Origin of the sequence: Lentzea nigeriaca (genome assembly GCF_016907955.1) — a bacterium.
In the GTDB taxonomy this organism is placed as follows: domain Bacteria; phylum Actinomycetota; class Actinomycetes; order Mycobacteriales; family Pseudonocardiaceae; genus Lentzea; species Lentzea nigeriaca.
On sequence record NZ_JAFBCX010000010.1, the window covers coordinates 1 to 57671 of the forward strand.

The 57671-nt window shown below is 70.5% G+C and carries 48 protein-coding genes (1 of these 48 running past the window's edge); 24 read left to right on the forward strand and 24 right to left on the reverse strand.

The features are described from left to right. From JOD27_RS29965 to dinB, 3 genes are all read right to left on the reverse strand, one after another. On the reverse strand, positions 1-362 hold a 362-nt coding region (locus JOD27_RS29965), incomplete at its 3' end, for a transposase (RefSeq protein ID WP_307830406.1). 349 nt (positions 363-711) lie between these two features. Beyond that, positions 712-3681 carry a TIM-barrel domain-containing protein gene (locus JOD27_RS29970; protein ID WP_204765659.1) on the reverse strand — a complete coding sequence of 990 codons (2970 nt, stop codon included), beginning with the start codon at positions 3679-3681 and terminating at the stop codon, positions 712-714. 405 nt (positions 3682-4086) lie between these two features. Beyond that, entirely contained in the window at positions 4087-5271 is a 1185-nt protein-coding gene (gene dinB, locus JOD27_RS29975) for a DNA polymerase IV (RefSeq protein WP_204765660.1), read from the reverse strand. 246 nt (positions 5272-5517) lie between these two features. Between dinB and JOD27_RS29980 the strand changes: the two genes are divergently transcribed. After that, positions 5518-7125, forward strand: a complete 1608-nt coding sequence (locus JOD27_RS29980; protein ID WP_504739947.1) for an FAD-dependent oxidoreductase — start codon at positions 5518-5520, stop codon at positions 7123-7125. 16 nt (positions 7126-7141) lie between these two features. On the opposite strand, the gene JOD27_RS29985 is transcribed toward JOD27_RS29980, so the two are convergent. Then, on the reverse strand, positions 7142-7621 hold the full coding sequence (locus JOD27_RS29985; protein WP_204765661.1) for a carboxymuconolactone decarboxylase family protein: 480 nt from the start codon (positions 7619-7621) through the stop codon (positions 7142-7144). Then, on the reverse strand, positions 7618-8697 hold the full coding sequence (locus JOD27_RS29990; protein WP_204765662.1) for an NAD(P)H-dependent amine dehydrogenase family protein: 1080 nt from the start codon (positions 8695-8697) through the stop codon (positions 7618-7620). The genes JOD27_RS29985 and JOD27_RS29990 overlap by 4 nt, the downstream gene beginning before the upstream one ends. A gap of 105 nt (positions 8698-8802) precedes the next feature. Between JOD27_RS29990 and JOD27_RS29995 the strand changes: the two genes are divergently transcribed. Beyond that, on the forward strand, positions 8803-10398 hold the full coding sequence (locus JOD27_RS29995; RefSeq protein ID WP_204765663.1) for an ArnT family glycosyltransferase: 1596 nt from the start codon (positions 8803-8805) through the stop codon (positions 10396-10398). Here the strand turns inward: JOD27_RS29995 and JOD27_RS30000 are convergent. Beyond that, a complete protein-coding gene (locus tag JOD27_RS30000; RefSeq protein WP_204765664.1) occupies positions 10386-11063 on the reverse strand; it encodes a response regulator in 678 nt (225 codons plus the stop codon). The genes JOD27_RS29995 and JOD27_RS30000 overlap by 13 nt on opposite strands. Next, positions 11060-12196, reverse strand: coding sequence for a sensor histidine kinase (locus JOD27_RS30005; protein ID WP_204765919.1), 1137 nt, complete (start codon positions 12194-12196; stop codon positions 11060-11062). Before JOD27_RS30005 ends, JOD27_RS30000 begins: the two co-directional genes overlap by 4 nt. A 135-nt stretch (positions 12197-12331) precedes the next feature. On the opposite strand from JOD27_RS30005, the gene JOD27_RS30010 reads away from it, so the two are divergent. From JOD27_RS30010 to JOD27_RS30025, 4 genes are read left to right on the forward strand one after another with little or no spacing between them, the layout of a single operon-like run. After that, complete coding sequence (locus JOD27_RS30010) at positions 12332-13669, forward strand: DUF8832 domain-containing protein (protein ID WP_204765665.1); 1338 nt, start codon at positions 12332-12334, stop codon at positions 13667-13669. Further along, the gene (locus tag JOD27_RS30015; RefSeq protein ID WP_204765666.1) at positions 13666-14055 is read left to right on the forward strand and encodes a FixH family protein; all 390 of its coding nucleotides are present in this window, start codon (positions 13666-13668) and stop codon (positions 14053-14055) included. The genes JOD27_RS30010 and JOD27_RS30015 overlap by 4 nt, the downstream gene beginning before the upstream one ends. Before the next feature lie 16 nt (positions 14056-14071). Beyond that, positions 14072-15163, forward strand: coding sequence for a hypothetical protein (locus tag JOD27_RS30020; RefSeq protein ID WP_307830407.1), 1092 nt, complete (start codon positions 14072-14074; stop codon positions 15161-15163). After that, entirely contained in the window at positions 15156-15674 is a 519-nt protein-coding gene (locus JOD27_RS30025) for a hypothetical protein (protein ID WP_204765667.1), read from the forward strand. The genes JOD27_RS30020 and JOD27_RS30025 overlap by 8 nt, the downstream gene beginning before the upstream one ends. Here JOD27_RS30025 and JOD27_RS30030 read toward each other — a convergent pair. Further along, complete coding sequence (locus tag JOD27_RS30030) at positions 15637-16293, reverse strand: LuxR C-terminal-related transcriptional regulator (protein ID WP_204765920.1); 657 nt, start codon at positions 16291-16293, stop codon at positions 15637-15639. The two genes, JOD27_RS30025 and JOD27_RS30030, sit on opposite strands and share 38 nt — an antisense overlap. After that, entirely contained in the window at positions 16293-17573 is a 1281-nt protein-coding gene (locus tag JOD27_RS30035; protein ID WP_204765668.1) for a sensor histidine kinase, read from the reverse strand. Before JOD27_RS30035 ends, JOD27_RS30030 begins: the two co-directional genes overlap by 1 nt. Positions 17574-17680: 107 nt before the next feature. Here JOD27_RS30035 and JOD27_RS30040 point away from each other — a divergent pair, with 107 nt between their 5' ends. The 4 genes from JOD27_RS30040 to JOD27_RS30055 all read left to right on the forward strand — a co-directional run bounded on the left by JOD27_RS30040 (position 17681) and on the right by JOD27_RS30055 (position 22631). Continuing rightward, positions 17681-18415 carry an ABC transporter ATP-binding protein gene (locus JOD27_RS30040; RefSeq protein WP_204765669.1) on the forward strand — a complete coding sequence of 245 codons (735 nt, stop codon included), beginning with the start codon at positions 17681-17683 and terminating at the stop codon, positions 18413-18415. Further along, positions 18415-20322, forward strand: a complete 1908-nt coding sequence (locus JOD27_RS30045) for an FtsX-like permease family protein (RefSeq protein WP_204765670.1) — start codon at positions 18415-18417, stop codon at positions 20320-20322. Before JOD27_RS30040 ends, JOD27_RS30045 begins: the two co-directional genes overlap by 1 nt. A gap of 107 nt (positions 20323-20429) precedes the next feature. Continuing rightward, positions 20430-21575 carry a galactokinase gene (galK, locus tag JOD27_RS30050; RefSeq protein WP_204765671.1) on the forward strand — a complete coding sequence of 382 codons (1146 nt, stop codon included), beginning with the start codon at positions 20430-20432 and terminating at the stop codon, positions 21573-21575. Positions 21576-21668: 93 nt separating this feature from the next. After that, on the forward strand, positions 21669-22631 hold the full coding sequence (locus tag JOD27_RS30055; RefSeq protein ID WP_204765672.1) for a hypothetical protein: 963 nt from the start codon (positions 21669-21671) through the stop codon (positions 22629-22631). A gap of 3 nt (positions 22632-22634) precedes the next feature. Here JOD27_RS30055 and JOD27_RS30060 read toward each other — a convergent pair whose 3' ends face one another. The 8 genes from JOD27_RS30060 to JOD27_RS30095 form a co-directional block, all read right to left on the reverse strand. Beyond that, positions 22635-23573 carry a quinone oxidoreductase family protein gene (locus JOD27_RS30060; RefSeq protein ID WP_204765673.1) on the reverse strand — a complete coding sequence of 313 codons (939 nt, stop codon included), beginning with the start codon at positions 23571-23573 and terminating at the stop codon, positions 22635-22637. Next, the gene (locus JOD27_RS30065; RefSeq protein WP_204765674.1) at positions 23558-24424 is read right to left on the reverse strand and encodes a dioxygenase family protein; all 867 of its coding nucleotides are present in this window, start codon (positions 24422-24424) and stop codon (positions 23558-23560) included. The genes JOD27_RS30060 and JOD27_RS30065 overlap by 16 nt, the downstream gene beginning before the upstream one ends. Before the next feature lie 3 nt (positions 24425-24427). After that, a complete protein-coding gene (locus JOD27_RS30070) occupies positions 24428-25207 on the reverse strand; it encodes a citryl-CoA lyase (protein ID WP_204765675.1) in 780 nt (259 codons plus the stop codon). Further along, positions 25200-26441, reverse strand: coding sequence for a CaiB/BaiF CoA transferase family protein (locus JOD27_RS30075; RefSeq protein ID WP_204765676.1), 1242 nt, complete (start codon positions 26439-26441; stop codon positions 25200-25202). Before JOD27_RS30075 ends, JOD27_RS30070 begins: the two co-directional genes overlap by 8 nt. After that, a complete protein-coding gene (locus JOD27_RS30080) occupies positions 26441-27871 on the reverse strand; it encodes an amidohydrolase family protein (protein ID WP_204765677.1) in 1431 nt (476 codons plus the stop codon). The genes JOD27_RS30075 and JOD27_RS30080 overlap by 1 nt, the downstream gene beginning before the upstream one ends. A gap of 75 nt (positions 27872-27946) precedes the next feature. Further along, on the reverse strand, positions 27947-28747 hold the full coding sequence (locus JOD27_RS30085) for an IclR family transcriptional regulator domain-containing protein (RefSeq protein ID WP_204765678.1): 801 nt from the start codon (positions 28745-28747) through the stop codon (positions 27947-27949). A 65-nt stretch (positions 28748-28812) separates the two neighbouring features. Next, a complete protein-coding gene (locus JOD27_RS30090; protein WP_204765679.1) occupies positions 28813-29583 on the reverse strand; it encodes a crotonase/enoyl-CoA hydratase family protein in 771 nt (256 codons plus the stop codon). 17 nt (positions 29584-29600) lie between these two features. Continuing rightward, complete coding sequence (locus JOD27_RS30095) at positions 29601-30710, reverse strand: PucR family transcriptional regulator (protein ID WP_204765680.1); 1110 nt, start codon at positions 30708-30710, stop codon at positions 29601-29603. A 116-nt stretch (positions 30711-30826) separates the two neighbouring features. On the opposite strand from JOD27_RS30095, the gene JOD27_RS30100 reads away from it, so the two are divergent. From JOD27_RS30100 to JOD27_RS30110, 3 genes are read left to right on the forward strand one after another with little or no spacing between them, the layout of a single operon-like run. Continuing rightward, a complete protein-coding gene (locus JOD27_RS30100) occupies positions 30827-31882 on the forward strand; it encodes a ferredoxin reductase (RefSeq protein ID WP_204765681.1) in 1056 nt (351 codons plus the stop codon). 53 nt (positions 31883-31935) lie between these two features. Then, positions 31936-33054, forward strand: a complete 1119-nt coding sequence (locus JOD27_RS30105) for a fatty acid desaturase family protein (RefSeq protein WP_204765682.1) — start codon at positions 31936-31938, stop codon at positions 33052-33054. A 32-nt stretch (positions 33055-33086) separates the two neighbouring features. After that, the gene (locus JOD27_RS30110; RefSeq protein ID WP_204765683.1) at positions 33087-33308 is read left to right on the forward strand and encodes a hypothetical protein; all 222 of its coding nucleotides are present in this window, start codon (positions 33087-33089) and stop codon (positions 33306-33308) included. On the opposite strand, the gene JOD27_RS46870 is transcribed toward JOD27_RS30110, so the two are convergent. Genes JOD27_RS46870 through JOD27_RS30125 form a run of 3 tightly spaced genes read right to left on the reverse strand, consistent with a single transcriptional unit; the run spans position 33292 to position 38881 of the window. After that, entirely contained in the window at positions 33292-36180 is a 2889-nt protein-coding gene (locus tag JOD27_RS46870) for a helix-turn-helix transcriptional regulator (protein WP_307830408.1), read from the reverse strand. The genes JOD27_RS30110 and JOD27_RS46870 overlap by 17 nt on opposite strands. Positions 36181-36233: 53 nt before the next feature. Next, positions 36234-36455 carry a hypothetical protein gene (locus JOD27_RS30120; protein WP_204765685.1) on the reverse strand — a complete coding sequence of 74 codons (222 nt, stop codon included), beginning with the start codon at positions 36453-36455 and terminating at the stop codon, positions 36234-36236. Positions 36456-36511: 56 nt separating this feature from the next. Continuing rightward, the gene (locus tag JOD27_RS30125; RefSeq protein ID WP_204765686.1) at positions 36512-38881 is read right to left on the reverse strand and encodes a type 2 lanthipeptide synthetase LanM family protein; all 2370 of its coding nucleotides are present in this window, start codon (positions 38879-38881) and stop codon (positions 36512-36514) included. A gap of 462 nt (positions 38882-39343) precedes the next feature. Here JOD27_RS30125 and JOD27_RS30130 point away from each other — a divergent pair, with 462 nt between their 5' ends. The 6 genes from JOD27_RS30130 to JOD27_RS30155 are packed head-to-tail and all read left to right on the forward strand — an operon-like array spanning position 39344 to position 49084. Continuing rightward, positions 39344-41842: a class III lanthionine synthetase LanKC N-terminal domain-containing protein gene (locus JOD27_RS30130; RefSeq protein WP_204765687.1), complete on the forward strand. Its 2499-nt coding sequence runs from the start codon at positions 39344-39346 to the stop codon at positions 41840-41842. Beyond that, positions 41839-42570 carry a GNAT family N-acetyltransferase gene (locus tag JOD27_RS30135; protein ID WP_204765688.1) on the forward strand — a complete coding sequence of 244 codons (732 nt, stop codon included), beginning with the start codon at positions 41839-41841 and terminating at the stop codon, positions 42568-42570. The genes JOD27_RS30130 and JOD27_RS30135 overlap by 4 nt, the downstream gene beginning before the upstream one ends. Next, positions 42567-44132 (forward strand): hypothetical protein, encoded by a 1566-nt coding sequence (locus tag JOD27_RS30140; protein ID WP_204765689.1) that lies wholly within the window; start codon positions 42567-42569, stop codon positions 44130-44132. The genes JOD27_RS30135 and JOD27_RS30140 overlap by 4 nt, the downstream gene beginning before the upstream one ends. Continuing rightward, a complete protein-coding gene (locus JOD27_RS30145) occupies positions 44129-45676 on the forward strand; it encodes a S9 family peptidase (protein ID WP_204765690.1) in 1548 nt (515 codons plus the stop codon). Before JOD27_RS30140 ends, JOD27_RS30145 begins: the two co-directional genes overlap by 4 nt. Next, positions 45673-47352, forward strand: a complete 1680-nt coding sequence (locus JOD27_RS30150) for an ABC transporter ATP-binding protein (protein ID WP_204765691.1) — start codon at positions 45673-45675, stop codon at positions 47350-47352. The genes JOD27_RS30145 and JOD27_RS30150 overlap by 4 nt, the downstream gene beginning before the upstream one ends. Further along, positions 47345-49084, forward strand: a complete 1740-nt coding sequence (locus JOD27_RS30155) for an ABC transporter ATP-binding protein (RefSeq protein ID WP_204765692.1) — start codon at positions 47345-47347, stop codon at positions 49082-49084. Before JOD27_RS30150 ends, JOD27_RS30155 begins: the two co-directional genes overlap by 8 nt. Before the next feature lie 13 nt (positions 49085-49097). Here JOD27_RS30155 and JOD27_RS30160 read toward each other — a convergent pair whose 3' ends face one another. After that, the gene (locus JOD27_RS30160; RefSeq protein WP_204765693.1) at positions 49098-49454 is read right to left on the reverse strand and encodes a 5-carboxymethyl-2-hydroxymuconate Delta-isomerase; all 357 of its coding nucleotides are present in this window, start codon (positions 49452-49454) and stop codon (positions 49098-49100) included. Positions 49455-49463: 9 nt separating this feature from the next. Continuing rightward, on the reverse strand, positions 49464-49844 hold the full coding sequence (locus JOD27_RS30165; RefSeq protein ID WP_204765694.1) for a hypothetical protein: 381 nt from the start codon (positions 49842-49844) through the stop codon (positions 49464-49466). Positions 49845-49930: 86 nt separating this feature from the next. Here JOD27_RS30165 and JOD27_RS30170 point away from each other — a divergent pair, with 86 nt between their 5' ends. Next, positions 49931-50722 carry an alpha/beta fold hydrolase gene (locus JOD27_RS30170; protein ID WP_239569614.1) on the forward strand — a complete coding sequence of 264 codons (792 nt, stop codon included), beginning with the start codon at positions 49931-49933 and terminating at the stop codon, positions 50720-50722. Next, positions 50719-51912, forward strand: coding sequence for a PP2C family protein-serine/threonine phosphatase (locus JOD27_RS30175; protein ID WP_204765696.1), 1194 nt, complete (start codon positions 50719-50721; stop codon positions 51910-51912). Before JOD27_RS30170 ends, JOD27_RS30175 begins: the two co-directional genes overlap by 4 nt. Here JOD27_RS30175 and JOD27_RS30180 read toward each other — a convergent pair. Both JOD27_RS30180 and JOD27_RS30185 read right to left on the reverse strand, forming a co-directional pair. Continuing rightward, a complete protein-coding gene (locus JOD27_RS30180) occupies positions 51879-52538 on the reverse strand; it encodes a response regulator (RefSeq protein ID WP_204765697.1) in 660 nt (219 codons plus the stop codon). The genes JOD27_RS30175 and JOD27_RS30180 overlap by 34 nt on opposite strands. Beyond that, on the reverse strand, positions 52535-53347 hold the full coding sequence (locus tag JOD27_RS30185; RefSeq protein ID WP_239569616.1) for a sensor histidine kinase: 813 nt from the start codon (positions 53345-53347) through the stop codon (positions 52535-52537). The genes JOD27_RS30180 and JOD27_RS30185 overlap by 4 nt, the downstream gene beginning before the upstream one ends. Positions 53348-53449: 102 nt before the next feature. Here JOD27_RS30185 and JOD27_RS30190 point away from each other — a divergent pair, with 102 nt between their 5' ends. The 3 genes in view from JOD27_RS30190 to JOD27_RS30200 are tightly spaced (at most 8 nt apart) and all read left to right on the forward strand, a layout consistent with a single transcriptional unit that may run on beyond the window. Beyond that, entirely contained in the window at positions 53450-54142 is a 693-nt protein-coding gene (locus tag JOD27_RS30190) for an ABC transporter ATP-binding protein (RefSeq protein ID WP_239569619.1), read from the forward strand. Beyond that, positions 54139-56463 carry an ABC transporter permease gene (locus tag JOD27_RS30195; RefSeq protein ID WP_307830410.1) on the forward strand — a complete coding sequence of 775 codons (2325 nt, stop codon included), beginning with the start codon at positions 54139-54141 and terminating at the stop codon, positions 56461-56463. Before JOD27_RS30190 ends, JOD27_RS30195 begins: the two co-directional genes overlap by 4 nt. An 8-nt stretch (positions 56464-56471) precedes the next feature. Then, positions 56472-57671: the 5' portion of a penicillin acylase family protein gene (locus tag JOD27_RS30200; protein WP_204765698.1), read on the forward strand. Its footprint extends 1059 nt past the window's final position; only the first 1200 of its 2259 coding nucleotides appear in the window; the start codon lies at positions 56472-56474; its stop codon lies off the right edge, out of view.

The window sequence follows — 57671 nt, forward strand, 5'->3', positions numbered from 1 at the left end:
GCCCGCGCACGGGCCGCACGGATCGCCGGCAGCACCGTCTCGACATCGGCGGCCAGTGCGCTGACCAGCCGCGACACCGTCGGGTCGCTGGCGACCAGGCCGAACAGCTCCGGCTGAGCGCGCACGAGAGCGAGATCGGCCAGGCAGTCTCCGCCGAGCGCGACCGCGATCGCGACATCGCACAGGATCTTGCCCGGATCATGGGTTGCCCGACGGCCCCGCCACGGGGCCAGCGCGGCCGACAACGCCCGCTGCGCCCCGGACAACCGCAAGGTCTGCCGCAGCAACACCCCGCCCGCCGACGACACCAGCGACTCACGAGCCGGATCAAGAACCAGACACGGACCTGCGCTACGCTTCACCTGCGGAGTGCCTTCCTGTTCGGTGTATCTGATGTCTTCGCAAACACCAGTTTCCCTTACAGGACAGGCACTTCCGCGCGTTCAGGGGCGTGTCACCTCAAATCACGCGAAATTCCGAGGCTAGGGCCGTATATCGAGGTCGGCTGACTCTGAAGGCGTCTGCAAGTACCACCAACTCAACATCAACAGGCACTTTCCCACTACCAACAGATCTCGCGGCCTGCTGCGGACGCGAGCGTCGTTCGGCAGGTGGCGAACAGGTTGGGGGTAGGTAGCGGCTGTTCGATCAAGAGTTGGCGGTACTTGCAGACGCCAGCCAGGCCAAGGCGGACCTCGATACAGGCACTGATCAGCGCAGGTTGATCACCACCTGCCGCCCGGCTTGGATCACGCGACTCGACCCGTCGGCGTTGTGCACGACCACGGTCCAGTCCCGCTTCTTCGCGCCCTGATGCACCACCAAGGTGTTGTGGTGTTGGGTGATCCGCGTGCGACCGTTGTCCTCGTACAACGTGAACTCGCCCGTGGCACCGGCGGTCACGTGCACCGTCAGCGCCTCGGCAGGGTTCCGCACGTCGTTGCCGACGTTGTTCGTGCGCTCGACGAGCATCCCGCCCGCGCGCAGGAACACCGGCATCGTGTCCCAGCCCGCGCTGACGGTCGCCCACGCGTTGCCCTGGTAGACGCGGCCGGTGAAGTAGTCCGTCCACTGCCCCGGCGGGAACCACACCCGCGTCTCGCCGGTCTCGCCGGGCGTGGTGATCGGCGCGACCAGCACGTCCGGCCCGAGCAGGAACTGACTGTCCACAGTGGAGTAGGACTCCGGGCTGCCCGGATAGTCGATGTAGGCCGGGCGCACGACGGGGACTCCCGTGCGGTTGGCCTGCTCCGCCAACGTGTAGAGGTACGGCACCAGACGTTCGCGCAGGTTCAGGAACTTCGTCGCCGACGCCTGCGCGGCCGGCCCGTACTGCCAGGGCAACCGGTCGCCGTGGTTGCTGTGCAGCCGCGTGATCGGCTGGAACACGCCGAGCTGCACCCACCGGGCGTACAGGTCGTCCGGCAGCTTGGTGGTGTAGCGCAGCTGGCCGTTGTCGAGGTATGTCTCGGACCCGCGCAGCCCGGTGGTGTCGTTGTGCCCGCCGATGTCGTGGCTGATCGCGGACATCCCGGTCGACACCGCCTCGGCCGAGGTGTAGGCGATGGTCCCCTTCAGCGCGCCCCACGTCGACGAGGTGTCGCCGGTGAAGTGCAGCGTGTGGCGCTTCTCCGCCCACGGGCCCGTCGGCAACGGCCCGGCACCGCTGTACCCGCCCGCCTGCAACGACCCGAACCCGCGCGAGAACGCGAACCCGCCCAGCTTCGCGTACTGCTCGTTGATCCACGAGTCCGGCGTGACGCCCCGCAACGACGATCCCGAGCCGTCGCAACACCAGTCGAGCCACCAGAAGTCCGTCGGCATCGCCCGGTGCAGCTCCACGTACGCCCGCAGCTGGTCGGGGTCGCCCCAGTCGAACACGTAACAGTCGGAGCACTGGCCCTTGGCGAGCTTGCCCTTGGCGATGGCCTGGGCCTTCGGGAAGTCCGGGTCGGTGCCCTGGATGCTCGGGTGGATGTTGAGCGTGCTGTGCAGCCCTTCGCCGTGCACCCAGTCCAGGAACCCTTGCGGCTCGGGGAACTTCGCCGTGTCGAACTGCCAGCCGTTCCACGTGTTGCGGGCCTTGAAGTCGGTGTCGACGACCAGAACGTCCAGCGGCACACCGTGCTGCCGGAACGCGGGCACGATCCGTTCGCGGTAGTCGGCGGCGGTGCGATCGATGTACTCGGAGTACCAGACGCCGTATGCCCAGCGCGGCAACAACTTCGGCCCGCCGGTCAGCCGCGCGAGATCACCCAGCGCGGCGTGGTGGTCCTGTCCGTACCCGAACACGTACCCGTCCTGGTACGGCTGCGCCCCGCGGTCCGGCCGCGGCGTGCCGTCGGCGTAGGCGGAACCCGTGTCGTCCAACAGGTACCAGCCGTCGCGGTACAGCAGACCGGGGTAGAGCCGTGGATCGCCGTTGTCGCCCGTGTAGCCGTCCAGCGAGCGCCGATAACCGCCGAGCGCCAGGTGCTGCTGGGTCGCGTTGATCCCGATGGTGTCGAGGTTGACGTGGCAGCCGGTGTCAGGGCAGGTCACGGTGAGGCCGGAAGTGCCAGCGGGCAACGGGATCCGCGCGGCCGTGGTGGCCCACGTGGTCCAGTTCGCCGTCGTCGGCACGGTGACCGCCTGGCCGTTGATCAGCACGGTGCGCGGCTCGTGCTTGCCGTCCCCGCCGACACCGTTGGCATAGCGCAGGTTGACGGTGTACGTGTCGGCCGCCGGCACGCCGCTCACCCGGTGGCTCAGCTTCGTTCCACCGACGAGCTCGGCGACGAACCCGTTCCCCGCATAGCCGACGTGCTCGTCCGCGATCTTGGCCGCACCGGTCAGCGCACCGTTCTCCGCCTCGCAGGTGGTGCCGAACCGGCAGTCGTCGGCCGCCCGGTCCTGCGTGCCGGGATACGCCTGCCCCGGCGCGAGGATCGCGATGCTGTCAACGTTGACATTGCCCGAGTCGGCGGCGGTCTTGGTCAACGAGACGCGGTGTTCGCCGGCGGACAGGTCGACCTCGGTCTCGGCCAGCCGCCAGTCACGCCAGTCCGCGGTCACGGGCAAGGTGATCTGCCGCTGCCGCCCGTCGACGCCGAGACTGAGCGTGCGGTTCTCGTGCCTGCCGTCGCCGCCCGGCCCGTTCGCGTACCTCACGACGATCCGGTGCTTGCCGACCGCGTTGACCGTCGCGGTGATTCCGTTGTTGGTGTACGAGAACCCGGCCACGAAGCCCGCACCGGTGTGGCCGGGGTGTTCGGCCGCGACGAGCAGCCCTTCCCGGTGCTGGTCCTCGGCCTCGCAGAGCTGACCGGCCGCACAGATCACCCGCCGCCACGGGGACGCGGTCGTGCCGTTGGTCCTCAGTTCGAGGTTGTCCGCGCGGAACGGCCCGGAGCCCACGCGATAGCGCAAGGTCAGCGCCGAGGTGGTGATGATCAGCCAGCCGTCCTCGACCCGCTTGCGGTAGGGCGTGCGGGAGAGGCCCGTGCGATTTACAACGTTGTAAGTGGCGGCGTTCTCAAAGCGTTGGTCACCCGCGTACTCGCTCCGCACGAGGGTGGGGGAGAGGATCTGGAACCTGGCCTGCCCGGACACGACCGTAGTGGTCGGCTGGGCTGTCGCCGGCGCCGGGCAGAGCAGACCCAGCAGGGCCAGCAGGGGGACGACTGTCGCGCGTTTCCGCATCCGTGCTCCTCGTCTGACGTCGTCGGCTTCCGAGGTGCTCAGTTACCTGAACATCCCTCACCTTGGCGTGCCGGGGTGGAGCGATCAAGAGGCCTTCTTCGCGAAATGGGCGGCGATTCGAATTGCGGTCGGCCATTCGGCTGAAGCGGTGCGACTGCCGGCGGAGGAACGCGCCGAATCTGGGTAACGCACGGCAACGTTCCAAGCAAATGGTCGCAGTGCGGGAGATCGTGCACGCGATGACGGCTCCGAAGCTGTGGCCGAGTGAGGAAAGCGTTCGACTTTTCCGGCTCCCCGAAGGTGTCGTGTTGCCGGACATCACCGAGATCTACCACGTCCCGCTGTTCCGCCTCGGCGGTGTGGCCGGGGCCTGGTGCCCGCCCAGTGCAAGTCCACAGTGGACTCCTAGTCCGGCAGCAGCGGCACCGAGATGCCGGGATCGCGGCCGAGCATCGCCGCCCGCGTCACCGACGAGGCGCCGAACCGGTCCTTCAGCCGGTCCAGCGCGGCGTCGAGCGCCCCCGGCTCGTGATCGTCGAACGGCAGCATCAGCTGAATCGAGTCCTCGCTGTGGAGGTTGGCCAGCGATACACCCAGCAGCGTGATGCCGCGGCCGTCGATCTCGGGCATCGCCGCGGCGAGCAGCTGCCGGGCCGCCACGAGCAGGACCTCGGTGTCCGCCGTCGGATGCCTCAGCGTGTGGGACCTGGTCGCCCGCGTGAAGTCCGCGAACCGCAGGCGCAGCACCACCGTACGGCACGCGCGGTGGGCGTTCCGCAGCCGTCGTGAGGTGCCGTCGACGAGCGACGCGAGGATGGCGTCCAGGTCGTGTGCCGACCGTCCCAGCGCGCGCTGCGAGCCGATCGAGCGCCGCCGCCTGCCCACCTGCACCGGGCGCGGGTCGCGGTTGTGCGCCAACGCGTGCAGGTGCCGCCCCGCCGCCTTGCCGAGGATCGACACGAGGTCGGTCTCGTCGAGGCGCGCCACCTCGCCGACCGTGCGGAGGCCCAGGCCGTGCAGCTTGGCCGCGGTCACCTTGCCGACACCCCACAGCCGCTCGACCGGCAGCGGGTGCAGGAACTCGAGTTCCCGGTCGGCCGGCACGACCAGCAGTCCGTCGGGTTTGGCCACCGCGCTCGCCACCTTGGCGAGGAACTTGGTCCTGGCCACGCCGACCGTGATGGGCAGGCCGACCTCCGCGAGCACGCGTGCGCGCAGCCGTCCGGCGATCAGCTCAGGCGGACCGACGATCTTGTGTAACCCGCCCACGTCGAGGAACGCCTCGTCGATCGACAGGCCCTCGACCAGCGGCGTTGTGTCGCGGAAGACCTCGAACACCGCCTTGCTCGCCGCGGAGTAAGCGGACATCCTCGGCGACACGACGATCGCGTGCGGGCAGAGCCGCAATGCCCGTGCGCCACCCATCGCCGTGCGGATGCCGAACGCCTTGGCCTCGTAGCTCGCGGCCAGCACCACACCGCCGCCGACGATCACCGGACGGCCACGCAGGCGCGGGTCGTCGCGTTGCTCGACGGAGGCGTAGAACGCGTCCAGGTCGGCGTGCAGGATGGGCGTGGCACTCACGAACACATGTTCGCATCCATCACTCGTTCAGCACAGTGTTCGATTCGTCGCCACCCGCTGGTCGTCGACCAACTGTTCGTTGATGCTCGCCCGCCCGGCGCGTCGATCGCTGCCTCGGGCAGATAGCTCACCATCTCGCCGTCGCCTCAGCGGTCGGGAGAACCGGTACCGCCGGGTAGTGACTTGCCTGGCACGCCCCGGTATAACTTGTTCTCATACGGCAAGAGTGAGGAAGATCACATGGCTCGCACAATGAGGTGTGACAACGGTTTAAAGGGTCCCTCTCGACGAACGTTCATAACAGGAACCAGTTCTATTCTGGGAGCCGTTGCCCTCGGCGGCCTGAGTCCTGGGGCACGCGCGACCATCGCCGACGCCGCGGTCGTCCCTGCTCTGGTGATCGGTAGCGGTTACGCCGGGTGCGTGACGGCGCTGCGCCTCGCGCAGGCCGGTGTCGACGTCCACATGATCGAGATGGGCATGGCCTGGGACACCCCCGGCGCGGACGGCAAGATATTCGCCAACACCACCACACCGGACCAGCGGTCGTACTGGTTGCGCACCAGGACGAAACAGCCGCTGAGCAACTTCCTGGGCTTCCCGATCGACAAGGACATCCCGCGCTACACCGGGATCCTCGACGCCGAGGAGTTCAGCGGCATCACCGTCTACCAGGGCCGCGGCGTCGGCGGCGGGTCGCTCGTCAACGGCGGCATGGCGGTCACGCCGCGGCGCGAGTTCTTCGGCGAGGTGCTGCCGACGGTCAACCCCGACGAGATGTACGACGTCTACTACCCGCGCGCCAACTCCGAGCTCGGCGTCACGATGATCGACCCGGCCTGGTTCGACACGGCCGAGTGTTACCAGTACGCCAGGGTCGGGCGGAAACACGCGCAGCGGTCCGGGTTCCCGTTCGTCTACGTGCCCAACGTGTACGACTGGGACTACATGAGGCAGGAGGCGGCCGGCTCGGTGCCGAGGTCGGCGCTCGCCGGAGAGATCCTGTACGGCAACAACTACGGCAAGAAATCCCTGCAGAAGACCTACCTGCCGAAGATCAGGGCGACGGGCCGGGTCACGATCTCCCCGCTGCACCGGGTCACCTCGGTCGTCCCGGCGTCCGGCGGTTACACGGTCACCATGGAGCAGCTCGACACCACCGGCACGACGATCGCCACGAAGTCCGTCACCGCGGCCAAGGTGTTCTTCGCGGCGGGCAGCGTCGGGACGAGCAAGCTGCTGGTGAAGCTCAAGTCCACCGGAGCGCTGCCGAACCTCAACGGCGAGGTCGGCAAGGGCTGGGGCGACAACGGCAACGTCATGGTCGGCCGCGCCAACCACATGTGGGACGCGACCGGCTCACTGCAGTCGTCCATCCCGACCGCGGGCATCGACAACTGGGCGGCGGGCGGTGCTTTCGCCGAGGTGGCACCACTTCCGACCGGCATCGAGACCTACGCCTCGTTCTACCTGTCGATCACCAGGACCCCGAGTCGCGCCGAGTTCTCCTGGAACGCCGCCGCGGGCAGGGTCGACCTCAGCTGGCAGACCGCCTGGAAGCAGACGTCCATCACCGCGGCCAAGTCCATCTTCGACAAGATCAACGCGAAGGAGGGGACGATCTACCGGACCGACCTCTTCGGCGTGTACAAGACCTGGGGCGACCACCTCACGTACCACCCGCTCGGCGGCGCCGTGCTGAACAAGGCCACCGACAACTACGGCCGCCTGCACGGCTACACCGGTCTGTACGTGATGGACGGTGCGCTGATTCCCGGCCTCACCACCGTGAACCCGTTCGTCACCATCACCGCGCTGGCCGAGCGGAACATCGAGAAGATCATCGCCACCGATCTGTGAGTCCTGTTGGGACGGCTCAGAACTTCGGCAGCACGCACATCGCGTCAAGGCCTAGCACGTGGTTCAACCTGCCGAACGCGAGCCACGACCCGATGCACATGCTCAGCTCCGCGATCTCCACCTGACTGTAGTGCGCGGTCATGCGGGACCAGAACTCGTCGTCGAGATTGTGGTGATCCAGTGCGTACCGCTCGGCGTACTCGGCGGCCAGCCTCGTGCGGTCGTCGAAGGCGTCGGTGGTGCGCCACTGGGTCACCGCGTCGAGGAACCCCTGCTCGACCTTCTGCCCGTCGCGTTCGGTCCGCCAGTCCATGCAGAACATGCACCCGTTGATCTGCGCGATCCGCAGCCGTGCCGCCTCGAACTCGCGCAGCCCCAGCGTCGTGTGGGAGTAGACCGCGAGCGAGAAGTTCGCGGCCGCGACACCGATGCCGGGCACCATCTCGCCCCACACGTAGGCGATGGGGTCCTTGCCCTCGGGGATGTCGATGTTCATCGGGAGATCCTTCCGAGCTTGCCGGCGGCCGGGCGCAGCGGGACGTCCAAAGCGTCGTAGAGACCGGGGTCTGCCTCGGCGAGCCAGTCGATGGCGTTCACCAACCGGCCGACGGCGGTCGCGTTGCCGCCGGCGGACCGGTTCTCGCCCTCGTCGGTGGCCTCGACCGACACCTCGATGCGCGGGCGTCCCTCGATGATCACCTTGTGCGCGCCGTCACCGGACGGTGGCATCGGCCAGTCCGTCGCGCACGACGCGTGGATGCGCGTGACGTGTTCGATGACGATGAGCGGTTCGCCACCGACGACGCCCTGCACCTCGAACCGGATCGCGCCCTGGGTGCCCGCCTCGAACTCGCCCATCGTCCGCGTCGTCACCGTCGTGTCGAGCGCACGCCGGTCCACGGTCTCGCGGATTTCCTCGACCTCGACGCCCAGCGCCCTCGCCATCAGCCGGATCTGACCGCCCCACACCATCGTCGGCACGCTCGGCATGAGCATCGGCGCCTGGTAGTCGAGCGGCTGGCCCATGCCGATCAGCCACCGCACCGCGTCCGGCTGGTCGTAGGTGGAGTAGTCGAAGATCTCCTGGCAGCGGATCGCGTCGATCTCGCTGCCGAGGCCGCTGATCAGCAACGGCAGCACGTCGTTGCCCCAGCCGGGGTCGACGCCGGAGACGAAGAGCGAGCCGCCGCCCTCCGTGATGGCGGCTAGAACCGGTTCTCGTAGCTCGGGCGGCGCGCTGCGGTGGTCGTAGAGCGCGTACAGCGAGGGAGTGACGACCACGGCACCGGCCCTGATCGCCCTGGTGATGTCGGCGAGGGCGTCGTCGGGCCGGATGTCGCCGGACGCGGCGTACACGACGGCGCGCGGACTGGCGGCCAGGACCGCGTCGACGTCGCTGGTTGCCGCGATGCCGAGCTCGGCGTCCAGTCCGGCCAGGGCGCCCGCGTCGCGCCCGGCCTTGTCCGGGTCGTGGACGATCACGGCCGCCAGCTTCAGCGCCGGGTGGGCCTCGACGGCCCGAATCGCGGCACGGCCGACGTTTCCCGTGCCCCACACCACCGTGGCGATCATGTCAGCAGAATAACTAGAACAAGTTTCAGTTGGATAGGGCCTGGTGTCCCGGTTTTCGGCGCCGGGTGTGACAACCGAACGGTGGGGCATCCCGTTCCAGGAGTGATGGAACTACTGCGTGCAAGGACTCAGGACACCGCCGCCCCGCCCGTGGTGCAGGGGCAGTGGACGGTCGTCGTCGTGCTGCTCGTCCAGATGGCGATCGCGATGATCACCACCGCCGCCGAGCAGGCGCCGACGATCGACGAGCCGGTCTACATCGGAGCGGCGGTGGCCGGCCTGGAGCAGCACAGCCTGCGGTACAACCCAGAGCACCCGCCGCTCGGAAAGCTGGTCATGGCGACCGGCCTGGCCTTCGCGGACGTGCGTTTCGACCAGGCGTTCACCGGCGACCAGACCGAGTTCGGGCGGCACGTGCTCTACGAGTCGGGCAACTCACCCGAGCGGTTGTTGCTGCTGGCCCGGCTGCCGATGATCGTGCTCACCCTGCTGTTCGGGCTGGTGGTCTTCCTCTTCGCCAGAGACCTGGCCGGTCCCGTCGGCGGCATGGTGGCACTCGCCCTGTACGCGCTGTCACCCGACGTCATCGCGCACGGGTCGCTGGCCACACTGGACGTGCCCGCCGCGGGTTTCCTGCTGACGGCCGCCTGGCTGCTGTGGCGGGCCCGGCAGCGCGTCTTCTACCTGCCGCTGGCGGGACTCGCTCTCGGCGCGGCGATCGCCACGAAGATGAGTGCCCTGGCGGCGGTTCCGGTGCTGCTCGTGCTGGTCGCGCTCGCGGTCCGGCAGGCGCGGGCCAAGGCGGTCGCGGCGGTGGCGCTGACGGCGGTCGCGGTCGTCTGGCTGTCGTACCTGGCCGTCGATCCGTTGCTGCGCTGGGAAACGCCGCCGGACGTGCCGTCCGTGTCCGGGCTACGCGCGCTGGCGGACTGGTTGCCGTTCCCCGAGCCATACCGGGACGGGATGCGCGTCCAGTTCGGGATGGAGGACCGGGTGTGGGGCGGCTTCCTGTTCGGCACGCACTACTCCGGGTCGCACTGGTACTACCTGCCGGCCGCGCTGCTGGTGAAGACACCGCTGGGCGCGCTGGTGCTGTGGGTGGCCGGAGCGGTGGTGATGACGCGTGTGCCCAGGTTGCGTCCGGCGGTGCCCTACGTCCTCGTGCCCACGGCCGTGCTGCTGGTCGCCGCCATGACGGGCAGCCGCGACCTCGGCGTGCGGTACGCGATCTTCGTGCCGATGTTCCTCGCCGTCGCGGCCGGCGGTCTGGTCGCCGTGCGCCGGCGGTGGATGCACGTGGCGCTCGCCGTTCTCGTCGCGTTCGTCGCGGTCAGTTCGTTGCGGACGTTCCCCTACTACCTGCCGTACTCCAACGAGGCGTTCGGCGGGCCGGAGAAGACCCACCTGCGGTTGCACGACTCGAACGTCGACTGGGGACAGGACCTGGGGCGGCTCGCGGACCGGCTGAGGGAACGCCATCCCGGCGAACGGATCTGGCTGGTCTACAAAGGAGCAGGCGTGCCGTCGTACTACGGGATCAACGCCGCCGACCCGCGCCTCGTGCCCGCGGACCAGGTACGCGGGGTGCTCGTGGTGTCCGACTCCGCCGTCGCCAAGGCCGACGACCGGCTGAAGGCGCTGATCGCGAGCAGCACGGCGATCGACGAGGTCGGGCACTCCATCACGATCTACCGTCGCTGAACCCCCGGAGGTCTTGTCTGCACCAATCCGTTGATGTGCGCGTACGCGACCGCGTGCACCCGGTCCCGCAGCCCCAGCTTGGCCAGCACGCGCGAGACGTGCGTCTTCACGGTCTCGTCGCCCACGTGCAGCTGCGCGGCGATCTCGGCGTTGCTGTACGCCGCGGCGACGAGCTGCAGCACCTCGCGTTCGCGCGCGGTCAGCAGGTCGAGCTCCGGCGGGGTCGGGGGAGGAGCGAGGCTCACGGCGAACCGCGCGATGAGGCGCTGGGTGACGGACGGGTCGATCAGCGCGTCGCCGCGGGCGGCCACCCGGACCGCGGAGATCAGCTCCTCGGGTGGCAGGGACTTCAGCAGGAAACCGCTCGCACCGGCGTTGAGGGCGCGGTAGACGTACTCGTCGGTGTCGTAGGTCGTGAGCAGCAGGACCTTGGTGCGGTTGGCTGGGTCGGCGAGGATCATCTCGGTCGCGGCGAGGCCGTCCAGCTTGGGCATGCGGATGTCGAGCACGGCCACGTCCGGGCGCAGGCTGGCCACCTCGGCCACGGCCGCCCTGCCGTCGGCGACCTCGGCCACGCACCGCAGGTCGGGCTGCGTGTCGAAGATCGCGCGCATGCCGGACCGCAGCATCGCGTGGTCGTCGGCGAGCAGCACCGTCAGGGTCATGAGTCCTCCAGCGGGAACGTGACGATCGTGCGCCAGGTGCGGCCGTCGGGGTCGAGGCCGGAGCGGGTGGTGCCGGCGAACATGCCGGCGCGGTTGCGGATGCCGACGAGGCCGCGGCGCACGGAACCGGAGTGGCCGTTGCCTGAACCCGTGAGGTTCGACGAGGTGATCGTGAGCGAGTCCGGCGCGTAGTCCAGTGTCACCGTGACGCCCGACGAGTCGCCGTGCCGCAGGGCGTTGGTCAGCATCTCCTGGATGATCCGGTAGACCGTGATGTCCAACGACTCCGGCAGTTCGCGTTGGCGGCCGCGGACCTCCAGGCGCGCGGGTGTGCCTGCCGCGCGCACGCCGCCGAGCAGCTCGTCGAGCTCGCCCAGGCCAGGTTGTCGCGCGCCGGGTGACCTGTCGCCGTGCAGCAGGTCGAGCAGGTGCCGCAGGTCCACCATGGCCGCGCGGCTGGAGGTCTCGACCGAGCGCAACGACGTCGCGAGGCTGGTGTTGCCGTCGGGCAGACCGAGCCGGGCGGCACCGGCGTGCAGGCCGATGGCGCTCACGTGGTGCACGATCACGTCGTGCAGGTCGCGGGCGATCGCGCTGCGCTCCTCGGTGACCGCCTTGGCGACAGCGGCTTTCGCGTCCGCCTGCTCCATCGCCGAGCGCTTCTCCAGCTCGGCGAGGTAGGCGCGGCGAGCGGTCGTGTAGCGGCCGACGAGCCACGGCAGCACCGCGATCTTCGCCACCACCAGCAACGCCCGCACCGGGTCGCCGCCCATCACGATCGAGCAGGTGAACCCGCTCGCCGCGAGCACGCCGAGCGAGGCGTACGCGGGTGTGCCGCGCAGCCACGCACCGGCCCGGTACCCGGCGATCAGCAGCCCGGCCTCGTTGGCGTGGATCCGCCCGCCCATCGTGACCAGCAGGATCAGCGGGACCGCCGCCTGGGCCACCGCGACCCAGCCGGACAGCTTGGCGGGACCGGCCAGCATCGCGTTCACCGCGAGCGTCAGCGCGAGCACGACGGCCGTCTGCCACGGCGGGCAGTTCGAGAACAGGACAAATCCGCCGTCCGCGACCATGCACGTGGCTGCGACCAGCCACGACTGGCTCTTCAGTGACAGCTTGATCGGATACATCACCACGGATCCTGCCGCATGCCACCCCTGAGATCGTCCTGCTTCGCAGGGGTCGGACGTCCCCCGCGCGGGGGACCTGGTTTCCGCCGCCGCAGTGACGCCTTCCAGCTGCCATGATCGCTACCTTTGATCACGATGAAGCGAAGTGCTGCGATCTTGCTGTTCACGCTGGGGGCGATCCTGGGGATCACCGCTCCCGCGCTGGCCGACGGCGACCGGATCGGCGGGGACGTCCACGTCGCGCAGACGCTCGGCGACCGCGATCTGACGGTGATCATCCGGCGGGTGGCGGAGGTGCCCGGACCGGTGCACGTCGACGTGGTGACGCACGCCGGTTCGCCACCGGGGGAGCTCATCCTGACCGCGCGGGCCGCCGGTGCCGCGACCAGCACGGCGAAGGTGGTTCTCGGCGCCACGCCCGGCTTCTACTCGGGGGTCGTGGAGGTCGACCGGCCCGGTCCGTGGGAGCTCGCGGTCGACGAGGCGACGATCCCGTTCGTCGTTCCCGCGCTGGTGTCATCGCCATGGGAGAACGCGACCTACGGCGGGTTCATCGCGGCGGGCGCGTTGTTGTTCTTGGCGTTGTTGTTCGCCGTCTTCGGAAAGCCCGGTCTCGCGCTCGTTCCCACGGCCGGTGTCATCGCCGCGATCGCCGTCGGGGTCACGGCCGCGTTGCTGTCGCCGAGCATCCCGCCGGTCGCGGCTCCCGGCACCCAGCTGGACCCGACGTTCGGCAACGTCAACGATCCGTACCAGAGAACGTCCACAGTGGATTTCTCCAGGCCGCCGGTGAACCTCGTGCCGACCATGAAGGGCGAGGATCTCGTGCTGAGCCTGACCGACGGGTCCTCCGGCCGCCCGGTGGACGACCTGCTCGTGCACGACAGCGCGTTCGTCCACCTCGTCGTGGTGTCGCCGTCGGGGAACCTCCGCCACCTCCACCCGATCCGCACGGCGCCGGGCGAGTACCGCGCCCGGCTCAGCGCGGCGGAACAGGGCACGCACGCCATCGCGGCGGAGATCGCCCGGCGCGGCGGGGGAGTGCAGCTGCTGCGGTCGAGCGTCGAGGTCCCCGGCACGGCCACGGTGCAAGCGAACGACGGAAAAGCCGACCTGGCAACGGAGATCCGGGAAGCGGGCAGGCCGACCACGATCACGGCCCGCTTCGGCGACCGGGAGCTGCAGCCGTGGCTCGGCATGCTCGGGCACATGATCGTCATCGGACCGATCTCCGGCAACGCCGTGAACGCACCGATCTGGGCACACGTGCACTCGATGATCCCGCCGACGCCGGGCATGCCCGACAGGCCGGACGAGAGCGTCGCCGCCTACGGGCCGGACGTGCCGTTCACCTACTCGTTCCCGTTGCCGGGCAGGTATCTCGTGTGGATCCAGGTCGAACGGGACTACACGATCGTCACCGTGCCGACTGTCGTCGACGTTCCCGCAGCGAAGGGGGTCTCCGGGAGATGAAGCGTCATGTGCTGGTCGCGTTGGCCGCGGTGATCGCGGTCGCGGGCGCGGTGGTGGTGCTGTGGCCGCGCAGTGTCGAGGCACAGCCGCACCTCGCCGAAAGCGGGCGGCTCCGGTTCGTGCTGACACCGGCGAGCACGAGGAGCGGCGTCAACTCGTTCGACCTGCGGATCACCGACCGCGCGGGCAATCCCGCGCAGGGCGACGAGGTCGTCGTCGAACCGGCGATGCCGCAGATGGGCCACGCGATCGCCCCGATCACCGCGGGGCCGTCGGAACCCGGTCACTACCGGGTCGGCGACGTCGGCCTGTTCATGGCCGGGCAATGGGAAATCACCGTGTCACTCAGTGCGGAGCGGGTGGTCATCCCGCTGCTGCTCACCTGAAGGGGGAGGATCACCAGTGGAGATCACGGCGGTGGCACCGTCGACGAGGACCGTCCCGAGAGGACTGGTCCCGGCGAGTGCGGTGCTCGGCGGCACGTTGCTCTCGCTCGTCGGCCTGACCTGGGACATCCAATGGCATTCCGACGTCGGGCCGGACACGTTCTTCACACTGCCGCACCTGTTCCTGTACGCGGGTAGCGCGGTCTCTGGCCTCGCGAGCCTCCTGGTCGTGCTGATGACGACCGCGGACGCCAAGCGCGCCAGGGCTGTCGACCCGATCGTCGGCGGCCGCGCGGTCGGTGTCTTCGGCCGCACGTTCGCCGCGCCGGTCGGCTACCTGATCTCGGGCACCGGCGCCGCGCTGTTCCTGGTGTACGGCCTGTGGGACCAGTGGTGGCACGGCCTGTACGGCTTCGACGCGGTGATCGACTCACCGCCGCACATCGGGCTGCTGCTGTCGATCTCGATCACGATGGTCGGCGCGGTCATGATCTTCGCGGTCGCCCGTGACCAGCGCTGGGGTGTCTACGGCGCGGTCGCGGCCGCCGCGGCCCTGCTGGTGTTCAGCATGGTGACCTCGCTCGGCCTGCGCGCGGTGCCCGCCGCGTTCGCCAGCCCGGTGTCCATCGGTACGGCGTTCTTCTCGGTGATGATCCTGTTCATGGCCGCTCACGCGCTGGACCGGCGAGGCGGTGCGCTCGCCGTCGGCGTGTCGGTCGCGGTGCTGCAGGCCGTGTTCTGGTGGTTCTCCCCGTGGGCCGCGAAGGTCTACGCGGACGCGACGGGCCTGCCGTTGCGCGACTACACCGACGGCATCCCCGGCCTGCCCAACATGATCCCGATGTGCCTGGTCGGAGTCGCGGTGGCGGTCGAGCTGCTGCACCGGCTGCCGGTGTGGATCCCGGGCGCGGCCGGCGGTGCGGTCATCGCGGCGTTGGTGCCGGTGCAACGCGTCCTCGTGCACGGCGGATCGTTCCCGGTCAACGCCCGCTACCTCACGACCATCGTCCTCGCCGCCGCGTTCGGTGCCCTCGCCGCGATGCTCGGCCGGCGGTTCGGACACATGCTGCGCCACCTCGCACCAGCAAAGGAAAACAGCCATGCGTAAGACACTGCTGGGACTGCTGGGCGCTGCCGCACTGCTGTTCGGCCTCGCCACCCCGGCGCTCGCCTACGAACCGGTGAACATCGTCCACACCGAGAAAGTGCAGGCGGGGCCGTACGACCTGACCGTCGGCTTCAGCACGTGGCCCGTCAAAGCCATGCAGTCACTGGACTTCACGTTCGCGCCAGAGGACGGCATCGCGGACAAGACCGGCAAGCTGACCATGTTCTACGGCCAGAAGGAGTTCGACGACAGCCCGCTGGCACGTCATCCGCGCAAGCGCGAGGTGTGGGGCCTGGACATCCACGCCATGCCCGCGCAGGGGACGTGGACCTTCCGGTTCGACATCGACGGCCCCGCCGGTCCCGCGACCGGTGAGCTGAAGAACCTCCAGGTGATGGAGCAGCCCGGTCCGCCGATGGGGTTGTCCTGGGCCATCAGCACGATCCCGCTGTTCGGTCTGATCGCGTTCATCGTCATCGCGTGGAGGCGGACCCGTCCCGCAAGTAGGTGAGCGTGGCGAGCACCCGCCGGTTGCGGTCTTCTCCAGGCGTGAAGCCGAGTTTGGTGAAGATGTTGCCGACGTGCTTGTTCACCGCAGCCTCGGACACGACGAGGTGCTCGGCGATCCCCGCGTTGGAGTACCCCTCCGCCACCAGGCCGAGCACCTCGCGTTCCCGGTTCGACAGCGCCGCCAGCGGAGTGCTGCGCTTCACCAGCTTGCGCACCACCTCCGGGTCGACGACGGTCTCGCCCGCCGCGACCCGGTGCAGGACGGCGACGAACTCCCGCACGTCCCCGACCCTGTCCTTCAGCAGGTAGCCGACGCCGGTGCCGTCACCGGAATCCAGCAGGTCCGCGGCGTAGCTCGTCTCCACGAACTGGCTCAGCACCACCACCCGCAACTCCGGCCGTGTCCGCCGCAACCGCACGGTCGCCCGCAGCCCCTCGTCGGAGAACCCCGGCGGCATCCGGATGTCGGTGACGACCAGCTCGGGCTCGTGCTGCTCGACCGCCGCGACCAGCGCCTCCGCGTCCCCGACCGCCGCCACCACCTCGAATCCGAACCGGCCGAGCAACGCCGCGAGCCCTTCCCGCAGCAACGCACCGTCCTCGGCGAGAACCGTCCTGATCACCTGCACGGGAACTCCGCTCTGACCGTCGTGGGCCCGCCGACCGGGCTGGACAAGGACAACGTGCCTCCGATGGCCGCCGCGCGGTCGGCGAGCCCGGTCAACCCGCTGCCGCGCGCCGGGTCCGCGCCACCTCTCCCGTTGTCGGTGACCTCGACGGTGAGCACGTCGCGCCGCACGTTCGCGGTGACCCGGATCTCGGTGGCGCCACTGTGTTTTCCGGCGTTGCTCAACGCCTCGGCGACCACGAAGTACCCCGCTCCCTCCACCACGCCCGCGAGCCGCTGCGGGATGGCGCACTCCACGGTCACGGGCGTCGCCGACCGGTCCGCGAGGTCCTGCAAGGCCGCCGGCAGACCCAGATCGGACAACGCCTGCGGGTGAATGCCGTGGATGAACTCCCGCAGTTCGGTCAGCAACTGCTTGGCCTGGTCGTGAGCGGCCGCCACGGACTCGCCGCCGGGCGAGTCCTGCGGCACCTCCAGCTTCGCGAGCCCCAGCTGCAGGATGAGGCTGACCAACCGCTGCTGGGCCCCGTCGTGCAGGTCCCTCTCGATCCGCCGCCGTTCCGCCTCGAACGCGGTGACCAGTCGTTCGCGCGACCGCGACACCTCGACCAGCTCGGCTCGCAGCCGCCCGCCCGGTGCCAGCAACGCCCTGACCGCGCCTGCCTGCAGTCCGGCCAGCCCCGCGACGAGGTACAGCACCACCGGGACGAGCGCCAGTCCCAGCACCGAGTACGGCATCGCCTCCGCGACCGTTCCGGCGTTCCAGACTCCCAACGCGACGGGCCTGTCCGGTGCGACGACCAGCGGGCTGACGATCATCGACAGGACCATCAGCGCGGTGAGGGCGAGGAGTGCACTCGGCAGCGCCGCCACGGCCACCACGACGAGATGGGCGAGCTCACGCCAGGCCGCCGGCTCGGCGTACCACCGCCACCACCGCCCGCGCGCGGGTGCGGGCACCCGTTCGGCGTGGACGAGCCGCACCCGCAGCCGCTCCAGGTACGCCACCGGTGCGGCCACCAGCGGGCCCGCCGTCACGACCAGCACCAGCCCCGCCAGGCCGAGAACCACGGCCTCGCCCAGCGCGGCCGGAGCCGGCCCGAGCAACCTGACGGCGAGCCACGCCCACGGCAGGCACAGCACCGCGAGCGGCACACCGGCGACGAGCGACACCACCGGCGTGCTCAGCACGTACGACAGCGCGCGCCACGGCCACCACGTCAGGAGGAACCGGCGTTGCCCGGTCGATTCCCAGATGTTGCGCACCCCCACTCGGCCCACCGTAGTGAATGGCCTACCGGGTAGAGATTTCTCTACCCGGTGTTCGGGCGTTATGAGCAGTGACGAACGCCGACCGCGCGAGGTTGGCTGTTCCTGTCATGAACTCAGCACATCCAGCGGTGCAACTGCACCAGGTCACCCGTGTCCACGGTTCGAAGAACACCGGCGTGGCCGCCCTCGACAACGTCAGCCTCACTTGCCCGCCGGGCACCTGGACCGCGGTCATGGGCCCGTCGGGCTCGGGCAAGTCGACCCTGCTGCACTGCGCGGCGGGCCTCGACCAGGTGACCAGTGGCCGCGTCCTGCTGGCGGGCCACGACATCACCGCCGCACCCGACAGCGTCCTCACCGCGCTGCGCCGCCGCACGATCGGCTTCGTGTTCCAGACCTTCAACCTGATCAGCTCGCTCACCGCCGAGCAGAACGTGGCGTTCCCCGCGAAGCTCGCCGGTCTGCGAGTGTCCAAAAGGGACGTTCGCGCCGTGCTGGCCGGCGTGGGACTGGCCGACCGGGCGACCCATCGTCCTCGCGAACTCTCCGGCGGCCAGCAGCAACGCGTGGCCATCGCCCGCGCCATGATCACCCGGCCCGCCGTCCTCTTCGCCGACGAACCCACCGGCGCCCTCGACTCCGCGTCCGCGAAGACCGTTCTCGCCCTGTTGCGCGACATGGTGCGGACCGCCGGGCAGACCATCCTCATGGTCACCCACGATCCCGCCGTCGCGGCCAGCGCCGACACGGTGATCTTCCTGGCGGACGGCCGCATCGTCGACGGCCTGCACGCGCCCACCACCCACGACGTGGCCGAGCGCCTGGCCAAGCTGGAGAGCTGATGTTCCAGATGTCCTTCAGCACCTTCCGTGAACGCTGGGAGCTCTTCGCGGGAGCGATGCTCAGCGTCGCCGTCGGTGTCGCGCTCGTACAGGCCTCGATCCTGGTGCTGGCCGCCACCGGAAACCCGCGGATCCCGCCCGGCCTGACCCGGCAGCAGGAGGACGAGGTCCGCGAGGGCTTCGTGGGTGCCGCGACCGTGATGGGCATGACCGCGTTCCTCGCCATGTTCCTGGCGGTCTTCATCGTCAGCTCGACGTTCGGTTTCACCGTCGCCCAGCGCCGCCGCGACCTGGCTCTGCTCCGCCTCACCGGAGGCAGCCGCGGCCAGCTGCGTGCGCTGCTGCTGTCCGAGTCCCTGCTGCTGGGCGTCATCGGATCCGGCCTCGGTGTGCCGTTCGGGTTGGTCGCGCAACACGTCCAGATCTGGTTGTTGATCGAGATCGGCCTGCTGCCGGACGGTTTCACCGCGCCCTGGCGGGGGTGGGCGGCGATCGTCGCCTGCGTTATCGGCATCGGAGTGGCTCTGACCGGGGTGTTCACCGCATCGCTGCGGGCCGCACGCATCCGGCCGCTGGAAGCGTTGCGGGAGACGGGAAAGGCCGCCAGGGTGATGAACACCTCGCGGTGGTTGTTCGGTTTGTCGTCCGCCGCCTGCACCGTCGCCATGATCGTGTGGGCGCAGAGCACCAACCTGATCGGTGCGTTGCTGGCGGCGCTCGGCATCTCGATGTGCGGTGCGGTCGCGATGAGCCAGCTGAGCCCGCTGGTGGTGCCGTTGACGGCCTGGCTGCTGCCCGGCGGCCTGGTCAGGGCGAATCTGCGGGAAGGGGTGCGGCGCAGCGCGGCCACGGCGTCGCCGTTGATCGTCCTGGTGGCGCTGCTGCTGGGGCTGTCCGGCACGTTCGGCTCGCTGGCCGCCGCGGGTGGCGAGGAGGCGAAGCGGTCCGTGAACGCCCAGCTGGTGGTGACGTCCACGGGGGAGGAGGCAGAACGCCTGCCCGCGGTGGAGGGGATAGCCGTCGCGTCACGGCAGAACGCGGTGGACATCACGATCACGGCGGAGGTGCCGGACGAAGGCACGACGAGGTACTACAGCGGGATCGTCGCGGTCGACGCGGCCGACTACGCCCGCACCCACAAGCTGACTCCGTCAGCCTGGAACCTGGCTGGGCTGACCGGTGCCACGGTCTTCACGGGACCGGCCCGGCACGGTGACGGAATCAACCCCGGCCAGGTGCTGTCTGTGGACGCCGCTGGGCAACCGTTGCAGCTCACCGTCGTCGGCGGCCTGCTGGAAACCCTCGAAGCGGGCGACAGCTTCCTCCTCCCTCGCGAGGTCCTGCCCCGGCACGTGTGGTCCGGTGCACCGACCGAGACCGTCGTCCAGGTGGCGCCCGGCCAGAACCCGGCCGACGTGGCCCAACGGATCAGGCAGCAGGGCTTCGGTGACGTCAGGACGGTGGCGGAGTGGGCGACGGCCCGCGCGAAGCACGCCCAGGACGGCAACGTCGAGATCCTGATCGTCCTGATGGGACTGGCCGGTCTGTACGCGCTGATGGCTGTGGTCAACGCGGCGGTGATCGCCGGAACCGAACGCCGCCGCGAGTTCGCCGTCGCCAGGGTGACCGGCCTGACCCGCCGCCAGGTGATCGCATCCGCCGTGGCCGAGGCCGTCGCGGTGGCGCTCATCGGCGTGGTGCTCGGCTGCGTGGTGGCCGGTGCGGGCCTGGCCGGCATCGGTGCCGCCGTGCGGAAGGCGATCGGCGTGACCGTCGTGGACGTCCCCTGGGCACTTCTCGCGGTCGTCGTCATCGGCTCGGTGGCGGTCGTGGCGACGACGAGCGGAGCCACCGCCGCCGTGGCGACGAGGCAACGGCCCGTCGAGCTGGTCACGGCCAAGGAGTAAGCCAGACTTTATCCAACTTTTCTGCTCAAGAGTCAACATTGTCAAGACGGCCGCCGTCCGTCATGCTCTCCGCCGTCACCTTCGCGGCAGGCTATGGATCGGGCGGCATGAACTCAACAGGATCGAACATCGCGGCTGAGGCGTTCCGGCGGCTGCACGGCGTTGCGCCCGCGGGCGTGTGGTCGGCGCCCGGCCGCGTGAACCTCATCGGCGAGCACACCGACTACAACGACGGGTTCGTGCTGCCGTTCGCGATTCCACATCGGACCTGGGTCGCCGCTGCACCGCGCGAGGACGGCGTGATCACCTTCGCCTCGGTGCAGGAGGACGGGCAGACCGCGGTGGCGGAGCCCGTTCAGCTCGCCGGGCTCGAACCGGGAGCCGTGCGGGGGTGGGAGGCGTACCCGGCCGGGGTGGCGTGGGTGTTGCGGCAGCAGGGGGTCGCCGGCGGGGCCGATCTGGTCGTCGCGGGGGATGTGCCGCGAGGAGCGGGGCTGTCGTCTTCGCACTCGCTGGAGGTCGCCACCGCCTTGGCGTTGCTGGGGCTCAGTGACACCCATCCGTCCAAAAGCGACATCGCGAAGTGGGTGCAGCAGGCGGAGAACGACTTCGTGGGCGCGCCGACCGGGTTGCTCGACCAGACGGCGTCGCTGTGCTGCACGGACGCCCACGTGCTGTTCCTGGACGTCCGGACCGGCCGGCAGGAGCAGGTGCCGTTCGACGCCGCGGCACACGGCCTGGAGGTCCTCGTGATCGACACGCGGGTGAGCCACTCGCTGGTCGAGTCCGGCTACGGCGAACGGCGGAAGGGATGTGAACGCGCGGCCGAACTGCTCGGTGTGGCGGCACTGCGGGACGCTACCGGAGACGAGGACCTGCCGGAGGAGCTGCGGCCGCTCGCCCGGCACGTGGTCACTGAGAACGAGCGCGTGCTGAAGACCGTGGAACTGTTGAAGCAGGAGCGGTACGCGGAGATCGGACCGTTGCTGAGCGGCTCGCACGCGAGCCTCCGCGACGACTACCGCGTCTCGTGCGTCGAGCTGGACGTGGCGGCGGACGCGGCGGAGAAGGCGGGCGCGCTGGGTGCCCGGATGATCGGCGGCGGGTTCGGCGGCTCGGCGATCGCCTTGGTGCCACGGGAACTCCGCGAGCGAGTCGAGTCCGCCGTCGCGGAAGCCTTTGCAGCGCACGGTTTCGTGGCGCCCCGCATGTTCACCGCGGTGCCGTCGGCGGGGGCCGGCCGGGACAGGTGACGTTGAGCCAAGCGTACGCATTCGCTGGCGTCGGGTGATCACGACAGTGCATAGTGACCCCCAGGAGAATGGGGACTCCGATGGGGGCAACTGATGCACGTCAAATCCTTGTTCGTCGCGACGACGGTCGTGACCGCACTGCTCACCCCTGTGGCGTCCGCAGCGGCGGACTGCACGTGGCAGCGCGAGGCCCTGCCGATCCAGGACGGCATGAGCTGGAGCAACCTCCGGATCACCGGCGTGGACGGCCAGGGCAACGTCAGCGGGTTCTACGCGCCGGGCGGGGAGGACCGCGTGCTGGCGCGGTGGACCACCTCCGCCATGGAGATCGTGCCGAAACCGAACGGCGTCAAGAAGTTCGTCCCGTCGGCGGCGAACGCCTCCGGTGTGGTCATCGGAGGCGCCTACCACGACGACGGACGCTATGTCGCGACAACGCACACGCCCGGTGCCGGATATCGCGAGCTGCCTGCCCCCGCCGGGGCCGAGGTGTGGCTCGTGGAGGACATCAACGACCGGGGCGACGTGCTCGCCAGGGCCACCCCGGCCGGCACGTCCGACTGGGCAGCCGTCCTGTGGCGCGGCGACGGCAGCGCGCCGGAGGTCATCAGGCCGGCGGAGGCGCGGTCCGTCACGGCGGTCGCCCTGGGCGAGGACGGCACCGTGCTGCTCGACTCCTATGACGGAGTCTTCCTGTGGCGCAACGGTGTTCTCACCAAGCTGCCCAAGGTGGACTACTCGCTGCGGCCCCGTGGGCTGAGCCGCGACGGCGTGATCTTCAGCAGCTACCACGAGTCGTGGAAGTGGACCGAGGCGACCGGAGCGCTCGAGAAGTTCCCCGTCAACGGGTACGTCGAGGCGGTCAACGACGACGGCCTCGCCATCGGCTACCTCGACGACGGCAACTACACGCCGGTCGTGTGGCAGGGCACCACGCTCGTGGCACAGCTGCCGGTGTCCAGTGCCACCTACGGGTCCTCCGCCGAGGCCGTGGGCGCCACCGGTGTCATCGCCGGGATCGACGTGACGAAGCCGGCTCGCTGGACCTGCCGCTGATCCTCAGGGCACGAGCACGACCCGCCCGCGCGTGGCGCCTTCGGACTGACGGCGCCACGCGTCGGCGACATCCGCCAGCGGCACGACCTCGTGGTCGACGGTGAGCGCGCCCTGCGCCGCGAGGTGCGCGACGGTCGAGATGGCCTCCGCGCGCTGCTGCGGGCTCAGCTCGTTGTTGGTGTAGCCGGACAACCGCAACGACCGGCTGCGCAGCACCGACGAGGTGATCGGGCACGTCTCTCCCGCGGAGCTGCCGAGGTTCACCCATCGCCCGCCGGGGCGCAGTGCCTGCGCGGCAGCGGCGGCGGGTGGACCGAAGAGCGGGTCGAGGACGAGGTCGGCGTCCGGTGCGGCCTCGCGGAACCGCGCGGCGAGGTCGTCATCGTCGAGGGCGATCACGGCGTCGGCACCCGCTCGCTTCGCGCGTTCCCTGGCTTGCTCCGACCGTGCCGCCGCGACGACGCGCCCCGCTCCCGCGGCACGGGCGAGCTGGATCGCGGCCTGCCCGACCGCACCGCAGCCGAGCACGATGACGCACTCGCCGGGAGCGAGCTCTCCGCGCCACGTCAGCGCCATGTGCGCGGCGACAGCGGAAAGCCCGAGCGCGGCCATCTCGACCGGCGACACGTCGTCCGGCAGGAACACCAGATCTTCCTGCCGTGCCACCGCCTTCTCCGCCATGCTGCCGTCGCCCGCGGCCATCCCGGCCACGGTCGGAAACCACACCGCACGCCCGCCGACCGTCCCGATCCCCTGCACACCAGGGACATACGGCGTCGCGGGGGAGCCGAAGTACGAAGTTCCCGTGGCGCACAACAGGTCCAGCGGCGTGATCGGCGCGGCGAGCACGTCGAGGACCACGTGGTCCTCGGCAACCGCGGGCGTGTGCCGGTCGGTCAGTCCAGGCGGCTGACCGAGATGGTCGATCACCGCGGAGCGCACGGCTGCAACACGAAGTCGTAGCGGGCTTCGAGCCACGGCACCTCGCACGTGCCGCCGTCCGGAGAGGGACCGGGTTCGCGCGGTTCGAACGCGACGACCAGCTCCTGCTTGGTGCCGAAGACGACGTCGCTGTCGAGGTACTCGGCGCCCTCCTCGAACAGGTGCGTGATCAGCGGCTCGTGCCCGTCCGCGGTGACGAGGAAGTGCACGTGCGCCGGTCGGAAGTGGCTGATCTCGGTCTGGCCGATCAGTTCGCCGACCGGCCCGTCCATCGGGATCGAGTAGCCCTTCGGCGCGATCGTGCGCACGCAGTACGACCCGTCGGCGCGAGTCCGGTACTTCGCCCGCAGCCGTGCCTCGTCGACGTCGGGCAGCTGCGCCTCGTAGGCCCCGTCGGCGTCGGCCTGCCACACGTCGAGCACGGCGGCCACCGGATCGCCCTTCAGCGACCGGACGGTTCCGGTGATGTAGAGCGGGGTTCCCGCCACGTCATCGGACATGTCGCCGCCGAAGTCGAGCTCGGGGGAGCCTTCGATGTGGAACGGCCCGAGCACCGTCGCCGGTGTCGCGCTCGGATCGAACCGGTGGTTCATCTGCACGACCAGCATGCTCAGCCCGAGCACGTCCGAGGCGAGGATGAACTCCTCGCGCTTGTCGTCGCTGATCTGCCCGGTCGCCGTCAGCCACCTGACCGCGGCCATCCACTCGTCCTCGGTGAGCCTGACCTCGCGGGCGAAGTCGTGCAGGTGCCGGACGAGTGCGGTGACGAGCTGCGCGGTACGCGGGTCCTTCGCGGTGGCCCAGCGTTGCACCGCCAGTTCGGTGATGTTGTCCTCGGTGACCAGCTGCATTGCTCATTCCTCCAGCGGCGCGACGGACCGTGTGTTCGAGTCCACGGACAGGAAGATCTGGTTGGCGACGGGGTTGCGCAGCTCCTCGGCGAGCTGCCCGATCAACCCGGCGGTGCGGGCGAGCAACGCGAAGCCGCGCAACAGCTCCAGCGGCAGCCCGAGATCCGCCAGCACCGCGCCACACGTCCCCGCGCCGTTGAGCGGCAACGTCTTCCCGAGCACCTGCGGGTGCACGCGCCCGATCGCGGCGAACAGCGACAGGTGCGGTCCGACGAGACCTTCTTCGCCGGCGATCTGGAACAGGCGTGGTGTGCGCGGATCGCCGTTCTTGTGCACGTGGTGCCCGAGGCCGGGGATGCGCGCTTTCCCTTGCGCCTGCACGGTTTCCAGCGCGAGCGCGTCCCAGCCGTCGTCGTCCTCGGGAAGGTCAGCGGTGGCCAGCACGTCGTGCAGGAACCGGCCGCAGTCCTCGGTCACGCCGAGGAACCGGGAACCACCGCCGAGCAACCCGGCCGCGAGCGCGCCCTGCACCGAGTCGGGCGCCGAGAGGAAGGTGAGGCGGCTGACGATCGCCGTCGGGGTGAACCCGTGGTCGGCGAGGGCGGCCAGCACGGCCTCGAACAGCCGCGTCTGACCGGGACTGGGCCTGCGCTGGGTGGCGAGCCAGAAGGCCAGCTCGCCGAAGCCGACGGTGCCCATCACGTCGTTGGCCAGGTCGTGGCCGAGCAAAGTGATCGTGTCGGGGGTCGAGGCACCGAGCGCGGTGTCGTAGTGGTCAGCCACGGTCCTCCTCAGCGACGTGCGCGGTCGTCGGTGCTCGTGCGGGCTCGGCGGCGGCCTGCCCGTCCTCCTCGGTGACGCCCGCCGTCGTCGCCGCTCGTCCGGGTCCGTCTCCCTTCAGCCACGCCCGCAGCTCCTCGCCGTGCTCATCGAGCCCAGGCGGCGGCAGCTCGTACACCGCGGGAGTCTCGGAGAACCGGATGGGATGCCGGGTCGTCGGTACGTCCCCGACCATCACAACAGGGTCGAGCCCGAACCGCTCGGCCATCGCGAACCCGCCGTCGATCGTGTTGATCGGCCCGCACGGCACCCCGGCCGCGACGAGCAGGTCGAACCACTCGACGGCGCCGCGGGTGCGCAGCCGGTCGACCAGGACCGGGCGCAGCTCCTCGCGGTTGCGGGTGCGGTCGGCGTTGCGGGCGAACCGCGGGTCGTCCGGCACGTCCGGCAGCCCGAGCACCTCGCAGAGCCTGCGGAACTGGCCGTCGTTGGCGGCCGCGACGATGAGGTCGTTGTCGGCGGTGGGCAGCGGCTCGTAGGGGAACACACTGGGGTGCGCGTTGCCCATCCGGAACGGCACCACGCCACCCGCCACGAACGCCGAGCTGTGGTTCACCAGGCCGGTCAGCGCCGACGACAGCAGGTTGACCTCGACGAGCTGGCCCTGCCCTGTGGCGTCGCGGTGCCGCAGCGCCGCGAGGATGCCGATCACCGCGTGGTTGCCCGCCATGACGTCGAACACCGAGATGCCCGCGCGGTACGGCGGGCCGTCGGGGTCGCCTGTGAGGCTCATCAGGCCGGAGATCGCCTGCACCATCAGGTCGTAGCCGGGGACGTGCCGGCCGTCGCCCGAGCCGAACCCGGTGATCGACGCGTAGATCACCCGCGGGTTCGCGGCGCTGACACTCGCGAAATCCAAGCCGTACTTCGCGAGGCCGCCCGGCTTGAAGTTCTCGATCAGCACGTCCGCGCGCCGGGCGAGCTCGCGGCCCACCTCGGCGTCGGCGGAGTCGCGCAGGTCCAGCGCGATGGACCGCTTGCCGCGGTTGATGCCGAGGTAGTAGGTCGAGACGTCGTCGCGTACGGGCGGCATCCACGTGCGCGTCTCGTCTCCTTGCGGGCCTTCGACTTTCACGACCGTCGCACCCATGTCGGCCAGCAGCATGGTCGCGTACGGGCCCGCGAGCACGCGGGAGAAGTCGGCGACCAGCAGGCCTTCGAGCGGTCCTCCCGCCATCAGACGGAGGTCCTCGTGTCGCCGCGGTACTCGGTGTACGTATAGGGGTTGTCCAGCACCTTCGTCGTCGGGATGTCCGGGTTCATGCCCTTCTCCCACGCCTCCTCGCCGAGCTGCGCACGCAGGTGCTCGACGGTCTGCTCGACCTGCCCGCGGATGGCCTTGAGATCCACGCCCACGAGCCGGTGGTCGCGTTTGACGATCCTGCCGTCGACGACCACCGTGTCCACATCGGACCGTTGCGCCTGGAACGCGACGTGCCCGTACGGGTTGAGCACCGGGAACATGACGGGTGAGTTCTCGTTGCGCAGCAGGACGATATCGGCCTTCTTGCCGATCTCGATGCTGCCGAGGTCGTCGCGTCCCAGCGCTTTCGCGCCGCCGACCGTTGCCCATTCCACGACGTGTTCGGCCCGCAACGACGAGTGCGTGACGGTGTCGTTGCGAGCGTGTGCCGCCATGTGTTCTCTCGCCCGGTCGGCGCCCAGTGTGGAGCGCATCGCGGAGAACAGGTCACCGCTCCACCACACCGAGGTGTCCATCGACAGCGACACCGGGATGCCGTGGGCGCGGATCGCCCAGGTGGGCGGGTAGCCCTGGCCCGCGCTCTGCTCGCTCTCGGTCGACACGGAGATCGAGCCGCCGGTCGCGGCGATGCGGTGGTACGAGTCGGCGGACAGCGTCGCGGCGTGCACGTAGATCGACTGCGGGGTCATGAACCCGTTGTCGTGCATCAACCTGATGCCGTCGTCGTTCGTCGCGCCCCACACGCCCGCGTGGGTGGTCACGGGCACGCCGAGTTCACGGGCGACCTCGAACGCGGGCTTCTCCGGGAACGCCGGGTCGCCGGTGACGTCGAACGCGAGCTGGAAGCCGAGCATGTCGTCGCCGGTGATACGGCGGCTCACGAAGTCGCGGAACTCGGGCTTGGCCGTCCACGACGCGGGGGAGTCCTGGATGTTGCCGTAGGCCAGCACGAACCGGCCGGGCACCGCCTGCAACGCGTCGACCGCGGCGTCGGCGTGGTCGGTGGTCTGCAGGCCGTGCGACCAGTCGACGGTCGTGGTCACGCCCGCGTCGAGCGCCTCGGCCGCACCGAGGAGGTTGCCCGCGTGGATGTCCTCCGGCCGGAAGACCTTGCCCCACTCGAGGTAGTACCAGACGAAGTACTGCGTGAGCGTCCAGTCGGCGCCGTACCCCCGCATCGCGGTCTGCCACATGTGCCGATGCGTGTCGATCATGCCGGGCATCACGATGCCGTCGGTCGCGTCGATTTCCTCGGTGCCCTCCGGCACCTGCAGCAGCGGCCCGATCGCGGCGATGCGGTCGTCGACCACCAGCACGTCGTGGCCGGTGAGGACCCTCTTCTGGCCGTCCATGGTGAGGACTGTGCCGTTTCTCAGGACAACAGGACGTCGTTCGCCGACCATCGGGGACCTCCTCGACCGGCATGCGGACAGGTGTCCGTTGAATCCTCAACCTTCGCCGGCCGGCCGTCAACCCACTCAGGCGACGACGACGTGCGGCACGTCGGCGAGCCGGGCGAAGTCGGCGCTGATCTCCCCGGCGGTCTGCAGCAGCAACGGCAGGTGGTGCTCGACCATGCGCTCGACCGACGTCTCGGCCGCATGGCAGTTGACGTTGAGCCCGGCGACGACCTTGCCCGTGCCGTCGCGCAACGGTGCCGCGATCGACCGGATCCCGGGCGCCAGCTGCTGGTCGGTCAACGCCCACCCGCGCGCACGGACGTCCCGCAGCTCCGCGTCCCGCTCTGCTGCGTCCGGCTGCCACCGCGGCGTCAGCCCGGAGCGCGTCGGCTGCGCGAGCACCGCCTCCAGCTCGTCCGGCGGCAGCGCGGCGAGCTGGACCTTGCCGAGCGACGTCTGCAGGGCCGGGAACTTCGTGCCGATCTGCACCGACAGCGTGACGATCTTCGGCACCGCCACCCGTGCCACGTAGACGATGTCCGACCCGTCGAGCTGGGCGATCGACACCGATTCGTTCGTGCGCGCGCCGAGCCGTTCCATGTGCGGCCGCGCGACCTCCCACAGCCCGGTCGACCGGACGTAGGCGACACCCAGCTCGAGCACTCGCGGCGTGAGCGCGAACCCGTTCTCGTCCTGCCGCACGTACCCGAGCTCGGTGAGCGTGAGCAGGATCCGCCGGACGGTCGGCCGGGCGAGCTCGGTGGCCGCGGCGACCTCGCTCAGCGTCATCACCGGGCGCCGCGGCTGGAACGCGCGGATCACGTCCAGCCCGCGGGCGAGCGCCTCGATGAAGTCGGGGCCGGTGTCCGGACGGGGCATGCCGTCAGCGTAGCGGACACCTGTCCGGAGATCGGTCCCTCGCTCCACCGGGTGCTCCAGAGTGCTCAGTTGCCGAACTGACCGTGCCTGCCCGCTCCCGCGGCGAACCGAGCGGCCCCGTCGGCACCTTCCCGTTGCACGATCGGCACGCCCGCCTCACCCTCGGCCCGCAGCGCCTCCGCCAGCGGCAGGTCGAGACCGGCGTAGGTCGACGCCCGATCCGCGAGCACGCACTCGAACGGGAACCCGGCGATCTGCCCTGCCAGCTCCAGCGCGGCGGGCACGGCCTGCCCCGGCTCCACGACGCGGTTGGCGAGCCCCATCGCCAGCGCCTCGTCGGCGTGCACCGGACGTCCGGTGAGAATCAGGTCGAGCGCCCGGCCGAGCCCGACGATCCTCGGCAGCCGGACGGTGCCGCCGTCGATCAGCGGCACGCCCCAGCGCCGGCAGAACACCCCGAACACCGCGTCGCTCTCGACCACCCGCAGGTCCGCGAGCAACGCGAGCTCCAGCCCGCCGGCCACCGCGTACCCGCTCACGGCCGCGATCAACGGCTTGCTCAGCCGCAACCGCGACGGCCCCATCGGTCCGGCGCCGTCCGGGTCGAGGTCGTTGCGCCGGGCCGGGTCGCTGACGGAGGTGAGGTCCGCGCCCGCGCAGAACGTGCCGCCCGCACCGGCGAGCACCGCCACGCGCTGGCTGTCGTCCGCCTCGAACGCCAGGAAGGCGTCCCGCAGCTCGCGGGCCATCGGGCCGTCCACCGCGTTGCGCCGGTCAGGGCGGTTCATCCAGATCACCGTCATGGTGCCGGTTTTCTCGACCCGCACGTCGTCCATCCGCGCCTCCTCGCTGATCAGCGGACGGGCAGCCCGACCGCCAGGGTGAGTTCCAGAACCCGCTGCGGCGACCCGAGGTCCGGGAACAGCTCGCGCAGCTGCGACATCCGGTACCGCACGGTCTGCGGGTGCACGAACAACGTCGTCGCCACCTCCTCCCGCCTTCCGTGGTGCAGCAGCCAGGCCCGCAGCGTCTCCTCCAGCCGGCGCGCGGTGCCCACGGGCAACGTCCGCAACGGCGCGAGCGCGCGGGCACGCAGGTCCGCGTAGGCGTCGACGTCGGCGGTCAGCACCAGCTCGGGAAGGTGCTCCTCGGTGTCGCGGATGTCGGCCGAGAGCGAACGCGCGCGCACAGCTCGTGCGTACGAAGCGGACACACGGGTCCACGGGCGTGCCGGGCCGACGACGGCGGAACGGCCGGTGAGCTGGCGCAGCAGGTGGGCGCGGTCGGCGTCGGGCACCAGCAGCACCCCGAGCGCCTCCGGCAGGTCGTCGAGGACCAGGGTGCTGGGGTCGAGCGAGCGGTAGGCGGGCCGTGCCTGGGCGGTGGGCAGCAGGACGGCGGTCAGCGACGTGGGCGGCTGCCACCCGGCGCGCTGGGCCGCGGCGAGGAGCACGTCGGTGCCCGCGCCCGCCAGCAGGTCGCGGGCCAGCTGTTCGAGGTGGCGTTCGTGGGCGAGGCCGCGCGCGGCCAGTTCGTCGGCGTGGCCCGCGGCGCTCGCGGCCGACAGCTCGTCGATGTAGGCGAAGGTCAGCTCGGCGAACTTCGCCACCTCCTCCGCGGGCAGACCGGCGGACACGGCACCCGCGGCCAGGCCTCGCCACGCCACGCGTGCGCCGACGCGGTAGGCGCTGAGCAGGGCGTCCATCGAGCGGCCGTCGCGGACCTCGCCGCGGCCGAGCTCGTAGGCGGCGTCACCCGCGTCACCGCCGGTGGCCTGGCCGCCCGCCAGGTCGAGGTAGTGTCCCAGCGCCGTGCGGACGGCACGGCGGATCGTGCCGCCCATGCGTCCGGACAGGGCGTTGGCGTAGCTCGGCACCTCGTCGATGATGGCCTCGACGACCTCGTCGGCGGTGGTCTTCAACGCCGCCCTCAGGGCGGTGACAGTCGTCTCATCCAGGGCCAATTCGGTGGCCCTCCGCATTGCATGACTCACGTTTTGTTCCCTGCGAACAATCCAGCCGGACAGATTCACGTCCTGCGGACAGGACTTTACGCCCTGAGGCGCATCAAGCTGGAGTCATGACGAGTGCCGCCCTCCGCAGCAGGGCGTGGAAACTGCTGGAGCTGGTCACGACGCCGCTGCTGCCGTCGGACTACCTCGACCTGGTGAGCCCGCTGCGTGCGGGCGCGGACCTGCGTGGCCGCATCGAGGCCGTGCACCCGGAGACCCCGGACGCCGCGACCATCGTGATCAGGCCGGGACGGGGCTGGCGCGGCCACAGGGCCGGCCAGTACATCAGGATCGGGATCGACGTCGACGGGGTACGCCTGTGGCGCGCCTACTCGGTCACCTCGCCCGCGAACAGAGCCGACGGCCGCATCACCATCACGGTGAAGGCCATTCCGGACGGCAAGGTCAGCAACCACCTGGTCCGCGACGCCAAGCCGGGCACGGTGATCCAGCTCGACCAGGCCTGCGGCGACTTCGTGCTGCCCGAGACCAAGCCCGCCAAGGTGCTCTACCTGACGGCGGGCAGCGGCATCACGCCCGCGATGGGCATGCTCCGTGACGCCGAACTGGACGACGTCGTCATGGTCCACTCCGCGCCGCGCAAGGAAGACGTGATCTTCCGCAACGACCTCCACGACCTGGTCGCCGACAAGAAGCTGCGCCTCGTCGAGCTGCACACCGACACCGACGGCATGCTCGACGTCGCCCGCCTGCACGAGCTGGTGCCCGACTGGGCCGAGCGCGAGACCTGGGCCTGCGGTCCCGCCGGCCTGCTCGACGCCGCCGAGGAGCACTGGACCGCCCACGGCCTGGCCGACAGCCTGCACACCGAACGCTTCCGCCCCAGCGTCGTCGTCGCCGGCGACGGTGGCGAGGTCACGTTCAGCACCACCGGCACGACCGTCGAGGCCGACGGCGCCACGCCGTTGCTGGACGTCGGCGAGGAGGCCGGCGTCCTGATGCCGTCCGGCTGCCGCATGGGCATCTGCTTCGGCTGCGTCACGCCGCTCAAGGCGGGCGCCGTCCGCGACCTGCGCACCGGCGAGATCACCGAGGCCGAACCCGGCGTCCTCATCCAGACCTGTGTGTCCGCCGCGGCGGGCCCCTGCGACCTCGAACGTTAGCCCCGCACGCGGGCACCCCCTCACCCCCCGACTCTCCCGCGAAAGCGAGCTTCATGACCGCCATCGACCCCACCGCCCACCTGACCGACGAGCAGATCGAGGAACTCGGCCGCGAACTCGACGCGATCCGCGACGAGGTGATCGCGAGCCGCGGTGAGAAGGACGCCGCCTACATCCGCAAGGTCATCTCGGTGCAGCGCAAGCTCGAGCTGACCAGCAGGGGCATCCTGCTGTTCTCGATCTTCCCGCCCGCGTGGCTGATCGGCACCGCCGGCCTGTCCGTGGCGAAGATCCTCGAGAACATGGAGATCGGCCACAACGTCCTGCACGGCCAGTGGGACTGGATGCGTGACCCGAAGATCCACTCCACCACGTGGGAGTGGGACCACGTCTCGCCCGCCGACCAGTGGAAGCACTCGCACAACGAGCTGCACCACACGTACACCAACGTGATCGGCAAGGACAACGACCTCGGCTACGGCATCATGCGCGTCGACGAGGACCAGAAGTGGCACCCGATCCACCTCGGCCAGCCGCTGTGGAACTTCATCAACGCCTGCTTCTTCGAGTACGGCATCGCCGCCTACGACCTCGAGCTGGGCAAGAACCTGCACAAGCGCCGCCGCAAGAACCCCGAGTTCCGCGCGCGGGCGAAGGCCGTCGGCCGCAAGATCCGCAAGCAGGTCCTCAAGGACTACGTGATCCACCCGCTGCTGTCGGGCCCGTCGTTCCTCACCACGCTCGCCGCCACGTTCACTGCGAACCTGGTCCGCAACCTGTGGTCGCACTCGGTGATCATGTGCGGTCACTTCCCCGAGGGCGTGCAGGTCTTCGAGCGCAGGTCGATCGAGGGCGAGACGCGCGGCCAGTGGTACCTGCGGCAGATGATGGGCTCGGCGAACATCAGCGGCAGCAAGCTGATGCACCTCATGACGGGCAACCTGTCGCACCAGATCGAGCACCACCTCTTCCCGGACCTGCCGAGCAACCGCTACGCCGAGGTCGCGGTGAAGGTGCGCGCGCTGTTCGAGAAGTACGAGCTGGAGTACGTCACCGGCTCGCTGCCCAAGCAGGTCTTCTCCGCGTGGCACAAGGTTTTCCGGCTCTCGCTGCCGAACAAGAAGCCCAAGGTGCAGACTCCCGACCGGGAGAAGGAGCTCGTCGCCGCCTGAAACCGCTGACGTGCTTCGCCTTTCCGCTGTGCGTGGCGCAGCGGAAAGGCGAGACCCGCATCCGCTCCGGATGCGCTCGCCGGCCGGACGTCTCGGTGCAGGTGATCACCGCGGCCTTGCTGACCCTCGGCGCGATCGACGCGAAGAACCGCGAGTCGCTGGAGACGTCAATTCCTGGCGGACGCACGCTCGACCTACCGTCCGATGAGGACGGTCACCGGCGGGTGCCGGCCCAGCTCACGGTGACTCGTTGAAGACGTGCCCGGTCGCGAGCTTGCCCAGTGCGAGCCGGTTGGCCAGGCCCGTCTTGGTCAGCAGGCTCGACACGTGCTTCTCCACCGTGCGCGGGGAAACGTGCAGCTGCGCCGCGATCTCGTTGTTCGCCAGCCGTGCGCCGAGCAGCCGCAGCACCTCGTACTCCCGCACGGTCACCCCGGCCAGGCGCAGTTCGTCCGGCACCTCGTCGGTGCCGGTCCGCCGTTGGGTCACCCGCGCGCCCATCTGCCGCAGCTGGGCGCGGCACGCGCCGGCCACGGCGGCGATTCCGGCGTCGTGGAAGTAGTGCTCGGCCGTGCGCAGCCACGTTTCCGGCTCGCCCCAGCCGTCTCGCGCGGCCGCCTCGCCGACGAGCCGCAACCCGAGATTGCGCGCCATCGGGTAGCGCAGTCCCACGTCGGCGCTCTCGGCGACCTGTGCCCGCGCGGTCGCCTCGTCTCCGGACGCACCGGCCAGCACGGCAGAAGCCAGCAAGGCGAAGTGGTGGTCCCAGCGCAGGCCGGCCGCCGGGTTCGCGACGATCTCGTCGTACTCGGCCCGCGTCAGCTCGCCGTCAACCGCGCGCAGCAGGAGATCCAGCCCGAACCTGCCGGTCAGGTGATACGTCGTCGGGGTGGCGCGTTCGGCGGTCAGTGCGAGGTCGAGGTCCGCCCGCGCCCTCGGTCTGTCCTCCTCCAGCAACGAGCAGAACGTCGCCGCGAGGCCGTGCAGGCGGCCGGTGTGCTGCTCGCCGCCCGGCTCCGACAGGACCGACCAGGCCGCGGTCAACGTCGCCCGGTCGCCGCGATGCCCGGCCAGCACCGCGCGCAGCACCGCCATGAACTGACCGATCTCCTGCAGCCCCAACCGTTTCGCGGCGGACGACACCTCGTCGACCAACGCCTCGGCGGCCGCGAAGTCGGCGCGCAGCACCAGTTGCAGGCCGATGTTGACCTCGGACTGGTAGCGGGCGATCACCGCGCCGATCCGGGAGGCGAGGTCCCGCGCCTGTTCCAGCCTGGTGATCTCGCCGTCGCGCAACGCGTCGTTCAACCCGAGGCGCACCAGCGCGTGGATCTCCCAGATCGGCAGGTCGTGCGCGATGGCGAAGGCGCGGCTGCGTTCCAGATAAGCCGTCGCCTGCACCGGATCACGTCTTCGCGTCAACGCCCCGAGCAGCTGCCACGCCTGGCACGCCACCACCGGCAGCGGCACCCGTTCGGCCACGGTCGCCGCCCGCAGCGCGACCGACTCGGCGCGCTCCAGGCTGCCCGGCTCGGCGCGGTCCAGCTCCAGATGCGCGGCCACGACGTCGATCGGCGCGGAATCCTCTGCGGGAGCGTCGGCTCCGACCAACGCCCGCGCGATCTCCACCTGGGCCAGGCCTTCCGACGTGCGACCGGCCAGGTTCGCCGCCCACGCCAGCTGCGTGTGCAGGCGCGCCCGGTGTGGCCGGTCCAGCCCGGAACTGTCGAAGCTCATGGCCAGCGCGCGATCGACCTGGCCTGCTTCGGTCAACGCGAGCAGCTGCGCTTCCAACGCCTCGAACCGCCGCACCGGGTCGTGCACGAGCTCCAGCGATCGGTCGAGCAACGTGACGGCCGACTGCGCCGCACCCTGCGCGAGCGCTCGCCGACCGGCTTCCGCGTACAGGGCACCGGCTTCCGCGGTCTGCCCCGCCGCCTCGCGCAGCGTGGCGCAGAGATGGCACCAGTCGCCGGGCACGCCGGGATAACGCTTCTCGACCGCGTCCGCCGCCCGTCGCGCGAGATCGGCCTGCACGTCCTCGGGGATGAGGGTCAGCACCGCGTCCGCCACCAACGCGTGCGTGAACAGGTACCAGTCCGGCGTGTGGTCGTCCGGCCCGATCAGGTGCGCCACCGGTTCGCTCTGCAGATATCTCAGCAGGGTCCGGTAGTCGAGGCCGGTGACCTCGCGGACGACCGTGAGCGGGAACCTCAGGCCGATCACGGCCGCGACCGACACGAACTCGCGGGCCTGGTCGTTCAGCCTGCCGAACCGCCCGGCCACGCTGTGCACCAACGCGGACGGCGGCACCCTGGCGTCGGCCAGCTGCCAGGCGTCGCCGGTGCGTACGAGCCGCCCGTCCGAGACGATCTCGTCGAGCAGTTCCTCGACGAACAAGGGAAGCCCGCCACTACCCGCCCACAACAGGTCCAGCGCCGGTGCGGGCAAGGTGCCTTCCAGGCAGGCACCCGCGAGCACGGAGACCTGCTGCTGCCGCAGCCTGCGGAGTTCGATGAGGGTTGCCGAGTCGCGTTTGCTGGTGGCACGGGCGAACTCCAGCGCCGCGCTGTCCTCGTCGCGCATGGTCGCGAGCAGCAACGTCGGCTGGTGCGCGATGTTGTCGATGACGTACTCGAGCACGGCGAGCGTGTCCGGGTCCGCGTACTGCAGATCGTCGATCACGACAGCGCATCCGCCGTCGCGGCCGACGAGTTCGGTCAACCGGAGCACGCCTTCGGCGAGCACGATCAGCGAGCCGCTCGACGCGTCGTCAGAAGAGGCACCCCAGTCGGGGTTCAGGCGCGCCAACGCCGGGCGGTACGGGCCGAGCGCGCCGATGTCGACGGTGGTGCCCAAGCGCTGCAAGGAAAGCAGCGCCTCGCTCAGGCACCGGAACGGGATCGTCCGGCTCATCGCGCTGCCGCGGCCGCGCATGATGCTCATCCCGCTGGAGTAGGCGAGGTCCGTCGCGGCGGAGGCGAGCCGGGACTTGCCGATCCCGGCCTCGCCGGTCAGGAACACCACCTGACCCCGCCCCGTAGCGACTTTCGCCAACGTCGTCCTGATCAGTTCCAGCTCATGGTCACGACCGACGACGACTGGTGCACGTAATGCCACGTGCACATGAGATCACGACATGCCACAAAAACGTGACACACAGTCAGATAACGGGCGCGTCAGTTTTCCGGCGTGCAACAGGTGGAACCGGTGCCACTGCCATCACCGGCGACGACCGAGTCGAGCACGACGTCCGTGTTGAGCTCCCGTGCGACGCTCGGAGCTGTGGCGATGGCACCGGCGGTGAGGACGACACCGGTCAGTGCGGCGATGCGCAGACCGATCTTCCTGGTGGCGGCGCGGGTCGCGGCGGACTGGACGTTGCTCTCCGGCACTCTCATTGCTTCTCCTGTTGATCAGTAGCGGTTTCATCGGTGTTCCGGCAAATGCCGGAAGATCAGGTGTCCGATTGGAACAGCAGCACGGACGGCGTTTGATCGGGGAATCCCAGGCGCAGCAGTCCGATCCCGATTCCGGCGAGCCCGGTCAGCAGACCCGGCGTGGGAACGCGGTCCGGGGTGACGCAGCGGGGTCCGTCGCGGCGCAACGCGGCGAGCACCTCGCCCGTGCGGCGGTGCCTGGTTGCAGCGGACCAGCCGCTCACCGACACGTCCGCATGGCCGAGTTCACCGTGGCACAAGGACAAGTCGTCGTCCGTCCATTCGGAAGCGTCGTGCTGGCACCATCGGGCGGGGCCCACGGGTCCGTCCGGGTACAGGGCCGCCAGGTCACGTGCGTCGGCACAGCCGACTTCCGAGTCCAGCGCCCGCATCGCCGCCGCCAGGCCGTGTTCCGGTTCGAACTCCGCGGCCGCGGCGGCCAGTGGCACGGTCGCGCGGGCCCAGCGTGCGACTTCCTCGTCGTCGACGAGGGTCGCGATGCGGGCGAGGGCGTACCCGATGCCGGCGAACCCGGTGAGGCCGCCGGAGCCGACCGCCGCGATCAGATCGTCGTTGCCGCGCAACGCGCTCAGCAGCTCCGGCACCGCGCTCAGGGCCCTGCGCGCGACGTCGGTGTAGCGGGAGACGTCGCTGATCCGGCCGAGCTGGGCGAGGAACAGCGCGACACCGGTGTAACCGTGCGCGAGCCCGGCACCCATCGGCAGCACCAGCCAGCGGGTGTCGCCGACCGGTTCGAGGCCGATCCAGTTGATCCGCTCGGTGCCGAAGCTCGTCGTGACGATCCGGTCGGCCACGGCACAGGCGGCGGACAGCACCTCGTCCGTGCCGACGGCGTGCTGCTGGACCTGGCCGGGGCCGCCGCCGGTCAGCGCGACCCTGCGGCTGGCGAGCGACGCGGCGATCACCCACTCCTGGTCGTCGCGGTCGAACTCGTCGAACGCCCCGAGGCAGGCGAGCGCGTCCTCCAGGCCGGAGGTGGCGAGCACACCCGGCAGCGTGCCCGTGGCGGAGCTCAGGTCGTGGCCGTCCGCGCGGGTCGTGAACAGCGGGACGTCACCCGCGTCGAGCTCGGCGGCTTCGAGGTCGGCCAGTCCCGGCAGGAAGTCCGCGGCACAGGCCGTTTTCAGGGCGTTCAGCCTGGTTTCGGTGTCCTGCAAGAACTCCGGCGCACGCGTGGCCGCGATGAGGTCCGCGTACTGACGTGTCGGCCGTGGCACGACGCGCACCGGCACGGAGGCGCATCCGGCCAGCAGGGCGGCGAACTCCGCGCGGTGGCAGGAGATCGCGTCGTACGCCAGCCGGAACCCGGACAACACCGCGTCCGCGTGGTCGGCGGCCTCGACCGGCCTGTCCTGCCACGTCGGGCGGTTCGCCGAGCCGGGCATGACCTCGGGCCGCAGCACAGCGCGCATGCGGTCGGTGCCGGCGTCGACCCATTCCGTTGTGACGCTGGAGGTTTCCTGCCCGGCGTCGCCACCGACGGCGGAGATGTCGGTGAGCCCGTGCCGTCCGGCGACCGCGGGCAGGATGCCGGTGCGTGCCACCGAACGGCCCAGCGCGATCGTGGCCGGATCGGGCCGCCCGCCGGGAAGCTGGGTCTGGAACAGGGTTTCCACGTCGATCAGCAGCGGCTGGTCGGCGCGGGTGATCAAGTTCTGGTGGTGCATGTCCGTGGCGCGCACCAGGTGCAGCACCGCGAGCAGCCCGCCGAGGCGCTGGAAGTACGCGGTCGGGTCGGGTGTGGGCAGCGGCGCCGGTTCGACGTGCTCGGTCCAGCCGTACCCGTCCGCGGCCAGCGCCCTGACCGTGGCGATCCCCAGGTCGGTCAGGTCGTTCACCAGCTCGACCAGGCGGGCCAGTGCCAGATGGGCGTCCACACCGCGCGGCTTGTGGACCACGCGCTGGCCGTCGGCGAGCAGCAGGATCGTGGTGGCACGCCCGCCCTGGTGGCGATCACCGCCCGGCTGGACCGCGACGAGCGCGGCCTTGGCGGCGAGCAGCGTGCCGGTGAGGCGGTCCTGGTCGGCCGCGTACCGGGTGGCGATCTCGGTGGTGGTGACGACCGCGGCGTCGCGTTCCCGGTCCAGTTCCCGGATCAGCACGGGATAGGGCTCGAAGTGGGCGCGGCACAGGCCGTCGAACGTGGTGTTCGCGAGTTCACGGACGAGAACCGGCGCCGCGAGGCGGGTGAGCCGGCTCGTGAGGTTCTCCGCGCACGACGCGACCAGTGCGTCCGGATCAACGGCGGTGCCGGGCAGGTCCGTGAGCTCGTGGTGCAACCGGGCGCTCGCCGCGTCCACCCACGGGGCCACGACGTGCGCGAACACGTCCGTGGGAGCGGGTGTGGCGCGGCAGGCGATCTCCATGACACGAAGCGTGCCAGCGCGGCACCGGCGGGTCATGGGTGGAGACCACCACCATTGGCAGCGGCGTACGTACGCGCCTCTACGCATTCTGCCGGGCGCTGCTCGGGAACCGCTCGTGCGCAACCCGTCCGCCACCACCGCCGCACCGCTCCGTACCTGCGGCTTCCGAATGGTGGTGGCCGCCACGGATGAGTTTCGCGCCGCCAGGCGGGAGATTTCTCTCGGGCCGCAACGAGGTCCGAAACACCAACAACACGGAGGTGCATTCACATGGAGAAGATCGTGGACGCGAACGACCTGCTGACCCTGGGCTTCGAGGACGACGCGCTGCTGATGGAGGACAACTCCCTCTGCGCGCTGTGCTCCTGGACCGTGAGCGAGAACTGACCGGTCCTCCCGGTGATGCGGTGGGCCGCCGCCGCGCGGCCCACCGCAGGTCCCTTCTCCAGGCAGGTGAGTTCCATGCGACGACGCGTAGCCGCCGACCCGATCCGGCGCGGGGTGGGAGAGATCGCCGCCTCGTGCGCCGACACCTACACCGTGCGCGGCGAGCCTTTCTGGTGGTACTTCGACCCGACAACCGACCGCCCGCTGCTCCGTCAGGGCTGGAAGATCCACGTGAGCGCCGCGCCCCAGCACGCCCCCGAGGTCCTGCGCCGCGTCGCCGCCGTCGTCGTGCCGCGCGCGTTGCGCTGGAAGGCCGCCCGGTCCATCGACAAGCTGATGGACCTCAGCTCACCGCCCTCGCCCCTGACCCAGTCCGGCAAGTTCATCACCGTCTACCCGGACTCCGGCGTCGAGCAGCTCGCCGCCGAACTGGACGCGGTCACGGCCGAGTTCGACGCCCCCGTCGTGCCGTCCGACCGGCGATTCCGCCCGCACAGCAACGTGTACCTGCGGTACGGCGCGTTCTCCGCTTCGAGCGTCTTCGATCCGGTCGAGCAGAGTCTCCGGCACGTGCTGGTCCACCCCGACGGGCATCGGGTCGAGGACAGGCGCGCACCGGGTGTTGCCGCGCCCGACTGGGCGGACGACCTGGTGCCGGTGCGGTCCCGTGTCTTCCTGGAGCGGCCTGGCACCGGGCTGTTCGGACGCGAGATCGTGGTCGACGGTGTGCTGCGGCAGTCCGTGAAGGGCGGGGTGTTCCGGGTCCGGTACCGGGGCGTGCCGGCCGTGCTGAAGGAAGCGCGGATGGGGACGACGCCCGACCGGCTCGGTCGCGACTCCCGGACGGCGCTGCGCAACGAGTGGCAGCTGCTGCGGGTGTTGAGCGGGACCGGGCTGGCGCCGGAGCCGCTCGCGTTCTTCCACCAGGAGGACAACGCCTACCTGGTGCAGGAGTTCCTGCCCGGGCGGACGTTGCGGGCCGAGGTGGAGCGGCGCAACTACCGGGCTGCGGTGTCCGTGCCTGCTTTGGTGGAGCTGGTGGACGGGGTGCACCGGCTTGTGCGGGACGTTGAGGCGTACGGGGTTCGGCTGCTCGACCTGACGCCCAACAACATCATGGTCTCCGGGGCGCGGTTCGCGGTGATCGATCTCGAGCACGCCGGATTGGTTGATTCGCCTGAGCCGCCGTTCGTCGCGCACACGCCGGGGTATGTGCCGCCGTCGACGCCTCGGGCTGCGGACACCTCGTACGCGCTTGCGGCGATCGACCACTTCGTGCTGACTGGCATCGACCCGTTTCTGGGCAGGAACGTGACGTACGCCGAGCACCTGCCCGCGGTGTTGGAGGCGTTCGCCCCGGCCGGGCTGCAGCCCTCGGCGCTGGAAGGCGTCCGCATCAAGCTGGGTGGCGCTACCCGGTCGGTGTCAACCGATGCTGACCTCACGGTCGAGGAAGCGGTGGAGGCAGGCGAGGAACTGGTCAAGCTGGCCGAGTGGGACCGCCACCCCTGGCCGTGGCCGCAGCGCTGGGCGCCCGGCTCCATGCACCCGGCATCGTTCATGGCGGGCACCGCCGGCATCGCCCGCTTCTACCTCGACCTCCACGAAGCCACCGGCGACAGGACCTGGCTGGACCACACCGACCAACTCCTGACCTGGACCATCGACAACCATCCGGTGGTCGCGGGCCAGACCCCACCCGGCCTGTACTTCGGCCTCGCCTCCCTCCCGTGGCTCATGAGCGACCTCGCTGCCGCCGGGCACCAACCCGAGCTGTGGCACCGCGAAGCCCTCAAGTTCGACGAGGAGCTGAGCACGATCGAGGTCCACGGCTGGGACATCACCCACGGCTGGGCGGGCATCGGCCTCGCCAAGATCGCCCTCCTGCGCGCCACCGGCAAAGGCCACGAAGACGTCAAAGCGATCACCGCGAAGGTCCTCGGCGCTGTGTCGACGAAAGACGGCCTCCCGGCGTGGCCGAACAACGGCCAGTCCTTCTGCGGCTTCGCCCACGGCAGCGCGGGCGTCGCCTACTTCCTGCTGCACGCAGGTCGAGCCGTCGACGACCCAGTGGCCACGGATCTCGCGATCGCCACCGGACGCGCGCTGCTCGGTGCGGCGGTTCCAGCGGCGGAAGGCTTGTCGTGGCCGCACAGACCGGGCCAGGACACGGTGTGGTCGCACTGGTGCAACGGCGCCGCCGGTGTCGGCATCCTGTTGCACGCCCTGGCCCAGCACACCCGGGACGACGAATTCCGGGAAGGCGCGCGCAAAGCAGGCCTGGCCATCACGACAGCGCGCCCGTTCGGCAGCGTCTGCCGGTGCCACGGGCTCGCCGGTGACGGTGACTTCCTGCTGGACCTGGGCGACCACGACGGCGCTGTCCACATCGGACGCAAGCTCGACGCGCTCAGGTTCCGCGACGGGTTCTCCGTCAAGTGGGCGCCGGAAGGGCTCGGCGTGCCCAGGCCCGACTACATGCGCGGCTACACCGGCGTGCACGCGTTCCGGCTGCGGCTCGCGGGCCACGTCGCCCGCTCGCCCCTGACCCTGCGACTGGAGGAGTGCCAATGAACCTCACCGACCTCCTGGTTCACGAGATGGTCGTGGACTGGGGCCAGAGCCGCCGGGTCGTGGCGTCCCGGCACGGCGAGACGGTGTTCGAGTGTGTTGTGCGGCCGGCGCAAGGGCTCTGGTACGTCACGGAGTGCCTGCCGCAGCGCGACGACCCGGCCACCACCGACCACCTGGTCAGAGTGCTCGGGTATCTGAAGGAACAGGGGATCGGCGACGTCATCGTCCTCCACCCGGAGTTCTGGGACGTCGGCGGCACCGACTGCGGGCGGATCGTGCCGATGTGGCTGCGGCTGGACGCAGACATGATCGCCTCGTTCGAACGCGTGCTGCCCGTCGGCTACGCGGTCGAACCGTTCTCCGGCGACCTGCCGGGGGAGCCGCACGACCTCAGCGTGTTCGCCGAGCTCACGTCGAACCAGTACGGGCCGATCATCCCCGAAGCGTCCCTCAGGATCGTCGCGGACGGCAGCACGCGTGGCGCGATCGCCGTGACGGAGGACCGTGGTGTGCCGCTCGTAGGGCACCTCGTGGTCGAGCCCGCCGAGAGGGGTGGCGGGCTCGGCAGGACGTTGCTGGTGCGCGGCATGCTCGGGCTGGCGAACGCCGGGTACGTCGACTGCCGGCTCAACGTCATGGCCGACAACTTCGCCGCGCGCAGGCTGTACCGGTCGATCGGCTTCGTGCAGGACCGCGCGACGCTTCGAGCGAGCCGGGTGACGTCGTGACCGTGACGGTGCTCGAACTGGAGTCGGCACGGATTCCCGGCGTGCTGGAGGATCTCCGGGCACAGGGACACGTCCGGTACTACCTGTCCGCCGGTCGTCCGCTGTGGTTGCGCGGACCCGAGGGCCCGGCTGACCTGACCGCGGCGTTGCTGCGCTGCCACGACGAACGCGAGGCACGGCTGCGCGCCGAGGTCAGGGCGGTCAAGGAGTGGCTGGCCGAGGGTGGCCGACGGTCGGTGGTCGTGGAGCTGTTCAACCCGCCGACGAGAGACGACGTGCGCTTCCTCCAGGAATGCCGCATGCGGCTGGTGCGCGGCGAAGCGCAGTCGATCACCGTGCTGCGTCACCTTCCCGCCGCAGCGCCCGCAAATGAAGTCCTCGCGATGTTCCAGCTCGCCGGTGGATCGGTGCCGGAAGAGAAATTCCGCCATTGGCAAGCGAACCACGGCTGGGACGATGATCTGGTGCGTAGGGTCACGTCCACAAGGGACGGTCTGCGTACCTACGCGACGCCGCCACCACGTGACCTGCCGATCACTCCGGAATTGGTGGCCGAGGTCGCGCAGAGCGTCGAGGTGCCGCTGTCCACCGCCGCCCTGCTGACCGACCCGTCAGCGGCACTCGACGCCTTCACGGCCGGTGCCGCCGCCGAGGCAGCCGGTCAGGGCAGGGTGCTGTCGCGGTACGCGGGCAACCTGTACCGGCGGGCGTTGCGGGGCGACGAAGTTCCGCACGCCAAGGCCGCCGGCGCGTACCTGGCGGCACTCGTCGCCGACCGCCGCCGGGTCTCCGGCACGCTGGCCGACTTGCTGCTGGCCCAGGCGGAGAAGTGGGACGTGCGGCCGGCCGACCGGGCCATGCTCGCGTACAACCTCGGTCAGCTCCTCGCCAAGGACCCCGACCCCGCGGTGCGCAAGTCGGCCGCGCGGTGCTTCGAGCACGCCCGCGAACTGGACGTGCCGGTCACCCAGGTCGCCGCGTCCTTCAACGGCGCCGCACTGGCCCTGTACCGCGACCGCGACCTGGACGGTGCCGTCACGAGCATGCGCACCGCGCTGGAGTTGCTGGAAGGCCAGGACATCGTGGCCGACCAACAGGTTCAGCTCCTCACCAACCTCGCCAAGCTCCGCCGCGGCACGCCGGAGGCCATGTGCCTGTACCGGCGGGCGTGGGAGGCCGCGGACGGCGTCGCCAACGCCACCTACGTGGCCTCCGACCTGGTGCGGGTGCTGCTCGACGCGGGGGAGGAGCGCGAGGCGGAGGCCGTCGCGACGCGGCTGCTCGACCTCTTTGACAGCGCGGACGACCCGAACCAGGCGAGCGAGAAGGCCGTGTCCGCGGTGTGCTTCCGGCTCGCCGGCCACCGGCTCGCGGCGGGCGCGACCGCGGACGCCGCGCGCTGGTACCTCGCGGCGGTCAGCCGGATGCGGCGCGGTGCCCCCGAGGTCGTCGACACGATCCTGCGCAACCTGGGCGACCAGCCGGCGGCCCTGGTCGAGGAACGCGCCGCGCACGCGGTGATCGCCGACGACCTCCTGGCGCTGCGGGGTTTGCTCGCATGACCATCACCGAGTTCTCCCTCCACCACGACCGCCTCGTCCTCACGCGACCGGGCGAGGTCGGACTCGCCCCGAGCACCGACCTGACCGAGGTCGACTGGATCCCGGTCGGCGACTGGCACCTCGTCGGCTGGGTCGCACCGGACCTGGTGGCGTTGCGCCGGCGGGGCGAACTCGGCCTCCTGGACACCGGCCGCCGGATGCTGACCTCCACGCATCCGGTGGTCGGCCGCACCTTGCGCTACAACGGCGAAGTAGCCCTGGTCGCGGTCGTGCGCGACGGACGCCCTGTGCTGTGCGTGCACCGCCCGTCGGCCGGCACCTACCAGGTCCTCGACGCCACCGAGGGCGTGTCCTCGGTCGCCGCCTGGGACGGCACGACCATCGTGCTCACCAAGGACCGGCGAGTCGTGCTGGTGCGTTACGACGACACGAGCAGCGAACAGCTCGCCGAGATCCCCGCGGTGGCGGCTGCGGGTGACGGGCCGCTGGTCGCGGTGACCGGCGAAGGCGACGTCCCCGGCGTGCTCGACCTGGCCGGCGGCGAAGTCCGTTGGTACGCACCGGGAAGCGCGGGCATCGCGATCTCCCCGTCCGGTCTGCTGCTCACGATGGCCTGGACCGACCACCGCTACGTCTACCGGGTCCTCGACCGCGACGGTGAGGTCGTCGGCACGCCCGTGCCCGACCACGGCATCGCCACCGACCTGACCTTCACCGCGGACGAAGGCCACCTCCTCGGCCGCCACCAGTCACCGGCGGCCTCACCCGCACTGGTCCGCTGGGAGATCCACAGTGGACAGATGAGCGAGCTGCCGGGACAACAGCGCCGGAAAACCGCCGTCCGCTGGCGGCACCGCCAGTCCGCGCAGTCGCCGGAATGGCTCTACGAACCGGAAACCGGCGGCCACGGCGGCATCGTCCTGCACCTGCACGGCGGCCCCCGCAGTCAGCTGAGGCAGATCCACGAGCCGTTGATCGCCGCGCTCGTCGAGGCGGGCTGGACCGTCATCGGCATGAACTACCCCGGCAGCTCAGGCTACGGCGACGAGTTCCGCGACGTCGTCGTGGGCGACTGGGGCGGCGCCGACGTCGCCGCCGTGACCGCGCGCCTGCGGGAACTGCGCCGCGACCGGCCGGTGTGCCTGTACGGCCAGAGCTACGGCGCCTACCTCGCGTTGCTCGCCGCGTCCCGGGAACTGGTCGACGCCGTCGCGGTGTGGGCCCCGGTCACCGATCTGCCGCAGCTGCTGGCGTCCGCGACGGGCCTGCACCGGCAGTGGCTGCGCACCGAGCTCGGGGCGCTCGCCGACGACCCCGGTCAGCTCACCGCACGCAGCCCGATCACCCAGCCGTTCACCGCACGACGCCTGCTCATCGGCCACAGCAAGGGAGACGACAGGTGCCCGGTGGAGCAGTCGCGGAGGTTCGTCGAACGGCAGGGCCCAGACCGCTACCTGGAACAACCGGGCAACGGCCACGAGCCGGGCGATCCAGGGGCGTGGACGGCGGCCGTGGTGGAGCACTTCGAGGAGGTGCTGGCATGACCGCACTCCTGTGGCGAGCAGGTCGCTGGCGATTCGCCGTGTTCTGTGTGCTGGCAGCGCTCCAAGGCCTCGCCCCGGCCGCCGCCATCGCCGCATCAGGCGTCCTGGTCTCCGGCCTGCCCGCCGATCCAGCACAAGCCACCGTCGGGCTCGCCCTCTTCGGCGCCTCACTCCTCACCGGCACGGTGCTCGCCGCGGTCCTCGACCACGAAGCCGCAGTGCTCGACGGCCGTTTCGCCCGCACGATCCACGAGACGGTGGCGCACGCGACCCTCCGCACCGACGTGGAACGCCTGGTCGACCCGCGCACCACCGGCGAACTCGGCGCGCTGGCCGAGTTCGAACGCGTCGACGGCTTCGTCGGCACGGTCACCGCGTTGCGCGAACTGCTCAGGCAACGCGCGACCGGGGTCGGCGCCGCCGTGGTGCTCGCGACGTTCGCGTGGTGGGCCCCGCTGGTGATGTTCCTGGGCTGGCGCGGCCTCAGCTTCGGCGTCCGCAAATGGCTCGACCACGGCATGAACCTCGGCGCCCAGCAAGGTGAGAAGGCCCTGCGCCGCGCCCGTTACCTGCGCGGCCTCGCCGTGGACAGCCCGGCTGCCAAGGAGATCCGCGTGTTCGGCCTGGCGCGCTGGCTGGTCCCGCTGTACCGCGACTCCTACCTGGCGGCGCTGGAAGTGCTGTGGGAGGGCCGCCGTCTCGGCATGCGCACGGTCCTCGCGGCGACGGGTGGAGTGCTGCTGGCCCACCTGATCGTCCTGACCGCGATCGCCCGAACCACCACACCCGCGGAAATCGTCGTCTACGCGCAGGCGGTGCTGTCCACCAGCGCCCTGGGCTACGTCTTCGGCGCCGAGATCCCGCTGGCCCGCGCCCGCAAGGTGGCCGAGCTGGCCCTCACCCTGGCCGACCGCCTCGCGACCACGCGAACACCCGCGAACAGGACCGCGAACGCCATCGAGCTGAGGAACGTCCACTTCGCCTACCCCGGCAGGGACGACGAAGTCCTGGCGGGCGTGGAGCTGACTGTCCCCAAAGGACAGTCGCTGGCGATCGTCGGCGAGAACGGCGCGGGCAAGAGCACCCTGGTCAACCTGTTGTGCGGCATCTACCGGCCACAGCAGGGCGAGATCGCGATGCCGGGCGAGGTCAGCGCGATCGTGCAGCGGTTCACCCGCTTCGAGCTCTCGCTGCGCGACAACATCGGTTTCGGCGCCGACGACGAAGCCGTCCACAAAGCCCTGGAACGCGCCGGCGGCCTCAGCCTGCTCGACGACCTCCCGCACGGCTGGGACACGATGCTGTCCTCGTCGCACCCGAACGGCCGCGACCTCTCCGGCGGCCAGTGGCAGAAGGTCGCGCTGGCCAGGGCGTTGCTCGCGGTCGAGACCGGCGCCGAGGTCCTGATCATGGACGAGCCCAGCGCCAACCTCGACGTGCTGGCGGAGGAGGAACTCTTCGCCCGCTTCAGCAACCTGGCCGGTGAGATCACCACGATCCTCGTGTCGCACCGGCTGGCCTCCGTCCGCCACGCCGACCGCATCGTGGTCATCGCCGACGGCCGCATCGCCGAGGACGGCACGCACGCGGAACTGATGGCCGCCAATGGCCGGTACGCCGCGATGTACTCGCTGCAGGCAGAACGGTTCGCGGAGAAGGAGTGGAGCCATGCGTGAGATCCGCGTCCTCGTCGCGACGGCGTGGCGGGTCGACCGCCGCCTGACCCTGGCCATGATCGCCGAACCGCTCGGCAACACCCTCGTGCTGATGTCCGGTCTGTGGCTCGCGATGCTGACCGACGGCGTGCTCCAGCACGACCAGCGCCAGGTCGTGATCGGCATCGCCGCCCTCGTCCTCGGCGCAGGGCTCGGCTGGCAGCTCGACCTGTCCGCCAGCCAATGGCGCATGGTGCTGGGGGAGAAGGTCGCGCACGCGTTCGACACCGAGATCGCCCGGCTCTGCGCCGAACTGCCCACCCTCGACCACTTCGAGCGCTCCGAGTACCAGGACCAGCTCGAACTCCTGCGCCAGCGGCAGGGTCAGCTGGGCAACTCGATGAGCGCCCTCGCCGTGACGGTCAAGGCGACCTGCGCGGGCCTGACCGTGCTGATCCTGCTGGTCGTCGCGCACCCGGCGATGCTCGCGCTGGTGCTGCTCGCGTTGCCGGCGTTGCTGATCACCAAGACCCAGCAACGCTGGCGGGCCACCGCGGAAGACAGGTCCGCTCTGCCCGGCCGCACCGCCCGGCACCTGCGCACCGTCGCCCAGGACCGTGACGCCGCCGTGGAGATCCGTCTCTTCGGTCTGGCGGACAACCTCGAACGCCGCATCGACGCCCTCTGGCGCTCCCAGCGCGAACCGATCGACAGGGCCGAGCGCAAGGTCGCCCTCGCCTCGCTCGCCCAGCAGCTCCTGTACGTGACCGGCGTGATCGCCGCCGTCGGTTTCGTGCTGGATCAGGCAATCCAGGGCAGATCAGCCCCCGGTGACGTCGTCCTGGCGATCTACCTCAGCCAGCAGGTGCAGACCGCCGTCCTCTGGCCGATCCAGGCCGTCACGGGCTTCGGCCGCACCCTCCACACCGTCCGCCGCTACCTCTGGCTCGTCGACCACGCCAGCGCCGCGACGCCGACCGGCCACCTCCCCGCACCGGAGCGGATCGTCGAGGGCATCCGGCTGGAGAACGTGTCGTTCCGCTATCCCGGTACCGAGAAGTGGGTGCTGCGCAACGTCTCCCTCACCATCCCGGCCGGCGGCGCACTGGCGGTCGTCGGCGAGAACGGCGCGGGCAAGACCACCCTCGTCAAGCTCCTGACCAGGATGTACGAACCCACCGAGGGACGCATCACGGTCGACGGGATCGACCTCGCCGACCTCGACGCCGAGCAGTGGCGGGAACGACTCGCCGCCGCGTTCCAGGACTTCGCCCGCTTCGAGCTCACCGTCCGGCACGCGGTCGGCGTCGGCGACCTGCCCCGCCTCGACGATCCGGCCCACGTCCAGGCAGCACTGGAAAGAGCCGGCGCCGACGTCCTCCCGCAAGAAGCTCGGCTGGGCGCGTCGTGGGGCGGCCGAGACCTCTCCACCGGTCAGTGGCAACGGCTCGCGCTGGCCCGCGGACTGGCGAGAACGACCCCGCTGGTCCGGTTCTTCGACGAACCGACCGCCAGCCTGGACGCGTTCACCGAGGACGCTCTCTTCGGCAGCATGGCCAGGGCCACCGACGGCGCGAACGGCATGATCACGATCCTGGTGACGCACCGGTTCTCCACGGTCAGGTCCGCCGACCTCATCGTGGTGCTGGCCGACGGCGGTGTCGCGGAACTGGGCTCCCATCACGACCTGCTCGCCCGCAACGGCCGCTACGCGCGTCTCTACCGGTCGCAGGCCGACGCGTTCGCGGGTTGACGTGCCGGACGCGTCAGACGACGAGCTTCTGGTACTGGTCGCGATCCATGTCGTGCACCTCGAGCGTGAGCTGGGTCGGCAGCCCCTCCACCGGCTTGAGGTGCTCGCGCACGAGACCGATGCTCACCCGACCCACCTCCTGCTTCAGCTCGGCGGTCCGCCCCGACAGCAACCCGATCCGGACGTGGATCATCGCCCCGGGCGACCCGTCACCGATCACGCTCTCCTCGATCTGCCGGAACCGCGTCTTGAACGCGGCCACGTCCGAGCTGACCAGCGGTGACAGCGTCCGGTGCAGCGCGACGGCGAAGGCCTGGCGGTCGAAGGCGCCGCTCAGCTCGGCGGAGTACTCGACGGTGATCTGTGGCATCCGCTCACGCTACCGGGCGACCTTCAGCAGAGCCCGCGTCCGGCGCGCGGCCAGCGAGATCGCCGCCCAGCCCAACGCACCGGCCCACCCGGCGAGCACCGCGGCGAACGTCGGTTCCCACTCCGGCTGACCGAGCCGCAGCACCCAGCTCACACCGAACAGCACGAGCACGGCGGCGATGCCGAGATCCCTTCCGGACGTGTGGGTGCGCGGCTCGCCGAAGATCCGGTCGAGCCATTCGGCGGACGCCACCGCGATGCCCAGCAGCAGGCCCGCCGTGATGAGGTGCCAGGAGACGGCCGCCGACAGTCCGGTGAGCACGTGCAGCACGTCGAGCACCGCCGCGGTCGAGAGGAGGGCGAGCGGCAGTACGACGAGACGGCGCAGCATCTTTTCCTTCCTTTCTGGAGCAGTTCGCGACACAGGTACCCGGCCCGACCAGCTCCATACACCTAGGATCTGCAGGAGTGGACGTCATGCGCAGGAACAACGTCGTGGTCACCGGCAACGAGGCCGGCCCCGTCGTGCTCCTCGCGCACGGTTTCGGCTGCGACCAGAACCTGTGGAGCAGAATCGTCCCCGACCTGGCTGAACGGTGCCGGGTGGTGTTGTTCGACCACACCGGCTGCGGTCGTTCGGACCTGGTCGCGTGGTCTCCCGAGCGCTATCGCACCCTCGACGGCTACGCGGACGACGTGCTGGCGATCTGCCGTGCGCTCGACCTCCGGGACGTCGCACTGGTCGGTCACTCGGTCAGCGCGATGATCGCGGTATTGGCGGCGAACGAGGAACCGGACCGGTTCGCCCGGCTGGTCCTGCTCACGCCGTCACCGTGCTATGTGGACGACGGTGACTACCGCGGTGGCTTCAGCCGGGACGACATCGACGAGCTGCTCGTCGCGCTGGAGTCCAACTACCTCGGCTGGTCCGCCGCGATGGCACCGGTCATCGTGGACAACCCCGACCGCCCGGAGCTCGCGGACGAGCTGAAGAACAGCTTCTGCCGCACGGATCCCGCGATCGCGCGGGTGTTCGCACGCGCCACGTTCCTGTCGGACAACCGCGAGGACCTCCGCAAGGTGAGCGTGCCGACGCTGGTGATCCAGTGCGCCGTCGACGCCATCGCGCCGCCGGAGGTCGGGCGGTACACGCACGAGCAGATCGCCGGCAGCGAGCTGGTGACGCTGGACGCCACCGGGCACTGTCCGCAGCTGAGCGCGCCGGAGATCACCGCGCGGGCGATCCTGGAGTTCGTGGACAGCCGATGAAGCCGCCCGATGACGTGGCGTTCGCGGCGTTGCTGGAGGACAGCGCGGAGGACCTCTACGACAACGCTCCGTGCGGCTACGTCTCGACGTTGTTGGACGGCACGATCGCGAAGATCAACGCGACGTTGCTGAGCTGGCTCGGCCACGACAGGGACGATCTCGTGGGCCGCACGAGGTTCCCCGACCTGCTGACGGTCGGCGGCCGGATGTACTACGAGACGCACTTCGCGCCGTTGCTGCAGATGCAGGGCGAGCTCGGCGGCGTGGCGCTGGAGATGAGGACCGCGGACGGCACCCGGCTGCCGGTGCTGTTGACCTCCACCGTCAAGCACGGCGCCGGTGGGGATGCGCAGCTCATCCGCACCACCGTGTTCGACGCCCGCGACCGGCGCGCGTACGAGGAGGAGCTGCTGCGCGCCCGCGAGCAGGCCGAACGGGAACGCGACAGGGCCCAGCAGCTGGCCAGGACGTTGCAGCAGACCCTGCTGCCGCCTGCCCTGCCCGAGGTGCGCGGGGTCGAGGTCGCGGCGTACTACCACCCGGCGTCGCTCGACCAGGTCGGCGGCGACTTCTACGACCTCTTCCCGCTCACCGGCGACACCTGGGGCTTCTTCCTCGGTGACGTGTCCGGCAAGGGCGTCGACGCGGCGGTGGTGACGTCGCTGACCCGCTACACGCTGCGCTCGGCGGCGGTCAACGACCCGGAGCCGATCAGCGTGCTCGTGCACCTCAACACCGTAATCACCCAAGGAAAACCGCGCCTGTGCACGGTCATGTACGGCTCCGTCCGTCCCACCGCCGACGGCGCCACCGTCACGCTGGCCACGGGCGGGCACACGCCGCCGGTGCTGCTCCGCGCGGACGGCGGCGCGGAGCTGGTGCACCTGCCGGGCGGTCAGCTCGTCGGCCTGCTGCCGGACGCCCGCTTCGTCACGGCCGAAGTGCGCCTGGCACCCGGCGATGCCCTGCTGTTCTACACGGACGGGCTCACCGAGGCCCGGGTCGGCGACGACCGCTACAGCGAAGAGGCGCTGCGGGACGACCTGCGCGGCCTGGCCCCGGCCACCGCGAAATCCGTGATCGCCGCCGTGACCCGGCTGCTGAACGACCTGGGCAACGGCGTCGAGGACGACACGGCACTGCTGGCGCTGAGCGTTCAGCCGCCCGGCGCCACCAGCCCGGTCTCGTAGGCGAGCACGACGGCCTGGGCCCGGTCGCGCAGCGCGAGCTTGGCGAAGATGCGGGCCACGTGCGTCTTCACCGTCGCCTCGCTGAGGGTGAGGTCGTCGGCGATCTCGGCGTTGGACCGGCCGCGCCCGACGAACGTCAGCACCTCCCGTTCCCGCGGGGTCAGCGCGGCGAGATCCCGGTGCACGGCGGGCACGTGAGCCACCGGTGAGGCGAACTGCTCGACGAGCCTGCGGGTGATCGACGGGGCGAGCAGGGCGTCCCCGGTCTCGACGAGCCGGACGGCGGCGACGAGGTGTTCCGCGGTGACGTCCTTGAGCAGGAACCCGCTGGCACCGGCGGCGAGCGCGTCGTAGACGTACCGGTCGAGGTCGAACGTCGTCAGCATCAGCACGCGGCAGCCGGGCGACTCGCGGACGATCCGGCGGGTGGCTTCGAGGCCGTCCATGGTGGGCATGCGGATGTCCATCAGCACGACGTCCGGCTCGAGTTCCCGCACGGCTGCCACGGCCTCGGCGCCGTCGGCCGCCTCGCCGACGACCTCGATGCCGCCCGACGACAGGATCATGCGGAAGCCGATGCGCACGAACGCCTGGTCGTCCGCGATCACCACCCGTGGCGCCGTCACAGCGGGATCCTCGCGCGCACGCGGAACCCGCCACCGAGGCGCCGCCGCGCGTCGAGATCGCCACCCAGCACGGCCACGCGTTCGCGCAACCCGAGCAGGCCCCGCCCCTCACCGTCCTTCGTGGACACGGGCTCTCCCGACAACACGCTGGGACCGCTGTTGAGCACCTCGACCCGCAGGCAGTGGTCCGCGTACCTGACCGTCACGTCCGCCTTGCCGCCGTCACCGTGCTTGAGCGCGTTGGTCAGCGCCTCCTGGACGATCCGGTACGCCGTGAGGTCCACTCCGGACGGCAGCTCGCGCGGTTCACCGGAGATGCGCACCTCGACCGGCAGCCCGGCGAAGCACATCCGGTCGACCAGCGAGCTCAGCCTGCTCAGACCTGGTTGCGGGGTCAGCAGGTCCTCGCCGTCGGCCGACGGCGCGAGCAGGCCCAGCATGTGCCGCAGCTCGGTCATCGTGTCGCGCCCGGCGGACTCCACGGCCAGCAACGCGTTCGTCGCGTCGTCGGCCTCCGTGGCGAGCACCCGGCGCGCGGCACCGGCCTGCACCACCATCACACTGACGTTGTGGCTCACGATGTCGTGCAGCTCCCTGGCGATCCTGGCGCGTTCGGCGTCCACGGCCCCGCGAGCGGCGCTTTCGCGTTCACGCTCGAGCAACCAGCCGCGTTCCTCCATCGCACGGGTGTACGCGCGCTTCGCCACCGCCAGCCGCACCGCGAGAAACCCGGCGGTCAGGCAGGCGAGGACAGCGACGACCAACTCCCACACACGATCACCCTCCCAGAGCGCGAGCCGTGCGCGCATCACACCCCGGATGCAGCGCCTACATCCCCGGGATGACCCCGTCCGGCAGGTTACCTCCCCGGACTGACGCCCGTGCCCGTCGCGCCGAACAGGATGGCGGCCATGAACAACGACGTGGTCGTCGCGATAACGGACCTGCGCAAGGAGTACGCCGACTCGGTCGCGCTGAACGGGGTGTCGCTGACCGTGCGCGCGGGGGAAGCCGTCGCGGTGATGGGACCGTCCGGCAGCGGCAAGTCGACGCTGCTGAACATGATCGCGGGCCTGGACCGGCCGACATCCGGCTCGGTCGTCGTGCACGGTACGGATCTGGGGTCGCTCGACGAGACGGGCCTCGCCCTGTTCCGCAGGCGGGGGATCGGCATGATCTTCCAGTTCTTCAACCTGCTCGACGACCTGTCGGCGCTGGACAACGTCGCGCTCGCGGCCCAGCTGACCGGCACACCGGCGAGCCAGGCGCGCAAGCGGGCGCTGGAGCTGTTCGGCGAGCTCGGCATCTCCAACCGCAGGAACATCTACCCGGCACGGCTGAGCGGCGGCGAACGGCAGCGGGTCGCGGTCGCGCGGGCGTTGATGAACCGGCCCGCGCTGCTGCTCGCCGACGAACCGACGGGGGCGCTCGACAGCAGGTCCGGTGAGCAGGTGATGGACCTGCTGCTCGACCTGAACCAGATCGGCCAGACGTTGCTGCTGGTCACGCACGACGAACGGCTCGCGACCCGGTGCGCCAGCCGGGTGGTCGAGGTCGTCGACGGGCGGATCGCGCGCGAGCAGAGCCTGGAGCGGACCTCGTGAGCGCGGTGTGGAGCGCGGCCTGGGCGGCGGTGCGCCGCCGGTTGCTGCAGACGATCGTGATCGGCGTTGTCGTGTGCGCCTCGACCGCGACCATCGTGATGGCCCTCGGCCTGCTCGAATCGGCTGCCGCACCGTTCGACCGGGCCTTCGCCACGCAGCGCGGCGCTCACCTCGCGGCGGCGTTCGACCCAGCCAAGACGTCGGATGACCAGCTCAGGAAAGCCGCCGGGCAGACGGAGTCGGCGGGCCCGTTCGCTCAGTCCACTCTGGACACCTCGACCGGTGAGATCTTCAAGGGCACGCTCACGGTCGCCGGACGGGCCGATCCAGGCGGTCCGGTGGATCGCCTGACGATCTGGGAGGGCCGCTGGGCCACCGCACCCGGCGAGATCGTCCTCAACCGCGCGCCCGGCGGCAACGGCCGGACGAACCTGGGTTTCCAGCTCACCGTCCCCGGACGCCCGACGCTGACCGTCGTCGGTTTCGCCCACTCCGTCACGGGTTCCGCCGACGCCTGGGTGACTCCCGAGCAGGTCGAGGCGTTGCAGCCGACCGTGCTGCAGATGCTCTACCGCTTTCCGAACGCCGGCACAGCGGCCGAGGTCGCCGAGGGCCAGAAATCCGTCACGGCAGGACTTCCGGAAGGCGCGCTGCTGGGCACGCTGTCCCACCTCACCGTCAAGGACAAGGCCACGTCCGAGCTCGGCGTGTTCATCCCGTTCCTGCTGATCTTCGGTGTGCTCGGGCTGGTGGTGGCGGTCCTCATCGTCGCCAACGTCGTGAGCGGCGCGGTCGTCGCGGGCTTCCGGCACATCGGGATGCTCAAGGCCCTCGGGTTCACGCCGGGCCAGGTCATGGCGGTGTACCTGGTGATGGTCTCGATCCCGGCGGTCGCCGGCTGCGTGCTCGGGACGCTCGCGGGCAACGTCTTCGCCAAACCGATCGTGCAGGACGCGGTCGAGGGCTTCGGCGTGACGGAGCTGAGCTTCGCGCCGTGGGTGAACGCCGTGGCGCTGCTGGGAATGCCCGCGCTCGTGATCTCGGCGGCGCTCGTCCCGGCGATCAGGGCGAGAAGGCTGCCCGCCGCCCAGGCGATCAGCGCGGGCACGACCGCGCACAGCGGCCGGGCCCTGCGGGTTCAGCGCTGGCTCAGCGGCACGCCGTTGCCGCGCTCGGTCAGCCTCGGCCTCGGCCTGCCGTTCGCCCGCCTGGGCCGCAGCGCGTTGACCCTGGCCGCGGTCGTGCTGGGCGTCATGACCGTGACGCTCGCGACGGGCGTGACCATGTCGATTACGGCCTACAACGACGCGGTCCGCCCGTCCTACGCCGACCGGGTCGAGGTGCTGGCGGGAGGACCGCCGGGGCTGCCGGTGATGCGGAACCCGGAGATGGGGGAGCCGCCCGCGGCCGCGTTGAGCGACGCCGACGACGAGAAGATGCTGCGCGCGGTGCCGGGGACGGCCGCGGTGATGGCGGTGTCCCAGCTGGAGACCGAGGTCGCGGGCGGCACGCAGAACGCCACGGTCCTCTTCTACCGCGGGGATGTCTCCGCGCTCGGCCCGCGCGTGCTGACCGGGCACTGGCCGGACGGACCCGGCCAGGTCGCCGTCCCGTCGCGGTTCCTCAACCAGCGGGGTCTGTCGGTCGGCGACACGATCACCGTGCAGGCGAAGGAGAACCGGACCCAGCTGAAGATCGTCGGCGTGGTCCTGACGAACAACGAGGACCAGATCTTCGCGGACTGGACCGCGCTGAACGTCCTCGCGCCCGGCACCCGCGCGCACGCCTACCAGGTGAAGTTCACGCCCGGCACGGACCGCGCGAGCTTCACGGCCGCGATCGGCAAGGGCGATCCCGGTCTGCGCGTCCTGCCACCGCGCGACGGCTCGTCGTCGACAGCCGTGATCATCATCAGTGCCTCGGTGGTGCTGACCCTGGTCTTGGGGGCCGTGGCCGCACTCGGCGTGTTCAACACCGTTGTCCTCAACGCCCGCGAACGCCGCCGCGACCTCGGCATGCTCAAGTCGATCGGCATGACCCCGCGCCAGGTCACCGTGTTGCTGTCGACCTCCATGGGCGCGCTGGGGCTGGTCGGCGGACTCGTCGGAATGCCCGTCGGCGTTGCGGTGCACCAGCTTCTCGTGCCCGCGATGGCCCACGCCGGCCAGGCCGACGCCGTCGACATCCTCATGGACGTCTACCACGCGCCCGCGCTCGCGCTGCTCGCTCTCGCGGGCGTTGTGATCGCCGTGCTCGGCGCCCTCGTGCCGGCCAGGGGAGCCGCGCACCTCTCGATCGCCACAGTCCTGCACAACGAATAGGGGGAAACATGCGGCTGATCGCTTTGTCGCTGACGTTGTTGCTCGCCTTACCTGCCGTGAGCCACGCAGGGGGAGACGGCGCCACGATCCGGCGCACGTCCTACGGAATCCCGCACGTGCGAGCAGCCGACTACCGGAATCTGGGGCTGGGACTCGGTTACGCGTTCGCCGAGGACAACATCTGCATGATGGCCGACATCGTGGTGACGCTGTCGGCGGAGCGCTCGCGGTGGTTCGGTCCGGACGCCACCACGGAGTCCGGTGACAACAACCTCGTCAGCGACCTCTACCACCAGCGGCTCAACCAGTCCGGTGTGGTCGAACGGGCGCTGACCCAGCCGTCCCGGCAGGCCCGCGACCTCGTGAGCGGGTACGTCACCGGCTTCAACCGCTACCTCGCCAGGACCGGTGTCGCCGACCTTCCCGACGCCCGGTGCCGCGGCGCGGCGTGGGTGCGGCCGATCACCGAGCTCGACGTGTGGCGGCGCGTCCACCAGGTCGCGGGTCTCACCGGCGGTGAAGGCTTCCAGGAACCCGTGGTGGCAGCGCAACCGCCGGGCACCCCGGCTCCGGCGAAGCTGGTGCAGCGCTCCGAGCAACGACCGGGCAGCAACGGCATCGCTCTCGGGCGTCAGGCCACCGGCGGCACCGGCATGGTGCTGGGCAACCCGCACCTGCAGTGGGACGACGACTGGCGCTTCTACCAAAGCCAGCTCACGATTCCCGGCGAGCTGAACGTGAGCGGCGCCGGGCTGTACGGGGTGCCGGTGGTCGCCATCGGCCACAACGACCGGCTGGGCTGGACCCACACGGCGTCCGACGCGCAGACCGTGACGGTCAGCAGGCTCACGCTCGTTCCCGGCGCCCCGACGAGCTATCTCGTCGACGGCCAGGCCCAGCGCATGATCGCCGAGCAGGTCACCGTGTCCGCGCGCCAGGCAGACGGCAGCGTCAAGCCGGTCACCAAAACCCTGTACCGGACCCCCGACGGCCCGCTGGTCGCCGACCCCGGACCGCTGCGGTGGACGGACACGACGGCGCACGTGTTGCGCGACGCCAACTCCGGCAACCTCGCGGTGGTCGACCAGTGGCTCGCGATCGCCCGTGCCCGCAGCGTGCCCGACCTGCACCAGGCTCTCGTCCGCCACCAGGCGCTGCCGTGGGTGAACACGCTCGCCGCCGACTCCACCGCAACCGCGTACTACAGC

Coding starts and splice junctions, on each gene's coding strand:
- JOD27_RS30130 (WP_204765687.1), top strand. CDS start 39,344: ATGCGACGACGCGTAGCCGCCGACCCGATCCGGCGCGGGGTGGGAGAG.
- JOD27_RS30145 (WP_204765690.1), top strand. CDS start 44,129: ATGACCATCACCGAGTTCTCCCTCCACCACGACCGCCTCGTCCTCACG.
- JOD27_RS30085 (WP_204765678.1), bottom strand. CDS start 28,747: ATGCCCCGTCCGGACACCGGCCCCGACTTCATCGAGGCGCTCGCCCGC.
- JOD27_RS30105 (WP_204765682.1), top strand. CDS start 31,936: ATGACCGCCATCGACCCCACCGCCCACCTGACCGACGAGCAGATCGAG.
- JOD27_RS30000 (WP_204765664.1), bottom strand. CDS start 11,063: ATGACCCTGACGGTGCTGCTCGCCGACGACCACGCGATGCTGCGGTCC.
- JOD27_RS30010 (WP_204765665.1), top strand. CDS start 12,332: ATGAAGCGAAGTGCTGCGATCTTGCTGTTCACGCTGGGGGCGATCCTG.
- JOD27_RS30080 (WP_204765677.1), bottom strand. CDS start 27,871: ATGGTCGGCGAACGACGTCCTGTTGTCCTGAGAAACGGCACAGTCCTC.
- JOD27_RS30090 (WP_204765679.1), bottom strand. CDS start 29,583: ATGGACGACGTGCGGGTCGAGAAAACCGGCACCATGACGGTGATCTGG.
- galK (WP_204765671.1), top strand. CDS start 20,430: ATGAACTCAACAGGATCGAACATCGCGGCTGAGGCGTTCCGGCGGCTG.
- JOD27_RS30165 (WP_204765694.1), bottom strand. CDS start 49,844: ATGCTGCGCCGTCTCGTCGTACTGCCGCTCGCCCTCCTCTCGACCGCG.
- JOD27_RS29995 (WP_204765663.1), top strand. CDS start 8,803: ATGGAACTACTGCGTGCAAGGACTCAGGACACCGCCGCCCCGCCCGTG.
- JOD27_RS30175 (WP_204765696.1), top strand. CDS start 50,719: ATGAAGCCGCCCGATGACGTGGCGTTCGCGGCGTTGCTGGAGGACAGC.
- JOD27_RS30120 (WP_204765685.1), bottom strand. CDS start 36,455: ATGAGAGTGCCGGAGAGCAACGTCCAGTCCGCCGCGACCCGCGCCGCC.
- JOD27_RS29985 (WP_204765661.1), bottom strand. CDS start 7,621: ATGAACATCGACATCCCCGAGGGCAAGGACCCCATCGCCTACGTGTGG.
- JOD27_RS30045 (WP_204765670.1), top strand. CDS start 18,415: ATGTTCCAGATGTCCTTCAGCACCTTCCGTGAACGCTGGGAGCTCTTC.
- JOD27_RS29980 (WP_504739947.1), top strand. CDS start 5,518: ATGAGGTGTGACAACGGTTTAAAGGGTCCCTCTCGACGAACGTTCATA.
- JOD27_RS30005 (WP_204765919.1), bottom strand. CDS start 12,196: ATGTATCCGATCAAGCTGTCACTGAAGAGCCAGTCGTGGCTGGTCGCA.
- JOD27_RS30150 (WP_204765691.1), top strand. CDS start 45,673: ATGACCGCACTCCTGTGGCGAGCAGGTCGCTGGCGATTCGCCGTGTTC.
- JOD27_RS30015 (WP_204765666.1), top strand. CDS start 13,666: ATGAAGCGTCATGTGCTGGTCGCGTTGGCCGCGGTGATCGCGGTCGCG.
- JOD27_RS30190 (WP_239569619.1), top strand. CDS start 53,450: ATGAACAACGACGTGGTCGTCGCGATAACGGACCTGCGCAAGGAGTAC.
- JOD27_RS30135 (WP_204765688.1), top strand. CDS start 41,839: ATGAACCTCACCGACCTCCTGGTTCACGAGATGGTCGTGGACTGGGGC.
- JOD27_RS30040 (WP_204765669.1), top strand. CDS start 17,681: ATGAACTCAGCACATCCAGCGGTGCAACTGCACCAGGTCACCCGTGTC.
- JOD27_RS29970 (WP_204765659.1), bottom strand. CDS start 3,681: ATGCGGAAACGCGCGACAGTCGTCCCCCTGCTGGCCCTGCTGGGTCTG.
- JOD27_RS29990 (WP_204765662.1), bottom strand. CDS start 8,697: ATGATCGCCACGGTGGTGTGGGGCACGGGAAACGTCGGCCGTGCCGCG.
- JOD27_RS30075 (WP_204765676.1), bottom strand. CDS start 26,441: ATGGCGGGAGGACCGCTCGAAGGCCTGCTGGTCGCCGACTTCTCCCGC.
- JOD27_RS30055 (WP_204765672.1), top strand. CDS start 21,669: ATGCACGTCAAATCCTTGTTCGTCGCGACGACGGTCGTGACCGCACTG.
- JOD27_RS30160 (WP_204765693.1), bottom strand. CDS start 49,454: ATGCCACAGATCACCGTCGAGTACTCCGCCGAGCTGAGCGGCGCCTTC.
- JOD27_RS30170 (WP_239569614.1), top strand. CDS start 49,931: ATGCGCAGGAACAACGTCGTGGTCACCGGCAACGAGGCCGGCCCCGTC.
- JOD27_RS30100 (WP_204765681.1), top strand. CDS start 30,827: ATGACGAGTGCCGCCCTCCGCAGCAGGGCGTGGAAACTGCTGGAGCTG.
- JOD27_RS30185 (WP_239569616.1), bottom strand. CDS start 53,347: ATGCGCGCACGGCTCGCGCTCTGGGAGGGTGATCGTGTGTGGGAGTTG.
- JOD27_RS30155 (WP_204765692.1), top strand. CDS start 47,345: ATGCGTGAGATCCGCGTCCTCGTCGCGACGGCGTGGCGGGTCGACCGC.
- JOD27_RS30025 (WP_204765667.1), top strand. CDS start 15,156: ATGCGTAAGACACTGCTGGGACTGCTGGGCGCTGCCGCACTGCTGTTC.
- JOD27_RS30065 (WP_204765674.1), bottom strand. CDS start 24,424: ATGCAGCTGGTCACCGAGGACAACATCACCGAACTGGCGGTGCAACGC.
- JOD27_RS30125 (WP_204765686.1), bottom strand. CDS start 38,881: ATGGAGATCGCCTGCCGCGCCACACCCGCTCCCACGGACGTGTTCGCG.